The 56475-nt window shown below is 72.3% G+C and carries 50 protein-coding genes, 2 tRNA genes and 3 pseudogenes (1 of these 55 only partly in view); 31 read left to right on the top strand and 24 right to left on the bottom strand.

Going from position 1 to position 56475, the window contains the following annotated elements:
• Positions 1-986: the 3' portion of a sensor histidine kinase gene (locus ACZ3UD_RS29715; protein ID WP_465594370.1), read on the top strand. The gene continues 532 nt to the left of window position 1, outside the view; 986 of the gene's 1518 nt are visible here — the last part of the coding sequence; its start codon lies beyond the left edge, outside the window; the stop codon is at positions 984-986.
• Entirely contained in the window at positions 983-1504 is a 522-nt protein-coding gene (locus ACZ3UD_RS29710) for a GerMN domain-containing protein (protein WP_465594367.1), read from the top strand. Before ACZ3UD_RS29715 ends, ACZ3UD_RS29710 begins: the two co-directional genes overlap by 4 nt.
• Before the next feature lie 263 nt (positions 1505-1767).
• Here ACZ3UD_RS29710 and ACZ3UD_RS29705 read toward each other — a convergent pair whose 3' ends face one another.
• Entirely contained in the window at positions 1768-2103 is a 336-nt protein-coding gene (locus ACZ3UD_RS29705) for a hypothetical protein (RefSeq protein ID WP_465594364.1), read from the bottom strand.
• An 82-nt stretch (positions 2104-2185) separates the two neighbouring features.
• Positions 2186-3007 (bottom strand): SDR family NAD(P)-dependent oxidoreductase, encoded by an 822-nt coding sequence (locus ACZ3UD_RS29700; protein ID WP_465594361.1) that lies wholly within the window; start codon positions 3005-3007, stop codon positions 2186-2188.
• 171 nt (positions 3008-3178) lie between these two features.
• On the opposite strand from ACZ3UD_RS29700, the gene ACZ3UD_RS29695 reads away from it, so the two are divergent.
• Complete coding sequence (locus ACZ3UD_RS29695) at positions 3179-3733, top strand: TetR/AcrR family transcriptional regulator (RefSeq protein ID WP_465594358.1); 555 nt, start codon at positions 3179-3181, stop codon at positions 3731-3733.
• Positions 3734-3866: 133 nt separating this feature from the next.
• On the opposite strand, the gene zapE (ACZ3UD_RS29690) is transcribed toward ACZ3UD_RS29695, so the two are convergent.
• The 3 genes from zapE (ACZ3UD_RS29690) to ACZ3UD_RS29680 all read right to left on the bottom strand — a co-directional run bounded on the left by zapE (ACZ3UD_RS29690) (position 3867) and on the right by ACZ3UD_RS29680 (position 4798).
• Positions 3867-4064 (bottom strand): AFG1/ZapE family ATPase, encoded by a 198-nt coding sequence (gene zapE, locus ACZ3UD_RS29690; protein WP_465594355.1) that lies wholly within the window; start codon positions 4062-4064, stop codon positions 3867-3869.
• Positions 4040-4414, bottom strand: a complete 375-nt coding sequence (gene zapE / locus ACZ3UD_RS29685; RefSeq protein ID WP_465594351.1) for an AFG1/ZapE family ATPase — start codon at positions 4412-4414, stop codon at positions 4040-4042. Before zapE (ACZ3UD_RS29685) ends, zapE (ACZ3UD_RS29690) begins: the two co-directional genes overlap by 25 nt.
• Before the next feature lie 300 nt (positions 4415-4714).
• Positions 4715-4798: transfer RNA gene (locus tag ACZ3UD_RS29680), tRNA-Leu, on the bottom strand.
• A gap of 345 nt (positions 4799-5143) precedes the next feature.
• Between ACZ3UD_RS29680 and ACZ3UD_RS29675 the strand changes: the two genes are divergently transcribed.
• The 3 genes from ACZ3UD_RS29675 to ACZ3UD_RS29665 are packed head-to-tail and all read left to right on the top strand — an operon-like array spanning position 5144 to position 11276.
• Entirely contained in the window at positions 5144-8170 is a 3027-nt protein-coding gene (locus ACZ3UD_RS29675) for a LodA/GoxA family CTQ-dependent oxidase (RefSeq protein WP_465594348.1), read from the top strand.
• Positions 8167-9273: a tryptophan 7-halogenase gene (locus tag ACZ3UD_RS29670; protein WP_465594345.1), complete on the top strand. Its 1107-nt coding sequence runs from the start codon at positions 8167-8169 to the stop codon at positions 9271-9273. Before ACZ3UD_RS29675 ends, ACZ3UD_RS29670 begins: the two co-directional genes overlap by 4 nt.
• Before the next feature lie 50 nt (positions 9274-9323).
• Positions 9324-11276, top strand: a complete 1953-nt coding sequence (locus ACZ3UD_RS29665; protein ID WP_465594342.1) for a hypothetical protein — start codon at positions 9324-9326, stop codon at positions 11274-11276.
• Positions 11277-11327: 51 nt separating this feature from the next.
• On the opposite strand, the pseudogene ACZ3UD_RS29660 reads toward ACZ3UD_RS29665, so the two are convergent.
• A pseudogene (locus ACZ3UD_RS29660) lies at positions 11328-11456 on the bottom strand (DUF397 domain-containing protein); the annotation flags it as partial.
• A gap of 136 nt (positions 11457-11592) precedes the next feature.
• Between ACZ3UD_RS29660 and ACZ3UD_RS29655 the strand changes: the two are divergent.
• Positions 11593-13131: an AMP-binding protein gene (locus ACZ3UD_RS29655; RefSeq protein ID WP_465594339.1), complete on the top strand. Its 1539-nt coding sequence runs from the start codon at positions 11593-11595 to the stop codon at positions 13129-13131.
• A 108-nt stretch (positions 13132-13239) separates the two neighbouring features.
• Positions 13240-13857: a TIGR03086 family metal-binding protein gene (locus ACZ3UD_RS29650; RefSeq protein ID WP_465594336.1), complete on the top strand. Its 618-nt coding sequence runs from the start codon at positions 13240-13242 to the stop codon at positions 13855-13857.
• Between the two features lie 162 nt (positions 13858-14019).
• On the opposite strand, the gene ACZ3UD_RS29645 is transcribed toward ACZ3UD_RS29650, so the two are convergent.
• A complete protein-coding gene (locus ACZ3UD_RS29645) occupies positions 14020-14991 on the bottom strand; it encodes a helix-turn-helix transcriptional regulator (protein WP_465594333.1) in 972 nt (323 codons plus the stop codon).
• Positions 14992-15333: 342 nt separating this feature from the next.
• Here ACZ3UD_RS29645 and ACZ3UD_RS29640 point away from each other — a divergent pair, with 342 nt between their 5' ends.
• The 4 genes from ACZ3UD_RS29640 to ACZ3UD_RS29625 all read left to right on the top strand — a co-directional run bounded on the left by ACZ3UD_RS29640 (position 15334) and on the right by ACZ3UD_RS29625 (position 19349).
• Positions 15334-15549, top strand: a complete 216-nt coding sequence (locus ACZ3UD_RS29640) for a hypothetical protein (protein WP_465594330.1) — start codon at positions 15334-15336, stop codon at positions 15547-15549.
• Between the two features lie 8 nt (positions 15550-15557).
• The gene (locus ACZ3UD_RS29635) at positions 15558-15872 is read left to right on the top strand and encodes a hypothetical protein (RefSeq protein WP_465594327.1); all 315 of its coding nucleotides are present in this window, start codon (positions 15558-15560) and stop codon (positions 15870-15872) included.
• A 241-nt stretch (positions 15873-16113) separates the two neighbouring features.
• Complete coding sequence (locus ACZ3UD_RS29630; protein ID WP_465594324.1) at positions 16114-17787, top strand: DUF8189 domain-containing protein; 1674 nt, start codon at positions 16114-16116, stop codon at positions 17785-17787.
• A 20-nt stretch (positions 17788-17807) separates the two neighbouring features.
• Positions 17808-19349 carry a DUF8189 domain-containing protein gene (locus ACZ3UD_RS29625; RefSeq protein ID WP_465594321.1) on the top strand — a complete coding sequence of 514 codons (1542 nt, stop codon included), beginning with the start codon at positions 17808-17810 and terminating at the stop codon, positions 19347-19349.
• A 59-nt stretch (positions 19350-19408) separates the two neighbouring features.
• Here the strand turns inward: ACZ3UD_RS29625 and ACZ3UD_RS29620 are convergent, their stop codons facing one another.
• Entirely contained in the window at positions 19409-20317 is a 909-nt protein-coding gene (locus ACZ3UD_RS29620; RefSeq protein ID WP_465594318.1) for a LysR family transcriptional regulator, read from the bottom strand.
• A gap of 95 nt (positions 20318-20412) precedes the next feature.
• On the opposite strand from ACZ3UD_RS29620, the gene ACZ3UD_RS29615 reads away from it, so the two are divergent.
• Complete coding sequence (locus ACZ3UD_RS29615; RefSeq protein WP_465594315.1) at positions 20413-20757, top strand: DoxX family protein; 345 nt, start codon at positions 20413-20415, stop codon at positions 20755-20757.
• A gap of 151 nt (positions 20758-20908) precedes the next feature.
• Here ACZ3UD_RS29615 and ACZ3UD_RS29610 read toward each other — a convergent pair whose 3' ends face one another.
• From ACZ3UD_RS29610 to ACZ3UD_RS29600, 3 genes are all read right to left on the bottom strand, one after another.
• Complete coding sequence (locus ACZ3UD_RS29610; RefSeq protein WP_465594312.1) at positions 20909-21082, bottom strand: hypothetical protein; 174 nt, start codon at positions 21080-21082, stop codon at positions 20909-20911.
• Positions 21083-21199: 117 nt separating this feature from the next.
• Entirely contained in the window at positions 21200-21982 is a 783-nt protein-coding gene (locus tag ACZ3UD_RS29605; RefSeq protein WP_465594309.1) for an alpha/beta fold hydrolase, read from the bottom strand.
• Between the two features lie 231 nt (positions 21983-22213).
• Positions 22214-23173, bottom strand: a complete 960-nt coding sequence (locus tag ACZ3UD_RS29600) for a GlxA family transcriptional regulator (protein WP_465594306.1) — start codon at positions 23171-23173, stop codon at positions 22214-22216.
• Between the two features lie 91 nt (positions 23174-23264).
• Between ACZ3UD_RS29600 and ACZ3UD_RS29595 the strand changes: the two genes are divergently transcribed.
• Positions 23265-23861 carry a cysteine hydrolase family protein gene (locus ACZ3UD_RS29595; protein ID WP_465594304.1) on the top strand — a complete coding sequence of 199 codons (597 nt, stop codon included), beginning with the start codon at positions 23265-23267 and terminating at the stop codon, positions 23859-23861.
• Here the strand turns inward: ACZ3UD_RS29595 and ACZ3UD_RS29590 are convergent.
• Both ACZ3UD_RS29590 and ACZ3UD_RS29585 read right to left on the bottom strand, forming a co-directional pair.
• Positions 23851-24372: a hypothetical protein gene (locus ACZ3UD_RS29590; protein ID WP_465594301.1), complete on the bottom strand. Its 522-nt coding sequence runs from the start codon at positions 24370-24372 to the stop codon at positions 23851-23853. The two genes, ACZ3UD_RS29595 and ACZ3UD_RS29590, sit on opposite strands and share 11 nt — an antisense overlap.
• Positions 24373-24402: 30 nt before the next feature.
• A complete protein-coding gene (locus ACZ3UD_RS29585; RefSeq protein WP_465594298.1) occupies positions 24403-25185 on the bottom strand; it encodes an SDR family oxidoreductase in 783 nt (260 codons plus the stop codon).
• 104 nt (positions 25186-25289) lie between these two features.
• On the opposite strand from ACZ3UD_RS29585, the gene ACZ3UD_RS29580 reads away from it, so the two are divergent.
• Positions 25290-26207 (top strand): sigma-70 family RNA polymerase sigma factor, encoded by a 918-nt coding sequence (locus tag ACZ3UD_RS29580; protein ID WP_465594295.1) that lies wholly within the window; start codon positions 25290-25292, stop codon positions 26205-26207.
• Between the two features lie 45 nt (positions 26208-26252).
• Here the strand turns inward: ACZ3UD_RS29580 and ACZ3UD_RS29575 are convergent.
• The 3 genes and pseudogenes from ACZ3UD_RS29575 to ACZ3UD_RS29565 form a co-directional block, all read right to left on the bottom strand.
• Positions 26253-26438, bottom strand: a pseudogene (locus tag ACZ3UD_RS29575) (mycothiol transferase); the annotation flags it as partial.
• Positions 26439-26471: 33 nt separating this feature from the next.
• Positions 26472-27047 (bottom strand): nucleosidase, encoded by a 576-nt coding sequence (locus ACZ3UD_RS29570; RefSeq protein ID WP_465594292.1) that lies wholly within the window; start codon positions 27045-27047, stop codon positions 26472-26474.
• A gap of 85 nt (positions 27048-27132) precedes the next feature.
• Positions 27133-28345: pseudogene (locus tag ACZ3UD_RS29565) on the bottom strand (RNA-guided endonuclease InsQ/TnpB family protein).
• 52 nt (positions 28346-28397) lie between these two features.
• Here ACZ3UD_RS29565 and tnpA point away from each other — a divergent pair.
• The 11 genes from tnpA to ACZ3UD_RS29510 all read left to right on the top strand — a co-directional run bounded on the left by tnpA (position 28398) and on the right by ACZ3UD_RS29510 (position 42986).
• Positions 28398-28826, top strand: a complete 429-nt coding sequence (tnpA, locus tag ACZ3UD_RS29560) for an IS200/IS605 family transposase (RefSeq protein ID WP_465594289.1) — start codon at positions 28398-28400, stop codon at positions 28824-28826.
• Between the two features lie 548 nt (positions 28827-29374).
• Entirely contained in the window at positions 29375-30688 is a 1314-nt protein-coding gene (locus tag ACZ3UD_RS29555) for a hypothetical protein (protein ID WP_465594286.1), read from the top strand.
• A 13-nt stretch (positions 30689-30701) separates the two neighbouring features.
• Positions 30702-31652 (top strand): glutamate ABC transporter substrate-binding protein, encoded by a 951-nt coding sequence (locus tag ACZ3UD_RS29550; protein WP_465594283.1) that lies wholly within the window; start codon positions 30702-30704, stop codon positions 31650-31652.
• A 213-nt stretch (positions 31653-31865) separates the two neighbouring features.
• Positions 31866-33227 (top strand): hypothetical protein, encoded by a 1362-nt coding sequence (locus tag ACZ3UD_RS29545; protein WP_465594280.1) that lies wholly within the window; start codon positions 31866-31868, stop codon positions 33225-33227.
• A gap of 5 nt (positions 33228-33232) precedes the next feature.
• Positions 33233-35818 (top strand): serine/threonine-protein kinase, encoded by a 2586-nt coding sequence (locus tag ACZ3UD_RS29540; protein ID WP_465594277.1) that lies wholly within the window; start codon positions 33233-33235, stop codon positions 35816-35818.
• A 3-nt stretch (positions 35819-35821) separates the two neighbouring features.
• Positions 35822-37177: a protein phosphatase 2C domain-containing protein gene (locus ACZ3UD_RS29535; protein WP_465594274.1), complete on the top strand. Its 1356-nt coding sequence runs from the start codon at positions 35822-35824 to the stop codon at positions 37175-37177.
• Between the two features lie 115 nt (positions 37178-37292).
• Positions 37293-38648 carry a vWA domain-containing protein gene (locus ACZ3UD_RS29530; RefSeq protein ID WP_465594271.1) on the top strand — a complete coding sequence of 452 codons (1356 nt, stop codon included), beginning with the start codon at positions 37293-37295 and terminating at the stop codon, positions 38646-38648.
• A gap of 73 nt (positions 38649-38721) precedes the next feature.
• A complete protein-coding gene (locus tag ACZ3UD_RS29525; protein WP_465594268.1) occupies positions 38722-39897 on the top strand; it encodes an FHA domain-containing protein in 1176 nt (391 codons plus the stop codon).
• Positions 39898-40053: 156 nt separating this feature from the next.
• The gene (locus ACZ3UD_RS29520) at positions 40054-40971 is read left to right on the top strand and encodes an ABC transporter ATP-binding protein (protein WP_393025854.1); all 918 of its coding nucleotides are present in this window, start codon (positions 40054-40056) and stop codon (positions 40969-40971) included.
• The gene (locus tag ACZ3UD_RS29515; RefSeq protein WP_465594264.1) at positions 40968-42113 is read left to right on the top strand and encodes an ABC transporter permease; all 1146 of its coding nucleotides are present in this window, start codon (positions 40968-40970) and stop codon (positions 42111-42113) included. Before ACZ3UD_RS29520 ends, ACZ3UD_RS29515 begins: the two co-directional genes overlap by 4 nt.
• A gap of 468 nt (positions 42114-42581) precedes the next feature.
• Positions 42582-42986 carry a globin gene (locus ACZ3UD_RS29510; protein WP_380614209.1) on the top strand — a complete coding sequence of 135 codons (405 nt, stop codon included), beginning with the start codon at positions 42582-42584 and terminating at the stop codon, positions 42984-42986.
• 13 nt (positions 42987-42999) lie between these two features.
• On the opposite strand, the gene ACZ3UD_RS29505 is transcribed toward ACZ3UD_RS29510, so the two are convergent.
• From ACZ3UD_RS29505 to ACZ3UD_RS29485, 5 genes are all read right to left on the bottom strand, one after another.
• A complete protein-coding gene (locus ACZ3UD_RS29505) occupies positions 43000-43692 on the bottom strand; it encodes a DUF8185 domain-containing protein (protein ID WP_465594261.1) in 693 nt (230 codons plus the stop codon).
• Between the two features lie 50 nt (positions 43693-43742).
• Complete coding sequence (locus tag ACZ3UD_RS29500; protein WP_465594258.1) at positions 43743-44186, bottom strand: acyl-CoA thioesterase; 444 nt, start codon at positions 44184-44186, stop codon at positions 43743-43745.
• Positions 44187-44295: 109 nt separating this feature from the next.
• Entirely contained in the window at positions 44296-45960 is a 1665-nt protein-coding gene (gene ettA, locus ACZ3UD_RS29495; protein ID WP_465594255.1) for an energy-dependent translational throttle protein EttA, read from the bottom strand.
• Positions 45961-46264: 304 nt separating this feature from the next.
• The gene (locus tag ACZ3UD_RS29490) at positions 46265-47707 is read right to left on the bottom strand and encodes a Cys-Gln thioester bond-forming surface protein (RefSeq protein WP_465594252.1); all 1443 of its coding nucleotides are present in this window, start codon (positions 47705-47707) and stop codon (positions 46265-46267) included.
• 354 nt (positions 47708-48061) lie between these two features.
• A complete protein-coding gene (locus ACZ3UD_RS29485; protein WP_465594249.1) occupies positions 48062-48655 on the bottom strand; it encodes a single-stranded DNA-binding protein in 594 nt (197 codons plus the stop codon).
• Positions 48656-49289: 634 nt separating this feature from the next.
• Here ACZ3UD_RS29485 and ACZ3UD_RS29480 point away from each other — a divergent pair.
• A tRNA-Arg gene (locus ACZ3UD_RS29480) sits at positions 49290-49365 on the top strand.
• 259 nt (positions 49366-49624) lie between these two features.
• On the opposite strand, the gene ACZ3UD_RS29475 is transcribed toward ACZ3UD_RS29480, so the two are convergent.
• Positions 49625-50233, bottom strand: coding sequence for a TetR/AcrR family transcriptional regulator (locus tag ACZ3UD_RS29475; RefSeq protein WP_465594246.1), 609 nt, complete (start codon positions 50231-50233; stop codon positions 49625-49627).
• 77 nt (positions 50234-50310) lie between these two features.
• Here ACZ3UD_RS29475 and ACZ3UD_RS29470 point away from each other — a divergent pair, with 77 nt between their 5' ends.
• Positions 50311-50862, top strand: a complete 552-nt coding sequence (locus ACZ3UD_RS29470) for a GNAT family N-acetyltransferase (protein WP_465594243.1) — start codon at positions 50311-50313, stop codon at positions 50860-50862.
• A gap of 168 nt (positions 50863-51030) precedes the next feature.
• Here ACZ3UD_RS29470 and ACZ3UD_RS29465 read toward each other — a convergent pair whose 3' ends face one another.
• Complete coding sequence (locus ACZ3UD_RS29465) at positions 51031-52557, bottom strand: MFS transporter (RefSeq protein WP_465594240.1); 1527 nt, start codon at positions 52555-52557, stop codon at positions 51031-51033.
• 187 nt (positions 52558-52744) lie between these two features.
• Between ACZ3UD_RS29465 and ACZ3UD_RS29460 the strand changes: the two genes are divergently transcribed.
• The 3 genes from ACZ3UD_RS29460 (at position 52745) to ACZ3UD_RS29450 (ending at position 55010) form a co-directional block, all read left to right on the top strand.
• Positions 52745-53434, top strand: a complete 690-nt coding sequence (locus tag ACZ3UD_RS29460) for a TetR family transcriptional regulator (protein WP_465594237.1) — start codon at positions 52745-52747, stop codon at positions 53432-53434.
• 35 nt (positions 53435-53469) lie between these two features.
• Positions 53470-54279 (top strand): enoyl-CoA hydratase/isomerase family protein, encoded by an 810-nt coding sequence (locus ACZ3UD_RS29455; RefSeq protein ID WP_465594234.1) that lies wholly within the window; start codon positions 53470-53472, stop codon positions 54277-54279.
• 128 nt (positions 54280-54407) lie between these two features.
• Positions 54408-55010, top strand: coding sequence for a hypothetical protein (locus ACZ3UD_RS29450; RefSeq protein WP_465594231.1), 603 nt, complete (start codon positions 54408-54410; stop codon positions 55008-55010).
• A gap of 11 nt (positions 55011-55021) precedes the next feature.
• Here ACZ3UD_RS29450 and ACZ3UD_RS29445 read toward each other — a convergent pair whose 3' ends face one another.
• Positions 55022-56248 carry an acyl-CoA dehydrogenase family protein gene (locus tag ACZ3UD_RS29445; RefSeq protein ID WP_465594228.1) on the bottom strand — a complete coding sequence of 409 codons (1227 nt, stop codon included), beginning with the start codon at positions 56246-56248 and terminating at the stop codon, positions 55022-55024.
• Positions 56249-56475: the final 227 nt, after the last annotated feature.

The raw sequence follows: 56475 nt of genomic DNA, 5'->3' as shown, positions 1-56475 counted from the left end.
CCTCCGGGCTGACCGTCTACGCCGTACTGCCGCTCGACCGCGAGCAGAGCGCCGCCAACGCACTGCTCGCCGGCGCCGCCGGGGCCGGGGTGCTCGTCGCCGTGCTGGCCGCCGGACTGGCACTGCTGGCCGCCCGCCAGGTGCTGCGCCCGGTCCGGGCCCTGGGCGACGCCGCCCACGCCCTGGCCCAGGGCAAGCTGGACACCCGGCTGACCGTCACCGGCCACGACGAACTCGCGCAGCTCTCCAAGACCTTCAACCACACCGCCCGCACCCTCCAGGGCACCATCGAGGAACTGCGCGCCATCGAGTCCCAGGGCCGCCGGTTCGCCGCCGACGTCTCGCACGAGCTGCGCACCCCGCTGGCCGCGATGCTCGCCGTCACCGACATCCTCGACGAGGACGCCGAGCACCTCCCCGCCGACACCGCCACCGCCCTGCGCATGATCAGCAACGAGACCACGCGCCTCACCCGCCTGGTCAACGACCTGATCGAGATCTCCCGCCTGGACGCCGGGGCAGCACCGCTGCGCGCCGAGTCCATCGACGCCGCCATCGCCGTCCGCGAGACCCTCGACCTGCGCGGCTGGAACGACCAGGCCGAACTGGACCTGCCCGCCGCCCTGCCCGTCCGGCTCGACCCGCGCCGCTTCGACGTCATCGTCGCCAACCTGGTCGGCAACGCCCTGCGGCACGGCCGGCCGCCCGTCCGGGTCGCCCTGCACGGCTCGGACGACGACCTGGTGCTCACCGTCACGGACAGCGGGCCGGGCATCCCGCCCGCCGAACTCCCGCACCTCTTCGACCGGTTCTACAAGGCCGACAAGTCCCGGGCCCGCTCCGAGGGCAGCGGCCTGGGCCTGGCCATCGCCCAGGAGAACGCCCGGCTGCACGGCGGCCTCATCGAGGCCGCCAACTCGCCCGACAGCGGTGCGGTGTTCACCCTCGTCCTGCCCCGCGGCCTCGACACCGAGGAGGACCGGTGACCGTCCAAAGGCGTCTGCGCCCGCGCCCGCGTCTGCGTCTGCGTCTGCGTCTGCGTCCGCTCGGAGTCGCCGCAGCCCTGCTGCTGGCCTGCGGCTGCTCGATCTCCACCACCGGGCCGGTGCGCAGCGGGCAGCCGGCCACCGGCATCGAACCGGGCGTCCGGCTGTACTTCCTGGACCAGCACGGCATCAGCCTGGTCATCCGCCCCGCCACCCAGCGCGAGGACCTCCAGCAGACCCTGAACACCCTGGTCGCCGGGCCCGACCAGGCGGAGAAGCGCTCCGGCCTGTACAGCACCCTCCCGGCGAACGGTCGCATCGAGGCCACCGACACCCCCGGCACGGTCACCCTGCGCCTGTCCTGGTCCGCCTCCTCGCTGTCCGCCCCCGCCATCCAGCAACTCGTCTGCACCGCCGAGGACGCCCCGACCATGGGCCCGGTGCCGAAGATCGCGATCGTCAGCAGCGACGCCCCCTCCGCCATCCAGCAGGAGTGCGACCTGCACCGGGCCGGCTGAGCGCCGAGGCATCGAGGAACGGCGAGACCGAAAAGACGGGGGCACAAAAGAAGCGGCCGGTTTGACTCGAAAGTCAACCGGCCGCCCTCTGCGGTCAACCGACAAAATCCGTTGACCCGACCTGCAGTGACATCCGGTCGGCGAGGCGAACGTTCCCGCGACCGGGTCCTGGGGGCGGAGCCGTCGAGCGCCTGCTGCGCGGCCTGACGGACCATGACCTGCCTTGACTGTCGTCAGTGCAGTGATCGCGTCAAGAACTTGCCTCAGAGCGCGGCACCGGCATAGAGAGCCGCCAGCGCGAGCCCCTGGAGCACGGCGCGGACGGTGATCACGCTGTCCCAGCGCCGCTGCGGATCACGGGCGTCACCCGGGGTCTCGCTGCGCCGTGCTGCGGCGATGAGCCTGTTGTTCGCGGGTGCGCTGATCCGGCGGTAGATGATCAGCCAGATGACGAGCAGTGCGACGGCGCCGGCGTCGGTCACCGCGGCCGGAGTGCTGTCCGACAACGCGGAGACCAGGGTGGCGAGCAGCGCTGCGACGATCCCGAGCACACCGGGTACGGGGAGCCGCGCGTCGCCGAAGCGGTGAATCCGGCCCATCACGCTGGCCGAGAAGACGTCTGTTCCGTAGTGACTCCGACGGCCAGGACGGCGATCGCCGTCAGAAGGTGGTGGAGGAGTGTCATGCCGCAGCCACTCCGGCGTTCGCGGCCCGTGCGGTCTCCTGGTTCAGCACCTTGCGCGTGATGCGCGCCGCTATGGCGGCGACCAGCGTTCGAGGCCGGCGCGGTGTCAGGTGGCCGCCGAGCGCGTTGCCGAAGCCGGGCGTCACGTAGGCGCGGTCGCGGTCGAGGGCCGCCAGCGCGGCGCGCACGACCGGCTCGGGCAGCGAGAACTTTCCGGTGACGGCGGCCTTGCGGGTGCCGATGGTGTCGAAGAACGAGGTCTCCACCGGACCGGGGCAGACGGCGAGGACGCGGATGCCGCGGCGCCGGTACTCCTGACGCAGGGCCAGGCTGAAGTTGAAGAGGAAGGTCTTCGACGAGCCGTAGGTCGCGAAGTAGGGGGCGGGCTGATAGGCGGCCGTGGACGCGACGTTGACGACGGCGCCCGTTCCGCGCCGCAGCATGCCGGGGAGCAGTTCGTGGGCGAGGTCGACCGGTGCCACGACGTTGACCATCAGCTGGTCGTGGTCGCGTCGGCCGGGAATCTCCTCGAAACGGCCGCAGGTGCCGAAGCCCGCGTTGTTGACCAGGAGGTCGACGGTGAGGCCCCGGTCGGCCAGCGCGGCGCCGATCCGCCGGGCGGCGTCGGGCTCGGCGAGGTCCTGGACCAGGACCTCGGCGCGAATGCCGTGCTCGGCCCGGAGGCGTTCGGCGAGCGCCTGGAGCCGGTCGCCGGAGCGGGCGACCAGGACCAGGTCGTGGCGGCGGGCGGCCAGCTGGACGGCGAACTCCGCGCCGAGGCCCGAGGACGCGCCGGTGATGAGAGCGGTGCTGCTCATGGTGAAGCTCCTTCGCTGCACTGATGCACTGGTGCACTGCGGGGTAACTGCGACACGACAGTATCAGTTTCCCTTCAACTTGCAACATGCATGATTCAGTTACGAGCTGAGCTGAGGCTCAGCTGTATCGTTTCCTTGGGCTTGTGATCGGAAGCGACCAGGAGGTGGACTATGGGCCGACCGCTGCGGGCGGACGCGGAGCGCAGTGTGCGCGCGATCCTGGAGGCCGCGGAGGGGGTGCTCGCCGAGAACCCGGCTGCCTCGATGGAGCAGATCGCCGAGGCCGCGGGCGTGGCCCGCACCACGGTCCACCGCCGTTTCGCCAGTCGGCAGGTGTTGATCGACACGCTCGCCGCCTCGGCCGTCGAGCGGCTCGCGCAGGCCGTCGAGGACAGCCACCCCGACACCGCCCCGCCGCTGGTCGTCCTCCACCGGGCCACCGTGAACGTGCTTCGGGTCAAGAGCGCCTTCGGGTTCGCGCTCGGACTGCCGGTCGAGCCGGGCAGCGTGGTGGCCGAGGCCTGGGAGGGCATCACCACCCGCTGCCTGGAGCTGCTAGCCGCGGCCCGGGACGAAGGGCTGCTCAACCCGGCGGTGGACCTCGACTGGGCCCGGCGCGTCTACTACGCCCTGATCGGCGAAGCCCTGCACGGCCCCGAGGCCGACCCCGACGTGCTGGCGACCAAGGTCGTCGACACCCTGCTGCACGGCCTCGGCCCCCGCTGAGCACGGGACGGCGCCGGCTCCTACGCTGAGCACCCGTGAACGGGGGAACCACATCAAGCCTGGTCGCCTCGACGACGGCGACCCGACGCTGTCGGCGGTGGCTCGGCAGCGGTCAGGAGGCTGTCGGTCCACCCTAATTCAGCAGGGACAGCTGGCCGGCCGTCCGGTTGATGTCGGCGGGCAGGCCGTCCCCGCCGACTACCTCGGCCAGTGGCGCCCGCCCGACCAGGGTGAGGGGTGTGTCCCGGTCGCACAGCACGTCGGTCAGATTGGCGAAGCGCTGGGCCGCGTCCCGGTTGGTCTCGGTCAGCCGGGGCAGCCCGGTGAGCACCCAGCCTCGGTCGGCGCCGGCTCGTCCCGGTGCCGGCCGTACGCCGCGTGGAACCGGCGGAAGAAGTCGTGGAAGTGCAGGCGCCGTTTCTCCGTCGTCTCTCTCAGCGGGACGGCGTCGAAGAGCGTGTCCGCCAGCCGGCTCTTGCCGCGGCCGACCGATCCCCACAGGTAGACCCCTCGCACCGGCGCCGGCGCCCGGCCGAACAGTCGTCGCCTGCCGCCCAGCGCCGAGCCGAGCTCGGCGAGCCTGGCCGCCACCGCCACCGCCACCGCCACCGCCAACTGCCCGTCGTCCAGCACCAGGCCGTCCCGCTCCGCGGCCCGCGCGAGCTCCGCCGCCTCGACCACCGCGCCCCCTTGTTCCGTACGGACGATCTTCGAGGCCCCCGACCATATGTCACGGCAGGCGGATGGTCGGGGGCGGGTTTGACGGATGGTCGTTACTGGGCGGAGGCGGACTGCGGACGCCGGCAGACCCCGTTGCTCTCCGATCCACCCCGCCCGCAACGACCCACCTGAGCAGCGAAAGCGCGCCTTCGGGCCCTCTGGGTGTTCGCAGAGGGCCCGAAGGCGCGCCGCAAAGCAACAAGGCCGGTCAACCCGACATTGTGTCGGGTTGACCGGCCTCATTCGGTCGGTTGACCTTTGTGCGCGAGGGGGGAGTTGAACCCCCACGCCCTTTCGGGCACTGGAACCTGAATCCAGCGCGTCTGCCTATTCCGCCACCCGCGCATCTGGGTGATGGGTTAAGCATAGACCATCTGGAGGGGTGCCTCTGACCACCCCGGAGCGACGCGGAGACGACGCCGGTCAGCCAAGAAACAAGCGTCGGTCGACGCGGAGACGCCCCCTCACCGACGACGCTGCCACCCGCGACCGGCCCCCGGCGAGCGCTGCTGGCCGATTGGAGTGAGAGGCCGCGCGCCGGGCCGGGTGCCTGGTCGTTTCGGGCGTAGTTCGCCGCGCCGCCCGTCGAAGGTCCGTGCACGCTGAACCAGGGCCCGGAGGCCGAACAGCGCGTCGACCGCGCCGGTCCGCCGCCTCCGGCCCCATCACCGCACCGACGGGAGCAACAGCATGATCGGGACCCCCGAGCCCTTCGACGACGCCGCGGGGCCGCCGCCCCTGCCGGGTTGTGCCGAGGACGCGGCCGGCGCACTGAAGCAGATGTTCGTGGACCTGACCCAGGGCGTCCGGATGGCCCGCGGCCAGGACCCGGTCAGGCGGCCGGTGTTCCTCAAGCCGCACGGCGTCGCCCGCGGCACGCTCACGGTCGCCGAGGACCTGCCGGCCGAGCTGCGGGTCGGGTTCCTGGAGGCGGCCCGCACCCGGCCCGGCGGCCTGGAGGCCTGGGTGCGGTTCTCCAGTGACACCGTGCCCGGCCTGCCCGACCTCAAGACCACCCTCGGCGTGGGCCTCAAGCTGTCCGGCGTGCCCGGCCCCAAGCTGCTGGAGGGCTACACCGAGGCCGGCACCCAGGACCTGCTGCTGCAGAACCACGACGTGTTCTTCGTGGACACCGCCCAGGACATGTGCGAGTTCACCAAGGCCGGTGTCGTCGACGGCAGTTACGACAAGTACCTGGCGGCCCACCCGGTCACCGCCGAGATCCTCGACGCGATGGCCAAGTTCGAGGCCAGCGTGCTGACCGCCACGTACTGGGGCGTGCTCCCCTACGCCTTCGGGCCGGACCGCTTCGTCAAGTACAAGCTGGTGTCCGCCGGTTGCGAGCCCGCCGACCCGAACGCGACGCCGCCCGACGAGGATCCGGCCTACCTCGGCGCCGACCTGGTCCACCGGCTCGAGGCCGGCCCGGCCGCCTTCGACCTGCTGCTCCAGTTCCGCACCGACGACGAGAAGATGCCGCTGGACATGGCGACGGTGCGCTGGAGCGAGTCCGAGAGCGTCCCCGTGAAGGTGGCCCGGCTGACCCTCCAGCAGCAGGACGTCACCGCCCGCGGCCAGGCCACGTACGGCGAGAACCTCTCCCTCAACCCCTGGCACGGCCTCGCCGACCACCGGCCCATCGGCAGCATCTCCGACGTGCGCCGGACGGTCTACCTGGCCTCGGCCGAGCAGCGCCGGGACGTCAACGGCGTGCCGACGGCCGAACCCGGCCCCGCCCGGCCGCAGCTCACCCCGCCGCCCGCCCGCGACACCCGGATCGTCCGGGCCGCCGTGCACCCGGCGATCGGCGTGGCCCGGGTCGGCGACAGCACCATGGACGACTTCGTCCTCGCCCCCGAGGTCGACGACCCGCCCCCGCTGCCCGTCGGCAGCTACAAGGACGTCACCGGCGCCCTGAAGCGCCAGGCCGCCCGGTTCCGGGTGTACGGCTACAACGCCGCCGGCGAGCCGGTCGCCGAACTGACCGCCGACAACGCCGACCTGCGCTGGAAGGTGCACGTCGTCAACTCCAAGGCCGCCTGGTACCAGTTCCAGATCGCCCTGGACATCCCGGACGCGGGCCAGGCCGATCCGAGCAACCTGCGCAACCCCAAGATCCCGGCCGACCAGCGCAAGGACCTCCTGGTCATCGACCCCGGCCCCCGCTGGGTGCGCGGCCGCAACCGCTCCGCCCAGCCCGAGTACCGCTTCGACACCGGCACCTTCATGGGCAAGCCGGTCTACCTCGGCGAGCTGCGCACCGACGACAGCGGCCGGCTGATCTTCCTCGGCGGCCGGGGTGTCTCGGCCTCGGCGACCGGCGCCCCCGCCGACACCTTCGCCAACAACGACGGCTGGCACGACGACGTCTCCGACGGCCCGGTCACCGCCGAGGTGAGCATCGACGGCCGCCCGATCCCGGTCGAACCGGCCTGGGTGGTGACGGCCCCGCCCAACTACGCACCCGAACTCACCTCGGTGCGCACCATGTACGACCTGGTCCGGGACGCCTTCGTCACCGAGGGCCGGCTGCCCGAGCCGCAGCAGGTGTCCTTCGCCGGGGACGTCCTGCCCGTGCTGCGCAGTCTGTGCGGCCTGCAGTGGGTCAACAAGGGCCTGGCCACCCAGTTCGGCTTCGACGGCCGCGAGGACCTGCTCACCAGACTCGGCGATCTGTCGGATCCCTCGCCGGTCCAGCAGGAGCTGCGCCGCCAGGTCTGGCTGGCCATCCGCAACTACGACCGCGACGGCATGTCACCGGTGCCCTGGCCGGCCGTCTACGGCGACGCGATGAACATCCCGCCCCAGTCGGTCCGCCAGCACGTGACGCTCTCCGCGCTCCAGTACCGGCTGCTCAAACGATGGGCCGACGGGGACTTCGTCAACGACTACGACCCGCACGCCGCGCCGCCCGCCACCCTGGACGACGTCCGGTTCGCCGACCAGCCCGCGACCCTCGATCGGGCGGCCCTGTCGTTCTGCCTCGCCGACGCCTTCCACCCCGGCTGCGAACTCACCTGGCCGATGCGGCACACCACGATGTACACCACCCCGTTCCGGATCCGTCACCGCGACCCGCACAAGCCCGCGCCCACCTACGGGCCGACGCTCACCCCGGACCTCGTGCTCTCCTTCGACGGCCCGCTCTACGCCCAGGCCCCGGGCGATCTGAGCCGGTGGATGGCGGTGCCCTGGCAGACCGACACCGCGAGCTGCCGGGCCGGCTACGAGTACGGCTCCGGCCTCGGCCCGTACGACCCGTATCTGCCCACCTTCTGGCCCGCCCGGGTGCCCAACCACGTGCTGGCCGAGGAGGACTACGAGGTCGTGCTCGACACCTCCCGGCCGCTCGCCGACCGGCTGGCCGCGTTCCAGAAGCGACGGGCCTGGCTGCGCTGGCTGCCCGCCCCCTACCTGACCAACATCAACGCGATGGTGCGGGACTTCGGCAAGCTCGGGCTGGTCGAGCGCCGCCCCGGACCCACCGACGATCCCCGGCTCCCGGCGGAGCTCCTGGTGGAGTCCGAGGTGAGCTTCCCGCGCGAGCCCGCCCCGCCGGCCGGGCGCAACCTGGTCACCGTGCACGTGGACCTCGGCGCCCACCCGGTGCTGGGCCCGGCCGCCCTGGCATCGGCGGTCACCATGGCGGAGGCACCCGACGAGGAGGTCTCGGCCGGGTTCATCGACAAGGTCAAGCGGCTCCGGCCGAACCGGTGACCGCTCGGTCCTCGCCGCCGCCCGCCGCCGTGGTGGCGGGCGGCGGCCCGGCGGGTGCGGTGGCGGCGCTCGTCCTGGCCCGGGCCGGGCACCGCGTCCAGCTGCTGGACGACGGCGGGCCGGGCCAGGGCGGGTTCAAGATCGGGGAGTTCCTGCCGCCCGCCGTCCGGCCGCTGCTGGCCGACCTCGGCTTGCTGGAGGGGTTCCTGGCCTCGGGGCATCCGGTGTCCACGGGGACGTACGCGGCATGGGGGTCGACGCGGTTGCACGGGCGGAGCCACCTGTTCGACCCGTACGGGCACGGGTGGCACCTCGACCGGGTGCGGTTCGATGCCTTCCTGCGGGACGCGGCCCTCGCGGCGGGGGCCGAGCTGCGGCGGGCCGTAGTGCTGGCGCGGGTCGACGGTGGTCTGGTCGTCCGCGAGCGTGCCACCGGCGCATTGTCGAACCTGTCGGCCCGCTGGACGGTGGACGCGACCGGCCGACGCTGTGTCATCGGGCGGCGGCACGGGATCCGGCAGCAGCAGGACCGGCTGGTCGCCGCGTACGCGGTGTTCCCGGACGGCGATCCCGAGGCCAGGACGCTGGTGGAAGCCGCGCCGCACGGCTGGTGGTACACCACCCTCGTCCCGGCGGGGCGCCTGGTCGCCTACCTGACCGACACGGACCTGGTCGGCCCGTCGCTGCGCACTCCGCAGGGCTTCCGGGAGGCGCTCGGCCGCACCGAGCACGTGCGGCGCCGGGTGGCCGGGCTCGGCCCGGGGTCAACTCCCCCACCGCGCTGGGCTCCGGCCCACGGCCTGCGGCTGGAGCCGTCGGCCGGGCCGGGCTGGGTGGCGGCCGGGGACGCGGCGCTCGCCTTCGACCCGCTGTCCTCGCAGGGCATCCTCATGGCCCTGCACACCGGCGCCCGGGCGGGGCGGGCCGTAGCCGACTGTCTCGCCGACGAGGGGCGGACGGCCGCCGCGCTCACCGACTACACAGCGTTCCTGGACGGGATCGCGGCGGCCTACCGACATAACCATGCGTACGCGTACGGCCAGGAGGGACGTTGGCCTCTGAGCCCCTTCTGGGGCCGCCGCCGAACGGCGATCAGCCGCTGAGCGGCCTAGCCTGAAAGAGCCGGATCGTTCGTCCAAGGAGTCAGTCAGTCATGGTCACTCTGTCACTCGCCTCACTGGAGGGCGCAGAGGTCGTCCAGTCCGTTCAGAACCTCCAGCACGACGTCACCCTGATCGCCGGGAAGGCCACCGTGCTCCGCGTCTATGTGAACTGCTCGGCCGGCCCACCCATCAGCGTGATCGGCACCGTGACCCTGCTCAGGTCGCCCGGAGATCCCCTGGTCACCGTGACGTCGGCCAACTCCGTCTCCCTCGACGTAGACGCGCGGAAGGATGTGCCCACCCGGCGAGCCGACGCCACTCTGAGCCTCAACTTCGTCATACCGGCCGCGCTGACGGCCGCAGGGGCACTCAGCATGCAGTCGATCACCTTGCACGACGCCCAGACCGGTATCCACATCCCGATCCACAGTCACGCCGGTCCGACCGTCTGGTTCCACGACTCCCCGCCGCTGCGGGTTCGGGTCCTGGGGCTGCGCTACACCCTGACACCCCCGGGGCAACCCCCGGCCACCTACACCCCCCGCGACATCGACTACAACTTCCTGATCAGCTGGCTCAAGCGCGCCTACCCGGTGGCCGAGGTCATCGAAGCACCACACGCCGTCATCGACGTCACGACCATCAACGCCACGACCACCGACGTCATGACCAATCCGCCCTTCCTTTGCAGCGACACCAACGCCCAGCTCGCCGCCATCCGCGCCATGGACATCAGCGCGGGCGGTGACCGGCGCACCCACTACATCGGCCAGGTCGCCGACGGTGGGTTCTTCATGCGCGGCTGCGCCTCCGGGGTGCCCGACACGACGCCCGACCCCACCACCGTCGCCTCGTCGCCCTGCGGAGCGGGGACCTTCGGCTGGGACTTCGACGGAAGCTACGCGGACTGGTACGGCGGCCACGAGCTCGGCCACACCTACGGCCGCAAGCACCCGGGATTCTGCGGTGAGTCGCAGGACGACCTGCAGAACTACCCGTTCCAGAACGGCCAGCTTGCCGACACTCCGAACAGCTTCTGCGGGTTCGACGTGGGTGACCCACAGTTGGACCTGCCGATGGCCGCCAAGCCGGGGGTGAACTTCCACGACGTGATGACCTACTGCAATTACCAGTGGCCGTGCAGCTACACCTACGAGGGCATCCGCCAGCGGCTGGTGGACGAGGACACCCTCACCACCGGAGCCCCGGCCCCGCCCGGGATGCCGGTAGCGGCGCCCATCCAGGCGTCCCCCCGCGAACTGAGAGTCACCACGGTCAGCAGCGGAGGCCGTCCCGATGAGCGGTTCCCGAAACTCTCGGTGACCACAGTGCCGACGCCCGCGCCCGACATGATGGCCACGGCGGCGGCGCCCAGCGGCGGACAACTCGTCAGCGTGGTGGGGACGGTCAACCTCGGCAGCCGAAACGGCGCGATCAGATTCGTCAACCCGGTCCAGGCCACCGCCGCACCACCCGCCCAACCGGGCACGGCCACGGCCGGCGCCGGGCCGGACGGCGAGGTCCCGGTGGTGCTGCGGGTCCAGCAGGCCGGCGGTGGGGCGCCGATCGACTTCCCGGTCACCGCGAAGCTCACCTCGGACCCGGCGCCGGGCCAGGAGCGGACCGGACTGGTCGATGCGGTCGTGCCGGTGGGGGCCAACCCCGCATCGATCGAACTGCTGGTCGGCGGGCAGGTCGTGGACACCTTCCGCCCGGCGGACCCTCCCCCGGCGCTACGGGGAGCCCGTCACTCGACTGCGGGCGAAGGGAAGTTCGGGCTGGATCTGGACTTCGGCGCGGCCCCGATGGACGGCCACACGTTCGCCACGCAGGTCAGCACGGACGGCGGGAGGATGTGGCACACGATCGGGGTCGGGCTGAAGGACCCCGTGATCACGGTTGATCGCACCCAGTTCCCGCGCGGGACGGAGGTCCGGGTGCGAGTGATCTCGACCAACGGCTTCACCAGTACGACGTCGGACATCGAGAGCTTCCGAGTCTGAGAACGCGAGGAGGCTGGTCAATCCAGCAAATTGACCGGCCTCGGCATGTGGCTACGCCGGGAAGTCGCCAGCCTGGACGCCGGCGAGGAAGGAGTCCCAGGCTGAGGCGGGGAAGATGAGAACCGGGCCCTGCGGGTCCTTGGAGTCACGTACGGGGACGAGGCCGGGGAATCCGGGGGCTACCTCGACGCACCACCAGCGCGCTTCGGCTCACCCGGATATTCCGATCGCCAAGTGATCATCAACTCGCTGCTACGAGCCGGAGGATGGAGCTAGTCTGTCGAACATGGTTGCAAACTACAAAGAAGAAGTGGCCATGACCGACGCGGAGTTCGTCAGCGGCCCGGCCCTGATCCTCCGGTCCCTCTCCTCCGACCCCGATCGGCCGGCCATCACCACCGCCGACGGCGTGGAGATCACCGCCGGTGAGTTCGCCGCCGCCACCTACCGACTGGCCCACGAGCTCATCGCCCGGGGAGTGACCCGGGGCACGACCGTCTCCCTGCTCACCGGCAACACCGCCGAGGCGCTCAGCGCCCGCTACGCCGCCGGCATCGCGGGCGCCCGCGTGGTGAGCCTGTACGACGGCATGAGCGCCCCGGTCCTGGCCGAGATCGTCACCAGCGTCGACACCGCCGCCCTGCTGGTGGACGCCGAACGGTACGCGACGGCCCCGGAGTTGCTCGCCCTGGTCGACGTGCCGACGGTCCTCACCCTGGGCCCCGGCCCGGCCTCGATCGGCGAGGACGCCATCGCCGCCTCCGCCCACCGCCCCGCCGAGCCGCCGGACGTCCGGATCGGCCCGGACGACCACCTGGGCATCCGTCACACCGGCGGCACCACCGGCATCCCCAAGGGCATCCTCAGCCTGCACGGCCCCTACCGGAGCATCTTCGACGCCCCGTACGCCGACCCGGTCAGCGGTACGCCGCCCCGCTTCCTCGCGGCCACCTCGCTCGCCCACCTCTCCGGGATCTTCACCGACCTGGCGCTCTACCACGGCGGCTCGGCGGTCATCCAGCGCTCCTTCGAGCCCGGCGACGTCCTGGCTGCCATCGAGCGCGAGCGCATCACCGAGACGTGGATCCTGCCGCCGCTGCTCTACCGGCTGCTCGACCACCCGGCGATCGGCCGCACCGACCTGTCCAGCATGCGGAAGATCCTCTACGGGGGCTGCGCCGCCTCGCCGACCCGGATCCGCGAGGCGCTCAAGGTGTTCGGGCCTATCCTGGTGGGCGGCTACGGGATGTCGGAGGCGCAGTACATCGCCATGCTCGGCCCGCACGAGCACAACCGGGTCGGGCACGGCGGCCAGATCTCGGTCGGCCGGCCCGTTCACGGCACCGAGGCGGTGATCCGCTCCGTCGACGGCACCGAGCTGCCGACCTGCGAACAGGGCGAGATCCACGTCCGCTCGGCCACCCTGATGGCCGGGTACTGGAAGCAGCCCGACCTCACCGCCGAGGTGCTGCGCGACGGCTGGCTGAACACCGGCGACATCGGCTACCTCGACCAGGACGGCTACCTCTACCTGGCCGACCGGGTCAAGGACAAGATCATCGTGGTCGGCGGGCACGTCTACCCCTCCGAGGTGGAGGACCTGCTGCTCACCCATCCGGCGATCGCCCAGTGCGCCGTCTTCGGCGTGCGCGACGCCCAGGAGGCCGAGCACGTCCACGTCGCGGTCGTCCCCGCGCCGGGGCAGCAGCCGGAGCTGGAGGACGTCCGCGCGTTCGTCACCGCGAACAAGGGCCGGATCTACGCGCCGGAGGCCCTGCACCCGGTCGCCGAGATCCCGCTCACCTCGGTGGGCAAGCCGGACAAGAAGCGGCTGCGCGACTCCTACGCGGGCTGACCCCGCCCGGGGCGTTTCCCTCCCACGCGGAAGGGCACGGGGAAACGCCCCAGCGCGAGGTCCGAAAGCCGCCGGATCGGGCGGCCCGCCCCGCGCAGGATGGGCCGCATGACCAGCGGCGCCTTCGACGGCCTCCTCGACCGATTCCTTCTCGCCGGTGCCGAGTTCGAACAGCACCTGCGCGCCGTCCGCCCGGCGCAGTGGACCCTGCCCACCCCCTGCACCGCCTGGAACGTGCGACAGTTGGCGAACCACATGACCCGGGGGAACCTCAACTACCCGCTCCTGCTGAACGGTGGCGACCGCGCCGAGTTCCTGCGCCTGCGCGAGGCCGACGCCCTGGGCCCGGACCCCCTCACCGCCTACACCGCGTCCGTCCGTCGGCTGGCCGAGGCCTTCGGCCAGCCCGGCGCCCTGTGCCGGATCCTCGACCACCCCCTCGGCCCGCTCGTCGGCCGACAGGCCCTCGCCGTACGGATCACGGACAGCGTCATCCACACCTGGGACCTCGCCACCGCCCTCGGCGCGGACGACACCCTCCACCCCGGCCTGGTCGCCTGGATCTCCGACCACCTCGACGCGATCTACGCCGGACTCCCCGAAACCCCCGTCGCCCCCGACACCACCCACCGCTTCTTCGCCGCCCCCGAGGACGAAGCGGCCCCCGGCGCCTCCCGACAGGCCCGGCTGCTGCACCGGATGGGACGCTCACCGAAACCGCGCTGAACCCCTCGCAGATCCCCACCGGATGTCACCCCACCGTGGGGTTTGGCTCAACGAACCACCGCCCGGCTGCCGAGAAGCCAACGGGGGTGGCGGCGCTGAGGGCCGCCACCCCTCCCGTCCGCGAGAAGCCGCCGACAGTCCGCCGGGACGACCGGTGACGGCTCAGAGCCAGCCGCGGTGGGCGGCCTTGATCCCGGCCTCGAAGCGGCTGCTCGCGCCCAGACGCTCCATGATCGAGGACATGTGGCGCCCCACGGTCCGCGAGGAGATCCCGAGGCGTTGCCCGGCCGCGTCGTCGGTGAGGCCGGAGCCGAGCAGCCGGAGCAGTTCGCGCTCGGTCGCGGTGAGGCCGGTGCTGGGGTCCTCGGGGCTGGCGGCGCCGAGCGGCACGGCCGCGTTCCAGGACTGCTCGAAAAGGTCCAGCAGCGCGGCCAGGATGCCGGGTTCGGTCACGTACAGCGCGCCCTTGCGGTTGTCCGCAGGGTCGATCGGGACCAATGCCTGGGCGCGGTCGACCACCACCAGCCGCGGCGGGATCGCCGGGGCGGTACGGACCTCGCCGCCGTGGCTGAGCAGCCAGTGGGCGTACGTGGCGACGTGGGGCTGGTTGCGGGTGGAGTCCTGGTAGAGCGTCCGCATCGCGATGCCGCGCGCGAGCACCTCGGCGTCGGCCGACCGGCTGGCGGCCAGGTCCTCGGGCCGCTGGTCCCCGGGCTGGCTGGCGAGGGCCTCGGTGGTGGTGCTGCGGGCCATCCGTTCGAGCCGGGCCTGGATGGCGTCCAGACCGAGGAGGCGCTCGCCGTGGGTCGTCCGGTGCTCGGCGCGCTCCGCGACCATGCGTGTGACGGCGGCCCGCGAGGCCGCCAACTTGGCGTGGCGGGAGGCGAGTTCGGCCTCCTGTGCGGCGAGCATGTCAGCCAGGCCGATGTCCGGGCTCACCGCACGCATCTGACCGGGCCGTTCGGCGGAGGCCCGGACGAGGGTGAGCCGGGTCAGCTCGTCGAGGTGGTCGTGCACTTCGACGTCGGCCAGTCCGCAGTGCCGGGCGATCTCGTCCACGCCGTAGGCGGGGTGGTCGAGCATCGCCTGGTACACCGCGGTCGCCCCGGCCGTCAGGCCCAGTACTTCCAGCATCGGCATCCCCCCAGGTCAGCGGCCGTCCATCGCTCGGACGACCCGTCGTATCCAAACAGCTCTTCGACTCCCTGTTCAAGGTCCAATTCAGGGGGTTCGCCCTGATTTGTGACATGTAGAGAGGGAGTGAGTTGCGCGAAACAAAATTGTCATGAGCGCGACAGTATGTCCGGATCCCGCCAGGCCGATTGGCGACATCCGGAAACCCTTCCGATGCCCTTGGCCAGCGGCGAAGCTATTGATCGCCGCCAGGGAAACCCGGAACGGCAACCGAACGGAGCGTCAACCGCGGGACGCCCGGACCAGCCACACCTCTCCCCTCAGCAGAAGAAGGACTCCGTCATGATCCGCACCCGTATCGCCCAGGCCACCGCGGTCGCCACCGTCGCCCTCACCGCGTTCCTGATCGCCCCCGTCAGCTCGGCCACCACCGCCGCGACCACGCCCGGCCCGGCCGCCGCCACCTCCGACAGCCTCACCCAGGGTGGCGCCGCCGCCTCCAACGACAGCTTCGGCTGGGGCGGGGTCACCCAGGCGAGCTTCGGCTGGGGCGGCTGAGCACGCGGATGGACATCGTCTACGCCAGCCTGAAACGCCGCCAGCCCGGCGCGGTAGCAGAGGCGATCGAGGCAGCCGAGGCCGTGGACGCCCTGTGGGCGCACGCCGAGCCCGCCGACGGACTCCAGCACGCCAGCGCTCAGCCCGCCTCCGACCGGATCGACCTTCTGCTCTACCTGCTCAGCCGCGCCCCGTCCGACCGGCCCGACGCGGTCGGCCGCGCCCACAGCCTGCTCTCTCGCAGCCACCGGACCTCGCCCCTGCTCCGCCGCTGCTACCTGCCCCCGGAGCCGCCGGAGGCCACGGACCACACCGCGCGGTGACCACCGCGTCCGCTCCCTGAAGGAGCCCGCGCCGCCAGGCCGAACGGCCCGCAGCGGCGCCCACCGAACTTCGCAGCACCCCTCCGGCAGAGGCGACCACTGCCCACCGGATCACGACCGACCGTTCCACCGCCCGCCGGCACCTGAACTCCCCGCTGCCCCGCCGCCGACCGGAGCACGCCCGGCCAGGCCCGCCCGCAGCGCGCCAACCGACTTGCCCTGCTCACAACCTGGAGCTTCCATGTCCCGCGTCCGTACCCGCCTGGCCTCCTCGGCGGCCGCCGTCACCCTGGCCGCCTCCGGCCTCAGCATCCTGGCCGTCCCGGGTGCCCACGCTTCGACGCTCGGCGACTCGATCGCCGCCACGGCCTCCGGTCAGATCTCCAGCAACGCGTGCGGAAACGGCGGCGCCGGCTACTACGCCCCCGGCACCGACCAGAGCTCCAGCTGCTCCGGCGGGTCCAGGACACATGCCTGGTGCGCGGACTTCGCCGGCTGGGTCTGGTCCCAGAACGGGGTCAAGAACCTCGGCATCCTGAACGACCTCGCCAACAGCTTCCAGACCTATGCGAGCAAGTACGACGGCGGGCTGTCCGGTACCCCGCACGTGGGCGACGCCGTCTTCTTCCACCCGAACGGCTTCGGCGGCACGGACTACGACCACGTGGCGATCGTCACCGCCGTCAACGGGGACACCATCAGCTGGGTCGGCGGCAACCAGGGCGGGTACCCGGGCAAGGTCAGTCAGAACAGCGCGTCCGGACGCGTCGGCACGGTCGTGTGGCAGAGCGGCGGCTACAACGTCAGCATCCAGGGCTACGCCAGCCCCGTCAGCGGTACCGTCACGCCCCCGCCGGTCACCGACCCGGTCGCCCCCGCGGTGAATGACGTCGCCCCGGCCGCCGTCTACAACCCGGACAACGGCACCGCCGAGATCTTCTCCATCGGCACCGACGGCGTGCTGTCCCACGCCTACAGCACCAACGGCGGCCAGTGGAGCGACTGGTACCCGATCGACCCCTCGTTCCACTTCACCGGCAAGCCCACCGCCGTCTACAACCCGACCAACAAGACCACCGAGGTCTTCGCGATCGGCACCGACGGCGTGCTGTCCCACGCCTACAGCACCAACAGCGGCCAGTGGAGCAGCTGGAGCACCATGGACCCCGGCTACCACTTCACCGGCTCGCCCTCCGCCGTCTACAACCCGTCGGTCAACGCGGTGGAGCTGTTCGCGATCGGCAGCGACGGCAAGCTCAACCACAAGTACTACGTCAGCAACGCCTGGTCGGCGTGGAACACCATGGGGACCTGGACCTTCGCCGGCTCCCCCACCGCCGTCTACGAGCCCGACCTCAACACCGCCGAGGTGTTCGCCATCGGCACCGACGGCGTGCTGTCCCACTCGTACAGCACCAACGGCGCCGCGTGGAGCGACTTCTTCACGCTGGACACGAGCTACCGCTTCACCGGCGCCCCTGCCGTCGTCTACAACCCGAACACCAAGACGGCCGAGGTGTTCGCGATCGGCGCCGCCGACGGCGTCATGTCGCACGCCTACAGCACCAACGGCGGCCAGTGGAGCGGCTGGACCACGCTCGACACGGGTTACAAGTTCGCCGGTGTCCCGTCGGCGGTCTACAACTCCACCACCAAGGCCGTGGAACTGTTCGGCACCGGCACCGACGGCATCGTCAACCACAAGTACTACCTGGGCGGCGCCTGGTCGAACTGGGAGGCGCTCGGCAACTGGAAGTTCGCCGGCACGCCGGTGGCCCTCAACGAGCCGAACACCAACGCCGCCGAGGTCTTCGGCATCGGCCAGGACGGCGTGATCTCGCACTCCTACACCAGCAACGGCAGCCCCTTCAGCAGCTGGTACACGCTCGGCACCTGGAAGTTCAACACCCACTGATCCCGGGTCATCCCCCAGCGGTGGCCACCGGATCCACCCGGACCGGCCGCCACCTGCCCCCTCCCTCCGCTGCCTTCCACGACTTCCACGACTTCCCGAAGGACTTCCCGATGACCCGCACCCCTTCCCGCGCCGCCCGCACCCGGATCGGCGCCACCGCTGTCGGCGTACTCGGCCTGGCCGTGGCCGCGACCACCCTCGGCACCGGGCAGGCGAACGCCGCCTCGGTCGCGACCTGGGACAAGGTGGCCCAGTGCGAGAGCACCGGGAACTGGTCGATCAACACCAACAACGGCTATTACGGCGGCCTGCAGATCAGCCTGAGCAACTGGCAGAACTACGGGGGCACCGCCTACGCGGCCCGCCCGGACCTCGCGACCAAGCAGCAGCAGATCCTGATAGCGGAGAAGATCCTCGCCGACCAGGGTGCCGGGGCGTGGACCTGCAGCCCGGGCACCGGGCTGGCCACCGACCACGCCAACCCGTACCCGGACCCGACCCCCACCCCGGCCCCGCCGACGGCCTCCTCCTCGGCCGCGGGTCCCGTCCTCTACAACCCGGACACGGCGACCGCCGAGGTGTTCGGGATCGGGACGGACGGAACGATGTCCCACAGCTACAGCACCAGCGGCGGCGCCTGGAGCGACTGGTCCACGCTCGACTCCACCTTCCGCTTCACCGGCGCCCCGGCGGCCGTCTACAACCCGGTGAACAAGGTCACCGAGGTCTTCGCCACCGGCCAGGACGGCGTCATCTCGCACAACTACCACTTCAACGGCGGCCAGTGGAGCGGCTGGAGCACCCTCGACACCGGCTACAAGTTCGCCGGCAGCCCGACCGCCGTCTACAACCAGGCCACCAACGCGATCGAGCTGTTCGGCATCGGCACCGACGGCGTGCTGAACCACACCTACAACCTCAACGCCGGCGCCTGGCAGGGCTGGAGCTCGATCGGCACCTGGAAGTTCGCCGGCAGCCCGACCGCCGTCTACAACCAGGACACCAAGACGGCCGAGGTGTTCGGGATCGGGACGGACGGGACGATGTCCCACAGCTACAGCAGCAACGGCGGCGCCTGGAGCGGCTGGTCCACGCTCGACTCCACCTTCCGCTTCACCGGCGCCCCGGCGGTCGCGTACAACCCGGTGAACAAGGTCACCGAGGTCTTCGCCACCGGCCAGGACGGCGTCATCTCGCACAACTACCACTTCAACGGCGGCCAGTGGAGCGGCTGGAGCACCCTCGACACCGGCTACAAGTTCGCCGGCAGCCCGGCGGCGGTCTACAACCAGGCCACCAACGCGATCGAGCTGTTCGGCATCGGCACCGACGGCGTGCTGAACCACACCTACAACCTCAACGCCGGCGCCTGGCAGGGCTGGAGCTCGATCGGCACGTACAAGTTCGCCGGCACTCCCGCCGCGGTCTACGAGCCCGGCACGCACTCCGCCGAGGTCTTCGGTGTCGGCGCCGACGGCCTGGTCTCCCACGCCTACTCCGCCAACGGCGCCCCCTGGAGCACCTGGTACACCCTCGGCACCTGGAAGTTCCAGACCATCTGAGCCCGAACGCACCGACGACTGCCCCGGGGCCCGACCGGCCCCGGGGCAGTCGTGTCCGATCACCCGGGATCCGACTCGCCGACACCGTCCAGGCAGCACCGCACGAAGTCCCGCACCACCGGGTTGTCGTCGTCCACCGGCGCCCAGGCGACCCCGACCCGGCTGGGGCTGACGCCGCTCACCGGCCGGTAGGTGATCCCGGGCCGGGCGTAGAAGCGGGCCGTGGACTCGGGGGCGAGAGCAACGCCGTAGCCGTTGGCGATGGCGCTCAGCCAGTCGTCCGGCTGGTCGACCACGGCACCGATTCGGACGGGGTGCCCCTCGCGCTCGTCGGCGGCGGTCCAGTAGTCCCGCCAGGCTCCGGTCTCGGACGGGGCGGCGACGAAGGGCTCGTCCCACAGCTCCCGGAACGGGACCACCTCGCGGACGGCCAGCCGGTGCGCCGAGGGCAGCGCCACCCAGCGCGGCTCGGTGGACAGTTCGGCCACCCGCAGCCGCTCCTGCCCGGGGAACGGCAGCCGCAGCAGCGCCGCGTCCACGTCCCCCTCCGCCAGGCCGGCCGTCGGGTCCGACCAGGTGGTGGCGTGCCGCATGTCGACCCGCCAGCCCGGGCGGAGACGGGTGAACTCGGCGACGATCCGCGGGGTCGCCTCGTTGGCGGCGCTGGCCAGGAAGCCGACCCGCAGGACGCGTTCGGCCCGGCTGGCCGCGGCCCTGGTCTCCCGCAGCGCGGCGTCCCACGCCGCCAGCAGCCCGGGCGCCCGCGCGGCCAGGGCGCGGCCGGCCTCGGTGAGTGCCATCCCGGCCCGGGAGCGGACGAACAGCGGGGTGCCGAGGCCGGTCTCCAGCTGCCGGATCTGCTTGGTCAGCGCGGGCTGGGAGACGTACAGCCGCTCGGCGGCGCGGGTCAGGCCGCCCTCCTCCGCGACGGCGGTGAAGTAGCGCAGCAGCCGGGTGTCCACATCCATTCCATCAGGTTATAGAAGCAGGTATTGGACGCAAGACGAGGCGCTGACGAGGCTGGACGACGAGGAAGCACCCGCGTCAGCCCCGAAGGAGTCCCATGTCCACCGCCTACGTGATCGTGGCCGTCGTCGCCATCGTCGCCAACGCCGGAATCGCCGCCGCGGACTTCGCCGAGGTGCCCTTCGTCCTGGCCAACTCCGCCGAGGTGAACGTCCAACAGCACTGGGTCCCGTGGCTCGCCGGGCTCAAGATGGCCGGGGCCACCGGCCTGCTGATCGGCCTGGTCGCCTTCCCGCCCCTCGGCACCGCCGCCGCGGTGGGCCTGGTGCTGTTCTACATCGGCGCCGTGATCACCCACGTGCGGGCCAGGGTCCTCCACAACATCTACTTCCCCGGCTTCTACCTCGCCCTGGCCGTCGCCACCCTCGCCCTCGCTCACTGAGCCTTCTGAGCCCTCCGAGCTCCCTGCGCTCCCTGCGCTCCCTGCGCTCTCCGGGCTCTCCGGGCTCTCCGGGCTCTCCGGGCTCTCCGGGCTCTCCGGGCTCTCCGGGCTCTCCGGGCTCTCCGGGCTCTCCGGGCTCTCCGGCGGTCGGCTACACCACCACCGCCTCGCCCAGCTCGGCGAGCACTGTCTCGGCCCGCTCCGGGTGCCGGCGCCGCCACAACTCCCCGATGGCGGAGCGGATCCGCTCCCAGGCGCTGGTGGTCAGCTGCTGGACGACCGCGGCGGCGGCGACGCCCGCGAGTGAGGTCAGTTCCTGGTCCACGGTTCCCCGGCGGAATGGACGCTCCGCCTGTCAAGGAGTCGCTATACCCCGCCGAGGCACCGGGCACCGCGCGGACCGAGCCGCTTCGCCCTGTTGCAGCGCCTGTCACACCGCCCGTTACAGCGTTGCGAGGAACTCCCGTACAGCAGCGGCGAGTTCGTCCGCCGCGCTGATCGGCAGCAGATGGTCGCCGGTCAGCTCGACCGCGACCGTCCCGGGGCGGCAGGCGACGATCCGCGCCGCCTGCTCGGCCGGGATCACGCCCTCGCTGCCGCGCACCAGCAGGGCGGGACAGGTGGTCGCCGTCCAGTCGGCCCAGTGGTCGCCGTGGACCAGCTCCTCCGAGTCGTACATGTCCCTGGGGTGGAACGGCAGCCGCCAGCCGCCGTCCGTGCCCTCCCGCAGCCGGTCGGCGAAGTACGGGGCGGCCAGGCCGAGCGCGGCGATCAGCTCGTCCCGACTCGGGGCGTCGTAGGGCAGGTCGAGCAGGAAGGCCAGCGGGTTCGGCCCCTCCAGGCCGAGCTCCACCGGGGCCTCGATGTCGACGATCGCCTCGACCCGCCCGGGGTGGCGGGCGGCGAACTGGTAGGCGTTGATCCCGCCGAGCGAGTGGCCGAGCAGCACCACCTTCTCCAGCCCCAGGTGGTCGAGCAGCGCCTCGATGTCGGCGAGGTACCCCTCCCGCGAGTAGTCCGCGGCCCGCTCGGACTCGCCCTGGCCACGCTGGTCGGGCGCGATCACCCGCCACTCACCCCGGAGTTCGCCCGCGAGCCGGGCCCACACGGCCCCCTCGGACAGGTGCCCGTGCAGCGCGAGCAGCGGGCGGCCCGCTCCGCCGAAGTCCAGGTAGGAGAGGCGGCGGCCGTCGACGGTCAGTTCGCTGCGGATGGCGTCGTTCATTGCAATTCCCCCTTGTGGAGCGGCTGGTGTGATCACCATATCCAGAGTGAGACGAACGTACAATACAAACGTCCAAGACATTTGTCCCACCTGCACGGCGGAGCCCCCACAAGCGTTCGAGCGTGAACCAGGCCATCGGATCTCCTCCTGCGGCTCCGGCGGCTCCGGCGACTCCGGCGACTCCGGCGACTCCGGCGACGGACGAACGGACGGGCGTTCAGGCCCCCGACGCTATCCCTCCTCCCGGCCGCGAAAGCTCCGGCGGTACTCCCTGGGCGCCACACCCACCCTCGCCACGAACACCGGCCGCAGCGACACCGCCGAGGCGAAGCCGCAGCGCACGGCCACCGCGTCGACCGGCAGGTCCGCCTCCTCCAGCAGCCGTTGGGCCGCGAGGATCCGCTGGTCCAGCAGCCAGCGCAGCGGGGTGGTGCCGGTGCCTGCGCCGAAGTGACGGGCGAAGCCGCGTTCGGACATCACCGCCGCGGCCGCCATCCGGCGCACGGTCCACGGGGTGTCCAGTGAGGCCAGGATCTCGGCGCGGACCCGCGCGAGCGGATCGTCCTCGGCGGACGCGGGCACCGGGCTGGGGATGAACTGCGCCTGGCCGCCCGCCCGGAACGGGGCGGTGACCATCGAGCGGGCGATGACGGCGGCGGCCTGCTGTCCGTGGGCGGTGCGGACGAGATGCAGGCACAGGTCGATGCCGGCCGCGACCCCGGCCGAGGTCCACAGGCCCTCGCCGCCGGTGAACAGCACCTCGGGCCGGACGGTCACCGCCGGGTAGCGGCGGGCGAGTTCGGGGGCGAGCGCCCAGTGGGTGGTCGCCTCCCGGCCGTCGAGCAGCCCGGCCTCGGCGAGGACGAAGGCGCCCGCGCAGAGCGAGGCGATCGGGACACCGCGACCGCGCGCCTCCCGCAGCGCCGCCAGAACCTCCGGCGGCCGTGCGGCACCCGGCTCCTCCACCCCCGGCACCACCACCAGGTCGCAGTCCGCCAGCGCCCCCAGCCCCGCGTCCGGCACCCGCTCCAACCCGCCGCCCAGCCGCACCCGGGCCCCCGCCGGTCCGCAGACCCGCAGGTCGAAGCCGGGCAGCCCGGGCCGGGAGGAGCGGTTCGCCCACACCTCCCCGATCACCGCGTAGTCGAAGGCCCGTACGCCGTCGAAGATCAGGCACCCCACCATTCGCATGGCGCAAGCATGGCAGGGTGGCAGGAACCTATCGATGGGTGGCATCCCTGCCCATCACAGCCACCCGGCAACGCGCAGCACCATGAATCCCATGACGAACACCGACGCCTTCGACGCCCCCCTCACCCTCGACCCCGACGCCGTCCTCCTCCTCATCGACGTCCAGCAGGGCTTCGAGGACCAGGACTTCTGGGGTCCCCGCGACAACCCCCGGGCCGAGCAGCGGATCGCCGAGCTGATCGCCGCCTGGCAGGCCACCGGCCGCCCGATCGTCACCGTTCAGCACGCCTCCCGGGTGGGGCCGCTGGTCGAAGGCACGCCCGGCTACGAGCTCAAGGACTTCGTCGCCGCGATCACGCCCGACCTGCACATCACCAAGACGGTGAACAGCGCCTTCTACGGCACCCCCGACCTGCACGCCTGGCTCCAGGAGCGCGGCGCCCGGCAGGTGGTGATCACCGGGATCATCACCAACGTGTGCAACGAGACCACCGCCCGGATGGCCGGCAACCTCGGCTACGACGCGATCTTCCCGACCGACGCCATGCACTCCTTCGACATGACCGGCCCCGACGGCACCACCGTCCCCGCCGCCGAACTCGCCCGCGCCACCGCGACCACCCTGCACGCGATGCGCTTCGCCAAGGTGGTCACCACGGAGGCCCTGCTCCAGGCCGCTAAGGCCTGAACAGCGGCTCGTACGCGTTGCCCTCCGCCGCGTTGAGCAGCGTGTACCGCTCCCCGAGGCCGAACGCGACCTCCCGCAGCCGCGCCAACGCCTCGGCCACCGTGGGGACTTCGAGCCCGAGCGCGGCCGCCGCCGCGTCCCGGTCGGCGAACAGGCCGGGCTCGTCCTCCAGGTACTGTTCGGCCGCCTCCGCGCTCTCCTCCTCGGTCAGCCGCACGCAGTCCCGCCACCACGGCACCGCCAGCAGCAGCCGGGCCATCTCCTCCAGCCCGGCGGCCATCACCGCCGCGCCGCCCTCGGAGTCGGCGTACAGTACCGGCCGCTCGTCGCCGCCCTCCCCACAGAGGAAGAAGGTGCCGCCCGCGCCGCACTTGGCCACCTCCTCCAGGGCCTCCCCGGAGACGAGCACGACCTCCTCCACGTGCGAGTAGACGTCGAGGGAGAAGTCCCCCGGCCAGAGCAGGTAGTCGACGGCGACGGGGGTGGCGCGAAGGCGATCAAGGAAGGACATGGCGGACACCTTAGGAGGCCGGACGGACACTCAGCCCGCCAGCCGCTCCGTCAGGAACTCCTCCCAGGTGCGCCGCCCGTGCTCGGCCCCGGCCAGGGTGAGGTTCGCCCCCGCGCGGTAGGCGCGCCCGACCTTGCCGGGCACCCGCACCGGCAGCTGCTTGCGGCTGCGTCCCTTCGCCGCCAGGTACCCCCGGGTCAGCTCGCCCATCCCGTACACCCTCGGCCCGGCCAGGTCCGGCACCGCCCCGGCGGGCGCGTCGAGCGCCAACTCGACGAGCCGGGCTGCGACTTCGCGCACGTCCACGGGCTGCCAGCGGACCCCGCCGGGGGCCGGGACGAGCGGCAGCTTCGCCATCTTCTCGACCACGCTGAACGCCAGGTCGTGGAACTGCGCGGCGCGCAGGACCGTGTACGGCAGGCCCGAGCCGGCCACCGCCTCCTCGGCGCCGAGCTTGGCCCGGAAGTAGCCGAGCGGCACCTTGTCCGCGCCGATCACCGAGATGTACACCAGGTGCCGCACCCCGGCTCGCCGCGCGGCCGCGACCAGCCGCCGGGTCGCCTCGTCGTCGCCCTTGGGGCCGCCGGCGAGGTGCAGCACGGTGTCGACGCCCGCGAGCGCCTCGTCCAGCCGGGCGTCCGCCTCGACCGGGTCACCGAGCAGGTCGCCGCGCACGTACGCCACACCGTCCTGCGCCGCGCGCTCCCGCCGGCTCAGCACCCGCACCGGCCGGCCGGCCGCGCGCAGCAGCGGTACGACCTGCCGGCCCAGGGTGCCGGTGCCGCCGGTGACCAGTACCGGGTTGTTCGTCACGATCGTCTCCGATTCGTCCCGGGCCGGGAGTTGATCTCCCCGCCGCAGCCGTTGTTGGGTGACTCCTGCTGCCCTGACCCGAGGCGACGAAGGATTGTGACACGGTGGACGAGAAATCTTCCCGGACCGCGCCGTTCGAGGAGCACCGGCCGCATCTGCGCGCGGTCGCGTACCGGATGCTCGGCTCGATCAGCGAGGCCGAGGACGCGCTCCAGGAGGCCTGGCTGCGGTACGACCGCACCGACACCGCCGGGGTGGAGAACCTCGGCGGCTGGCTGACCACGGTGGTCTCCCGGGTCTGCCTGAACCTGCTGCGCGACCGCGCCCAGCGCCGCGAGGAGCCGCTGGTGCCGACCGGGCCGGACGGGGGCACCGGCCCGGAGCGCATCCCCGACCCTCTGCTGCGGCGCGAGGGCGTGGTCGACCCGGAGCAGGAGGTGATGCTCGCGGACTCGGTCGGCCTGGCGCTGATGGTGGTGATGGAGTCGCTGTCGCCCGCCGAGCGGGTCGCCTTCGTGCTGCACGACATGTTCGCGGTGCCGTTCGAGGAGATCGCCCCGCTGATCGAGAAGACGGCGGCCGCGACCCGACAGCTCGCCAGCCGGGCCCGCCGCAAGGTACAGGGGCAGGCGCCCGCGCCCGACCCGGACCTGGGCCGCCAGCGCCTCGCCGTGGACGCCTTCTTCGCCGCCGCCCGCAACGGCGACCTGGGCGCCCTGGTCGCGGTGCTCGACCCGGACGTGGTGCTGCGCTCGGACGGCGGGGCCGGGCTGGCCCGGCACACCGTGGTGCTCAGCGGCGCCGCGACGGTCGCCGGCCAGGCCGTCCTGTGGGGCAAGCTGTCGCCGTTCGCCCGCCCGGCGCTGGTCAACGGCACCGCGGGCGCGGTGGTCATCGGCGACAACGGCCGGGCGCTGTCGATCATGGCGTTCACCGTCGTGGACGGCGCGATCGCCGCGATCGACGTGATCCTCGACCCGGAGCGGCTGGCCTCCTTCGACCTCTCGGCCTTCCGCGACTGAGACACGACAGGGGTGGGAGGACGGAAAGCCCTCCCACCCCGTGGCTCACCGCCCGATGGCGCCGTCCAGTTGCTCGCGGATGACGTCCGCGTGCCCGGCGTGCCGCCCGGTCTCCTCGATCACGTGCACCAGCACCCGGCGCAGCGACGGCCCCTCGACGTCATCGGGCCGCAGCGAGCGCGGAGCCTGCTCGGCTCGACGCGCTCGGGCGCGGTGTTCTCGGTCACCGCGCCACCATGGCCACCGGCAGGGCCCGACGGACCGTCACCAGCCCTGGGTGTGCGCCCAGTCCGCGAGGTGCCGGGCGCAGTCGTCCACCGACTCCCGCCAGGTGTGCGCCGCGCCGTCCCCGGCCTCGTCGCTGACGTACTTCACCAGCCGCACCGGCACCCCGGCCCGGTGGGCGACGGTGGCGACGGCGTAGCCCTCCATGTCGACCAGGTCGGCGCGCTCGGCCAGCCGCTCGCGGGCGGCCGGGGAGTCGACGAACAGGTCGCCGGTGGCCAGCACCGGGCCGTCGCCCTTGCCGACCACCAGCGGGGCGCCGTAGCTGCGGCCGGTCAGGGTCTGCAGGACCTCGGTGTTCAGGTCGTGCTGGATCACCTGGACCACGTGGTGGACGCCCTCCCAGCCGGGGCGCAGCGCGCCGGCCGTCCCGAGGTTGATCACCTCGGTGGGCTTCTCACCCTGGGCGAGCACGGTGGCCAGGGCCACGGCGGCGTTGACCTTCCCCATCCCGGTGAGCAGCACGGGCAGTCGCTCGTCCAGGTGCGCGGCCTCCTCCCGGACGGCGACGACGAACAGCGGGCGGTCGGGTGAGATCGTTCCAAGCAGTCGCATGGGGCCCATGGTACGGAGCGGGTCGGCGCCTCACCTCGGGAGCCGCTTGGTGACTCCTCCCCCGGCTGAAGCCGGGGGTTTCTCGTTAAGCCGGTTGGGCTTCGCGACGGACCAGCCCGGCCCGTAGAACGTTGGTGGCTCCCACGGTATCGGCGTGGGCCTGGTGGCCGCAGGCGACGCAGTGGAAAGTCTCCTGGTTGGGCCGGTTCTCCGCCGAGACGTGCCCGCATTCGGGGCAGGTCCGGGAAGTGTTGCGGGGGTCCACGGCGATCACTTCCCGTCCGGCGCTCTCAGCCTTGGCGTACAGGATCGTCAGGAACACCCCCCAACCGGCATCAGCGATCGAGCGGTTCAGACCGGCCTTGGCCGCCGCCCCGTTGGGCAGGAACGCCCCCGGATTGTCAGGGTCGGCCTTGGGCACGGGGGCCTTGCTCATATTGCGGATCTTGAGGTCTTCGTGCGCGATGAAGTCGTGCCCACGGACCAGGGCGAGCGCGCTCTTGTGGGCGTGGTCCAGCCGCTGGCGTCGGACCTTCCCGTGCAGCTTCGCGACCTTCTCCACGGCCCGCTGGTGATTCCTGGTGCGCTTGTCCCGGCGGACACGCGGGAACCGGGAGAGGGCCTGCTGCGCGGCTTCGAGCTTTGCGGCAGCGCGGCGGCCGTGACGCGGGTTGGGGACGAACCCGCCGTTCGAGTCGGCGAGGAAGTTCGCTATGCCCATGTCGATGCCGACCACGGACCCGGTCGCGGGCAGCGGCTCCGGCTGCTCCTGTTCGGCGGTCAGCACAACAAACCACTTACGGCCCTCGCGCTTGACACTGACCGTCTTGACCTTCCCGACCACGACCCGGTGCTGATGCACCTTGACATGCCCGACACCCTGAAATCGGACGCGGGTCACCGGATCGTGCGGGGTCGAGTCCCACCGGCAGCCGTCCCCGTCCTTCGGGAACTCCACCGTGTCAAACCAGTTCACCCCGCGAAAGCGCGGATAGCCAGGGGTCACCCGACTTGACCCGGCGGAAGAACGCCTGGAACGCCTTGTCCAGGCGGCGCAGCGTCGCCTGCTGCGAGGAGAACGACCAGCGTCCCTGACCCTCCGGGTCGAACGCCCGGATCTCCTTGAGCTGCGCCGACTGCATCCCGTACTTGATCGACGTCTTGGAGACGTGCCGGTAGGCGTCACGCCGCTCCTGCAACGCGCCGTTGTAGAGCGAGCAGTGATCCCGAAGCATCTCGGTCAACGCCTGCTGCTGGCCCACGGTGGGCCGCATGAGGAACTTGTACGCACGGATCATCCGGCCCACCCCCCTTTCCGTTCAGCTTTCGACCTCATACTAAACGTGGGGTATGTCACCGCGTTGGGAACCAAACGCCGATATCCGCACCGGTCGACACGTTGCCTACAACCTCCACGCTCACTTGGTGTTCGTCACCAGGTACCGGCGCGGCATCTTCGATGACGCCATGCTCAAGCGCTGCGAGGAGATCATGCGGGAGGTGTGCGACAAGTTCGAGGTGGAGCTGAGAGAGTTCAACGGCGAGGCCGATCACGTCCACCTACTGGTGCACTACCCGGCGAAGGTCGCCCTGTCGAAGCTGGTCAACAGCCTCAAGGGTGTCAGCTCCCGCTACCTGCGGGCCGAGTACACGGGCCGAATCAACCGGATCGGCATGGGGTCGGTCTTCTGGTCCCGCTCCTACTTCGCCGGGTCCTGCGGCGGCGCACCGCTCACCGTGATCCGCCAGTACATCGAAGACCAGCAGCGGCCTGTCTGACCGTCACCCCAGAGCCGCAGCGAACTCCGCCGCTTCGCGGCTCCGGGCCAAGGATGCATTCCCTCCCCGGCTGAAGCCCCGGATACCCTGCAAGATCACGGATGGAACCGCGCGGGGCACCGCCCGCGTCGCACGGGTCGCCACCTCTCTGCGCGAGCCGTACGAGCCGTGCGCCGCCGTACACCGTCGTACCGGACGTACGCCGCCGTACAGGACGTACCGAGCCGTAGGAGAGCGTGCGGAAACCGTGCACGACATGCTCAAGATCGGCGCAAGTCGGGTGTGGCCGGGAGGAGTCGCGGCCATACTGCTGCCATCGGTCGGGCCCCGGGTGTCGGGTCCGCACCCAGGGGAGGATGAGACGGGTGGCAACACCAGTAGGCAACGGCGCACCGGGCGCCGCGTTCCCGGCGCGGCCGAGCGGTCCACCGGCCGTGCCGGGAACGGCGGCAGCGGTGCGAGGCGCGGCGCCGCCCGGCCTCCCCGCGCCCAGGCCCGGCGCCGCGCCGCCCGCGCGGCGCCCCCGGGCGGGTGCCGGGGAGCGCGGCGTGCGCGCCCGGCTGGCCCAGGCCACCCGGACGCCCCCGGGGCGGCTGCGGCTGGCCGGGGTGGTGCTCGCGGTGCTCACGGTGGCCTTCGGCGGGCTCACCGCCTGGCAGTTGGAGACCAGGGCCTCGGCCGCCGACCGGGTGGTCTCGTACAGCCAGCCGCTCAGCCGGGACGCGGCCGAGATCCACCGCTCGCTGGCGGACGCCGCCACCACCGCGGCCACCGGCTTCCTGCTGGCCGGCACCGAGCCCAAGGACGTCCGGGACCGCTACGAGCAGGATCTCGCCCAGGCCGCCAAGTTGATCGCCCAGGCCGCCGCCCGCACCACGTCCACCTCCCCGGCGCAGGACTCACTCGCCCGGCTGAACCAGCAACTCCCGGTGTACGCCGGTCTGGTGGAAACCGCGCGGGCCGACAACCGGCAGGGCATCCCGCTCGGCGGCGCCTACCTGCGGTACGCCTCCGAACAGATGCAGAACGTCCTGCTGCCGGCCGCCGCCGAGCTGAAGGGCTTCGAGGACAAGGAGCTGGCGGACGACTACGCCGGGGCCAAGTCCGTGCCGTGGGGTGCGTACGGCCTGGCGGTGCTCACCCTGGCCGCGCTCGGCTGGGTGCAGCTGACGCTGTTCCACCGCACCAACCGGGTGTTCAACATCGGCCTGCTGGGCGCCACCGCCGCCGTCCTCGCGGGCGCGCTCTGGCTCACCGTGGCCGGGCTGACCACCAGTTCGGCGCTGGAGCGGAGCGACCACGACGGCGCGACCCCGCTGCGGGCGCTCAACAACGCCCGGGTGGACGTGCTGACCGCCCGGCTGGCGGAGAACCTGCACCTGGTCGCGCGCGGCTCCACCACCAAGTACGCCGACCAGTGGGCGAGCGCCACCAAGCACCTGTCTGGCGACAACGCCAAGGACGTCCCGCTGGAGCGACGCGGCGGCTCGCTCCCGGAGGCCGTCCGGCTCGCCCCGCCGGCCGCCGCCCAGCCCGTCCGCGAGGCCGCCGAGCAGTACGACGAGTGGCGCCAACGGCACGACAAGGCAAGGTCCTTGGAGGTCGACAACGCCGACTACCAGGCCGCGTTGAACGCCACCGTGTCAGTCACCGACGCCACCAGCACGGCCGACGCCGCCTTCAACGCCACCGACAAGGCCCTCGGTCAGGCCGCCGACGCCGAGCAGGCGCAGTTCGCCGACGCCGCCAAGGGCACCGCCGCGGACCTGCGGCTGGCGGCCGGCGCGGCCGCCGTGCTCGCCCTGGTGGCCGCGGCCGCCGCGCTGCGGGGCCTCGGCCGGCGACTGGCCGAGTACCGGTAAGGGGAACGGACAGATGCGCACCAGAACCGTACGGACCAGGAGCGCCACGGCGCTGGCAGTGCTCGCGGCCTGCGCGACCGTGCTCGGCGGGTGCGGCCCCTCCGGCGCCGCACCGGCCGGGCGGAGCGCGCCGCAGGCCGTCCAGGGACAGCAGGGACAGCAGGAGCAGTCCGACACCTGCGACATCTACGGCAGCGTGCCGCCGAGCACGGTGGACGGCCCGGCCGTGAAGGCCATCAAGGCCAAGCGCAGCCTGGTGATCGGCGTGGACCAGAACAGCTACCGCTGGGGCTCCCGCAATCCGAACACCGGCCAGATCGAGGGCTTCGACATCGACCTGGCCCGGGCCATCGGCACCGCCATCATGGGCAACCAGGGCCAGGTGGTGCTCAAGCCGGTCGCCACCGCCGACCGCGTCGACGCGGTGAAGAACGGCCGGGTCGACCTGATCGTCCGCACCATGACCGTCAACTGCGAGCGGATGAAGGACGTGGCCTTCTCCAAGCCGTACTTCAGCATCTCCCAGCGCGTGCTGGTCCCGAAGGCGAGCCCGGCGACCAGCCTCGACGAGGCGATCAACGGCAGGACCGTCTGCGCCGCCAAGGGCTCCACCGCCGCGACCGTGCTGGACGCCAAGAAGACCGCCAAGCAGGTCGTCCCGGTGGAGAACCAGCTGGACTGCCTGGTCCTGATGCAGCTCGGCAAGGTCGACGCCACCATGACCGACGACGGCCTGGCGGCCGGTCAGGCGGCGCAGGACCAGACCGTGCGGATCGTCGACGGCGACACCCAGCCCGAGGTGATCGGCGTCGCCATGCTCAAGACCAGCCCCGACCTGACCGCCCGGGTCAACCAGGTGCTGGCCGACTACCACGCCGGCGGCGACTGGGGGCGCTCGTACGACCGCTGGCTCAAGCCGTACATGCTCAACGACGCCGAGCACTACTGGCCGGTGCCGCACTGAGGCCCGCGCCGGGGCCGCATCGAGCCGGGTACGGGCCACTGCGGACGCGGGGTGTTGACGCGGTCTTGACGCCCCGCGCCCGCGCCGCCCGAACGGCCACCGGCTAGGGTTCGGGACGATCACCACGGGGAGACCGGTGGTGAACACGGGGGTTGTCGTGGGATCACGCGTCACAAACGTCGGGATCGCACGCGAGGGAGGAAGGACACCGCGGTGGCGGCATCGGCTGGCCCGGTACTGAGCCGGGAGGAGGTGGACCGCGCGCTCGCGCGCCTCGGCGCGGAGCGGGACGCGGTCGAGTCGGCGCTGCTCGCCCTGCAGGACCACCCGGGCCTGCGGCTGCTGGACGGCGCCGAGCTGTCCGGCCGCACCCTGGAGCGCTGGGCCGTCGCCGGCAAGGGCCTGCCCCTGCTCTGGGCGCTGTTCGACCGCTACTCCGAGGCACTGGCCTCGGCCCGCGCCGTACGGGTCCGCAAGGCCAAGCCCGGCGCACCCGAACTCGCCGAGCTCAGCGAGCTGTTGACCGGCGACGCGGTGACCGTTCCGGGCGGCGCGCTGCCGGACGGCCCGCAACTGCTCGGCGCGCCCGCCAAGCTGGTCGAGCGGATCAGCCTGGACGCGCTGATGGCCCGGATGAACTCGTGGTACGCCACCGTGCTGGAGGTGGTCAGCGCCGCCGACGCGGTCTGGTCGGCGCTGCCGGCCCGGATCGACCTGCTGCTGGCCGAACTCCACCGGGTGCGGACCCTGGCCGCCTCGCTCGGCGTCCGGGCCGGCAGCCACCCGCTCGGCGACGACCTCACCGGGCTGGAGCGCGACCTCACCGAACTGCGCACCGAGGTCCGCGAGGACCCGCTCGCGCTGTGGCGCCCGGCCCGGGTGCCCGCCCAGCGCGGCACGGTGCCCGAGGGCTCGGCCTTCGCCACCCCCGCCGGGGTGGTCGACACCGAGCGCTTCGACCGGGCCGGGCGGGCGCTGGACGGCGTCCGGCTGGAGCTGGAGAACCTGCTGCGGCTGCGCGACGACGCCGAGGAGCGCCTCCAGGGCGTCGGCGACCTGCTCCAGCGGGCCGACGCCACCCTGGCCGAGGCCCGCCGGGCCCGCGGCGAGGTGCTGGCGAAGATAGCGTCCAGCGACGTCCCGGCGGTGCCCGGCCCGGCCTCGGCGCTGCGCGAACGGATCGTCACCGCGCTGGAGCTGCGCCAGGGCGGGCAGTGGGGCCGGCTGGCGCCGCTGCTGGACGCGCTGGAGGACGCCGCCGCCAAGGAGCTGGCCCGGGCCCGGCACTCGCTCACCGAGGTGACCCAGCCGCTGGCCGTCCGGGCCGAGCTGCGCGGCCGGCTGGACGCCTACAAGGCGATGGCGGCCCGGATGCGGGTCTCCGAGGACCCGGAAGTGATCGAGCGGTACGAGAAGGCGCGCTGGCTGCTGTGGAGCGCACCCTGCGACCTGCGGGCGGCGGCCGCCGCGGTGGCCCGCTTCCAGCAGTCGCTGCGCCCGGCCCAGGCCGAGCAGGAGACACCGCACAACGCGGCCGGCCAGACGCCGGTCGACGGACAGGTACAGGGGGGCTGAGGTTGATGGGCGAGACGTGCGTACGGCCGGAGTGCTCCGGCAACGGCAGGATCGACGCGGACGGCTACTGCGACGAGTGCGGGCTGGCGCCGGCGGGCGGAGGCGGCACCGGCACCACCGCGGCGCCGCCGAAGGCAGCGGCGGCCGCCGGCCCCGGCTCCCCCTGCCCGCGCGACTGCTCCGGCACCATCGACGCGGACGGCTACTGCGACGAGTGCGGCCTGACCGCGCCCGGCGCCGACACCGGCATCACCCAGCCCTACGTCCCGTCCGCGCGGGTCAACCCGGACTCCGCCCGCAGCGGCTCGATCCGCTCGATGTCGGCCCGCACCGGCTCCTCCCGCTCGATGTCCGGCCGCTCCCGCTCGCACCGCTCGACCCGCACCGGCTCCAGCCGCTCGGTCTCGGTGCGCTCCACCCGCGGCAGCGTCAGCGCGGGCACCCGCAACCGGCTGGGCGCCGGCCTGGTCACGGTGCCGACCGTGGAGACGGCCGACCCGTCGCTGGCGGTGCTGGCCAACCCCGAGGTGCCCGAGCGCAAGCGCTTCTGCGCCAAGTGCGAGACGCCGGTGGGCCGGGAGAAGAACGGCCGGCCGGGCCGACCGGACGGCTTCTGCACCAAGTGCGGCACGCCGTACTCCTTCACCCCCAAGCTGCGCCGCGGCGACCTGGTCGGCGGGCAGTACGAGGTGGTCGGCTGCCTGGCGCACGGCGGGCTCGGCTGGATATACCTGGCGGTGGACCGCCGGGTCAACGACAAGTGGGTCGTCCTCAAGGGCCTGCTGAACACCGGGGACGAGGACGCGCTCGCCGCGGCCGTCGCCGAGCGGCGCTTCCTGGCCGAGGTGGACCACCCGAACATCGTCCGGATCATCAACTTCGCCGAGCACCTGGACATCGGCTCCGGCTCCACCGACGGCTACATCGTCATGGAGTACGTCGGCGGCAAGTCGCTCAAGGACATCGCCAACGACCGCCGCACCCCGGACGGCCGGCGCGAGCCGCTGCCGGTGGAGGTGGCGATCGCGTACGCGCTGGAGGCGCTGCCCGCGCTCGGGTACCTGCACGGCCGGGGCCTGGTCTACTGCGACTTCAAGATCGACAACGTGATCCAGAGCGGCGACGCGCTCAAGATCATCGACCTGGGCGCGGTCTGCCGGCTCGACCACGACGGCCCGATCTACGGCACCGTCGGCTACCAGGCCCCCGAGATCGCCACCCACGGCCCCTCCCCCGCCTCCGACCTGTACACCGTGGCCCGCACGCTCGCGGTGCTCACCTTCGACTTCCAGGGCTACAGCACCACCTACCGCGACTCGCTGCCCGGCCCCGAGGACGTCGAGGTCTTCGCCACGTACGAGTCGTACTACCGCTTCCTGGTCCGCGCCACCGACCCCGACCCGGCCCGCCGCTTCTCCTCCGCCGAGGAGATGGCCGACCAGCTCACCGGCGTGCTGCGGGAGGTCCTGGCCCTCCAGGACGACCGGCCCCGGCCCGCGCTCTCCACCCTGTTCGGCCCCGAACTGCGCGTCGTCGACACCGAGTTGGTGCTGCCCACCGACCAGCTGGGCCAGCTGCGGGTGACCGCGCTGGACCCGTCCGCCGCCGCCCTCGCCCTGCCCGTCCCCCGGGTCGACCCGGGCGACCCCAACGCCGGCTTCCTCGCCACCCTGCTCGCCACCGACCCCGAGGAGGCGCTCGCCGCACTGGGCGGCGCCCCCGCCGTCTCGGTCGAGAGCCGGCTGCGCGAGCTGCGCGCCCTGCTCGAACTCGGCCGCCACGGCATGGCCGTGAACGAGCTGGCCGAGCTGGAGAACGACCACCCCGACGACTGGCGGGTGGTCTGGTACCGCGGCCTGGTCGCCCTGGTGGGAGCTGCCCAGAACCCGCCCCGAGCCGAAGGAGCAACCGAGGCCCGACCGTCGGCGTCGGGTCAGGAGCGCCCGGAGGAGAGCGAGCGGGTAACAGCCGAGCTGCGCGCGGCCGCCGAGGCGTTCGACGCCGTCTACGACGCCTTCCCCGGCGAGGCCGCACCCAAGCTGGCCCTGGCCATCTGCGCCGAGCTCCTCGGCGACGGCGGCGACGCGGCCGAGTTCTACCGCCTGGTGTGGGCCACCGACCACTCGTACCTGAGCGCCGCCTTCGGCCTCGCCCGGGTCCGCCTCGCCGAGGACGACCGGCCCGGCGCCGTCCGCGTGCTGGAGTCCGTCCCGGCCACCTCCAGCCAGTACACCGCCGCCCGGATCGCCGCCGTCCGCGCCCGGCTGCGCGAACGCCCCACCACCGACCCGCTCGCCGCCGACCTCGCCGCCGGCTCCGACCAGCTCACCGCGCTGCGCCTCGACGACCGCCGCCGCGAGGAGCTCTCCGTCGAGGTGCTCGGCGCCGCCCTCGGCTGGGTCATGGCCGGCTCCACGGGCGCCCAGCAGGCCGGCGCCACCGTGGTGCTGGGACGACCCGCCGTGGAGCGGGAACTGCGCTTCGCCCTGGAACAGTCCTACCGGGTACTCGCCCGGTTGGCCGACCGGGCCGAGACCAGGATCGAGATGGTGGAACGGGCCAACCGGGCCCGCCCCAGGACGTGGGTGTAGCCGATGCCGCAGCAGACCGAGTGCCCGAGCTGTTCCGAGCCGATGGACCCGGAGGACGCCTTCTGCGGGCGCTGCGGAACCGGCCGGGACGGTCGGGCGGCCCCGGGCTCGATGCCCGTCAGCTGGGCCGCCGCCCGCGGTGGGGCCGTCCCGCCGCAGCGCGGGCCGGTCTGCGTGAGCTGCGGGCAGGCGCAGGTCACCGAGGACGGCTACTGCGAGGGCTGCGGCAGCGCCCAGCCGCGCCCCCGCGACCACATGGAGAAGGCCCTCGCGGGCGTCGCCGGGGTCAGCGACCGTGGCGTGCGCCACCACCGCAACGAGGACTCCTTCACCGTCGCCGCCACCTCGCTGCCCGGCGGCGAGCCGGTCGTGGTCGCCGTGGTGTGCGACGGCGTCTCCTCCTCCGACCGCCCGGACGAGGCCTCGGAGACCGCCGTCGACGCCGCCTCGGAGTCCCTGCTGACCTCCCTGGAGGCCGGCCGGAACCCGAACGAGGCGATGCGTGCCGCCATCGCCGACGCCGCCAAGGCCGTCGCCGACCTCGCCACCGACGGCGCCGGCCCGGCCCGCCCCGACCTCAACGCCCCCGCCTGCACCTACGTCAGCGCCATAGCGGCCGGTGGCCGGGTCACCATCGGCTGGGTCGGCGACACCCGGGCCTACTGGATCCCGGACGACCGAGCCGCCGCCGAACCCTTCCGGCTCACCCAGGACGACTCCTGGGCGGCCCGGATGGTCGAGGCCGGGCTGATGAGCGAGGCCGAGGCCTACTCCGACCCGCGCGCCCACGCGATCACCGGCTGGCTCGGCGCCGACGCCGAGGAGGTCGTGCCGCACACCCTCGACTTCACCCCGCACGTCCCCGGCGTGCTGCTGATCTGCACCGACGGCCTGTGGAACTACGCCGAGGCGGCCACCGACCTGGCGTACTACGTCCGCCCGGACGCCCGGACCGAACCGCTCGCGGCGGCCCAGACCCTGGTGAAGTTCGCGGTCGCGGCCGGCGGCCACGACAACATCACCGTCGCGGTGCTCCCGATCGACCCGCCCGCCGCAGCTGTCAATGAGGTCAGGGGCACGGAGGAGGCCGAGGAGACGCCCACCGCGCTGGACCTGCCGATCATCGTTCCGGCCGCCGCCCGGGCGCCCGAGGACGACGAGGGCTACGAGGACTACGAGCCCACCCTGCCGGACCTGCCGGTGATCGGCTCCCCCGCCGCCCCGCTGCCCCCGCCCCCGCCCGCGCCGCCGGTTCCGCCCGCGCCCCCGACGGCGCCCCCGGCGGTCCCGCCCGCACCGCCGGCGCCGCCCGCCGCCCCGCCCCTGCCGCCCGTCCCGCCGCAGCCGCCGACGGCCTGACCGGCCCGTCCGCGCCCGGCCACGCCCGGCCCGACGGCCCCCGGTCCGCCGGACCGCCGGACCGCCCACCGACCTGATCGCATCCACCCCTCACCCGACGGGAGCCGACCGCCCCATGGCAACACTGGCGAAGCCGAACCTGCCCAGGTTCGACGTGGAGATCTTCCAGAACGAGTACCTGGCCGACGGCGCCCGCGAGGTCAACGCCATCGTCACCGTCACCGCCACCGGCGGCGGCACCTCCGGCGGCCGCCCGCTCGGCCTCACCGACGCCGCCGCCCAGGGCACCGACGCCAACGCGGCCGTGGTGATCCTGGTCGACTGCTCGGGCTCGATGGACTACCCCAAGACCAAGATCAACGGCGCCCGCGAGGCCACCGCCGCCGCCATCGACGCCCTGCGCGACGGCACCGCCTTCGCCGTGGTGGCCGGCACCCACGAGGCCCGCGACATCTACCCCGGCGACGGCACCCTGGCCACCGCCTCGCCCGGCACCCGCGACCAGGCCAAGGAGGCGCTGCGCCGCCTCACCGCGGCCGGCGGCACCGCGATGGGCACCTGGCTGGCCAAGGCCGACAAGCTCTTCCTCACCCGCCGCGACATCGCCATCCGGCACGCCATCCTGCTCACCGACGGCAACAACGAGCACGAGTCGGCCGCGGACCTCGCCCGCAACATCGAGCGGGTCACCGGCCACTTCACCGCCGACTGCCGCGGTGTCGGCACCGACTGGCGGATCGACGAGCTGCGCACCATCTCCTCGGCGCTGCTCGGCACCGTCGACATCGTCGCCGAGCCCTCCGGCCTGGCCGAGGACTTCCGCTCGATGATGGCCGGCGCGATGGGCAAGCAGGTCGCCGACGTCGCGCTGCGGATCTGGACCCCGGCCAACGCCACCGTGAAGTTCGTCAAGCAGGTCGCCCCCGCGGTCGAGGACCTGACCGCTCGCCGCGCCGAGGCCGGCCCCCGGGCCGGCGACTACCCGACCGGCTCCTGGGGCGACGAGAGCCGCGACTACCACGTCTGCGTCGAGGTCCCGGCCGCCGCGGTCGGCAACGAGATGCTCGCCGCCCGGGTCAGCCTGGTGCTGCCCCCGCAGGTCGGCGGCGGCACCCCCGAGGTGCTCTCCCAGGGCCTGGTCAAGGCGGTCTGGACCGACGACCTGGCCTCCTCCACCCGGATCAGCCCGCAGGTCGCCCACTACACCGGGCAGGCCGAGCTCGCCTCCTCGATCCAGGAGGGCCTGGAGGCCCACCGCGCCGGGGACGTCGACACCGCCACCGCCAAGCTGGGCGCCGCCGTCCGGATCGCGCACGCGACCGGGAACGAGGGCACGTACAAGCTGCTGCAGAAGGTGGTGGACGTGGTGGACCCGAAGGAGGGTACGGTTCGATTCCGTAAGAACGTGAGCGAGGCCGACTCGATGACCCTTGAGACCCGGTCGACCAAGACGGTACGTGTGAAGAAGTGACCGCTGAAGACGTGATCGGGCCGGCCGCCCGGCGCGACGCCGCACCGTGCCGGCCCGAAACGAGGGGGACCTGATGCCGATCTGCCCGAGGGGCCACGAGTCGCAGGCCGAGGACTGGTGCGACTTCTGCGGCTTCCCGATGACTCCGCCGGTCCCGCCGCCCGGCGCCCACGGGGGCTACCCGGGGGCGCCCGGGGGCGACCCCGCGCCCGGCTCACCCGCCGGGCACCCGCAGCACGGCGGTGCGTCCTTCGGCGCGCCGCCGCCCCCGCCGATGCCTCCGGGAGCGGTCCCGCCGCCCCCGCCCGGCGCCTTCCCGCCCCCCGGCGGCTACCCGCCCCCCGGGGCCGTGCCGCCGGGCGCGCCGCAGGGCCTCACCGAGGGCCTGACCGTCTGCCCGATCTGCCGCAGCCCGCAGACCGGCCGGTTCTGCGAGGAGTGCGGCTACGACTACGAGCTGTCCACGCCCTCACGCCGCCAGCCCCCGGCCGCCGGCGCACCCGCGCCCGCACCCACGCCGGGCCCCGCCCAGCCCCCGCCGCTGAACATCCCGGCGGCCTACGGCGGCACCGCCCAGCCTCCCCAGGCCCCGGTCGCACCCCGGCAGCCGCAGCCTCCGCTGCCGGAGTACCCGCAGCCGGAGTACCCGCACACCTACGGCTACCCGCCGCCGGAGGGTGCCTTCCCCGAGGCCCCGGTGCGCGAGGACTCCGGCCCGGTGTACGCCCAGCCGGCCGGCCCCGGCCCGAACAACCGCGGCGGCGACTTCGGCACGTCCTTCCACCTCGCCCCGCCGGTGCAGCAGCCCCAGCCGGAGGCCGCCCCGGCGGAGCCGGTCCGGTCCAACTGGATCGCGGTGGTCTCGGCCGACCGCGACTACTTCACCGAGATGATGGCCCGCAGCGGCCCCGAGGCGGCCGGTCTGTTCTTCCCGCCGTACTGCCCCGAGCGCCGCATCCCGCTGACCGGCCGCGGCCAGCTGCGGATCGGCCGGCGCAGCCAGCACCGGGGCACCGTCCCGGAGATCGACCTGTCGGTGCCGCCGGAGGACCCGGGCGCCTCGCACCAGCACGCGCTGCTCGCCGAGCAGGCGGACGGCACCTGGGTACTGGTCGACCAGGACTCCACCAACGGCACCACCGTGAACGGCGGCGCGGAACCGATCACCCCGCACACCGCCGTACCGCTGAACGACGGCGACCGGATCCACATCGGCGCCTGGACGACGATCACGGTGCACCGCGCCTGAGCGCCCTGTTGAGGGTGGATCAGCCACAACTCCGGCCGGGCCGGGCGGAATTCAACATTTCGCCCGGCCCGGCTTTCTTCCGGCTTCCTCAGGAGATCCCCAAATTCACGTCCCGGGTGTGCACAGGACGCACCGAAAGCCCTATTCTCAGGGCACATGACTGCAGCTATATCCGCTGACGGCATCCGTCAGCGGTACGGGGATGTGCAGGCCGTCGACGGGGTGTCCTTCACCGTCGAGGCCGGCGAGTTCTACGGGATCCTGGGCCCCAACGGGGCCGGGAAGACCACCACCATGGAGATCCTGGAAGGGGTCCGCAAACCCGACGAGGGTCGGGTCGAGCTGCTGGGAATGGCTCCCTGGCCGCGCAATCCGAAACTGCTGCCGCGCATCGGCGTGCAGTTCCAGGCCTCGGCTTTCTTCCGGAAACTGACGGCCCGTGAGACCATCCGCACTTTCGCGTCGTTCTACGGGGTCGGTCCGAAGCGGGCCGATGCGATGCTGGAGCGGGTCGGCCTCGCCGACAAGACCGAGACACTGACCGACCAGATGTCCGGCGGCCAGGCGCAGCGCCTGTCGATCGCCTGCGCACTGGCGCACGACCCGGAGCTCGTCTTCCTGGACGAGCCCACCACCGGCCTCGACCCGCAGTCCCGGCGCAACCTCTGGGACCTCCTGCGGGACATCAACAACGAGGGCCGCACCGTCGTCCTGACCACCCACTACCTGGACGAGGCCGAGGTGCTCTGCGACCGGGTCTCGATCATGGACCACGGGAAGATCCTGCACACCGGCGCCCCGGCGGCGCTGATCCGCGAGATCGACGACACCGTCCGGATCAGCGTGGCCTCCGGCCAGCTGCCGGTCGAGCGGGCCCGCGAGCTGCTCGCCGCGGTCGGCGCCGACGTCGCCACCCTGGAGGACGACACCGTCTCGCTCTCCGTCTCGACCCGGCACCCGGCCCCGGTGCTCAGCGTGCTGGCCGAGCAGAACGCGCTGCGCGGCCTCGAGGTGCGCGGCGCCACCCTGGAGGACGTCTTCCTCCAGCTGACCGGACGGGAGTTCCGCGCATGACCGTCTCCACTTCCACCGAGCCGAAGGTGCCCGCCCCGCGCGGCGGTTCGGCCGGCGCCGCCGGCGGGCAGGAGCGGGTCAGCGCGTTCTGGAGCCTGTCCCGCGCGATGCTGCTCGGAATGAAGCGGGACCGCACCGCGACCTTCTTCATCCTGCTCTTCCCGCTGGTGTTCCTGGTCTTCTTCGGCAGCGTGACCAAGGGCAACAACAGCCCGCACGCCAAGGTCGCCCAGGTCGGCGCGGTGAAGCTGTTCGACTCGATGCAGGGCGAGGGCCGGACCGAGCTGGACAAGGTCCTCACCATCACCCGCACCGACGACGAGGCCGCCACCCTGCAGAAGGTCCGCAAGGGCGACTTCGACGCGATGATCACGCAGGGCCCGGACGGCAAGGTCGAGCTGCGCTTCAGCGCCGCCGACACGGTCCGCGCCGGCGCGCTCCAGGGCATCGTCAACTCGGTGGTCCAGAGCGCCAACCAGGCGGCCACCGGCCAGAAGCCGGCCTACGTGGTGGACGCCCAGCAGGTCGAGGACCAGTCGCTCAAGCCGATCCAGTTCCTCACCCCCGGCCTGCTCGGCTGGGCCGTCGCCACCGGCGCCGTGTTCGGCGCCGCGCTGACCCTGGTCGGCTGGCGCAAGTCCAAGGTGCTGCGGCGCCTGCGGCTGGCCCCGATCAGCGCGGGTACGGTCGTCAGCTCCCGGATCGTGGTCTCGCTGCTGACCGCCTTCCTCCAGACCACCGTCTTCCTGGTGGTCGCCACGAGCTTCTTCGGGCTCAAGCTCACCGGCAACTGGTGGCTGGTCATCCCGCTGGTGGCCTGCGCGACGCTCGCCTTCATGTCGATCGGCCTACTGGCCGGCTCGGTCGCCAAGACCGAGGAGGCGGCCAACGGCATCTCGCAGCTCATCGTGCTGCCGATGTCCTTCCTGTCCGGTTCGTTCTTCCCGCTGGACGGTGCCCCGGGCTGGCTGAAGACCGTCTCGGAGGTCATGCCGCTGAAGCACCTGGTGACGGCCGCCCAGTCGGTGCTGACCCGCGGCGGCGGCGTGATGGACGCCCTGCCGACGATGGGCGGGCTGCTGCTCTTCGCGGCCGTTCTCACCGGCATCGCCTGGAAGCTGTTCAAGTGGGAAGACGCCTGACCGAGGCTCTTCCCTGTCGAACCGGTACGGGGAAGCGGATCGGTGTTGCCCACCGATCCGCTTCCCCGTACGACCTGACGCCTGCGGCCCGGTCATGGACCGGCACGAGAACGCGGCCCGCAACCTCGCCGCCCTCGCGGCGACCCGCATCACTGGTACCGGAGCAGCCGGAGACCAGGGCGCGAAAGCGCCGAAACCCCGTGGAGCCGACCGCAGGACCCGCACCACCCGTCCCGGCCGCAAGGCCGGGACGGGGCGGGCAGGTGGCGCAGCGCTGCCGCGTCAACGGCAGACAGAAGCGGGAGACCGTCATCAGGACACCACGGCGCAACTCGCGCTCTGGTGACACCGGTACGGACCTTCCGAGCGGAAACGCCCGGATTGCCGAGACTCCATGAGACTCCGAGCAGCGGTCGTACGCCTTTGGTCCCAGTGCACACTTCCGTCGGTGTCTGCGACCATGGTCGGGTGACAGAGATCCGGCGAGACACGTTCAGCGAGGAGACCTTCTTCGACCAGGTCGGCGGTGAGCCGACCTTCCGGCTCCTGACCCGACGCTTCTACGAGGGCATCGCCGAGGACGAGTTGCTGCGGCCGATGTACCCCGAGGAGGACCTCGGCCCGGCCGAGGAGCGGATGGCCCTGTTCCTGATGCAGTACTGGGGCGGTCCGCGCACCTACAGCGAGCACCGCGGCCACCCGCGGCTGCGGATGCGGCACGCGCCGTTCAAGGTCGACAAGGCCGCGCACGACGCCTGGCTGACCCACATGCGCGCGGCCGTGCACAGCCTGGAGCTGCCCGCCGAGCACGAGCGGCAGCTGCTCGACTACCTGACGTACGCCGCCGCGTCGATGATCAACACCCCGGGCTGAGCCGCTTCGAGGGCTACCTGATCGGGCTGAGCCCCAGCCCCGCGCCCGGCGCGGCCGCCGTCCGCACCACCACCGAACCCGCCGGGGCACTCAGCCGCAGCCAGCCGCCCACCCGGTGCACGGTGAGCGGGGCGCCGGGCTTCAGGAAGCCGATCACGTACGCGGCGTGCACCGCGCGCAGCGGCAGCTCCGGCAGCGCGGTGACCGGGCGGGACCAGATCTCGTCGGCCAGCCGGTCCAGCACCTCGCGGGTGCGGTGGTGCGCCGGGACGGCCTCGGTGCGCTCGCGGAACTCCTGGACGCCGGCCATCAGTTCGGGGTACACCTCGGCCGCCGGCGGGGCTCCGACCGGCCGCCAGCCGGCCTTCGGCGGCAGCAGCCCGGCCCAGGCCGGGCCGGTCACCGGCGCGGGCAGCGCCACGGCGCCGGCCTCGGCGTCCACGCCGTCCAGCAGCTGACCGGCCGAGACCGTTAGGTCGACCGGCTCCGCCAGGCCGCTCAGCCGGGCGGTGCGGATCGCCAGCGCGCCCGAGGTGCCCAGCGGCAGCCGCCCGAAGACCGCCAGCACGCCGTCGTCCCCGTCCGGGGCCACCGCCCGCAGCCGCACGGCCGCCGCCTTGTCGAAGCGCAACAGGCGCAGCAGGAAGGCGGAGAGGTCGGCGGCCTCGCCGGTGTCGGTCAGGGCGAGGCGGGCGGTGATGGTCAACGCGGCTCAGCTCGTATCGTCGTGGGGTTCGATCGTGCGGGGTGGGACTTTCAGACTGCCGCGACGGCCGGGGCCTCGTCCATGAAGCGGGAGAGGAACTCCCGCTCGACCGGCGAGATCCGGCGCGGTCGGCCCTCGGCCAGGTCGTAGGGGACGACCACGGTGGAGGCCCGGACGTACACCGTCTCGGAGCCGTCCGCGTGGACGTCCTTGATGTCGTAGGACACGGTCAGCGAGGCGACGCCGATGTGCGTCACCCGGGTCTCGATGGTGACCGGCTCCGGCCGGTGCACCAGCGGGCGCTTGTAGTCGATCTCGTGGCGGGCCACCACCGAGCCGCCCGCGAACTCCCCGGCACCGGCCTCGGCGGCCTGGGTGAACATGAAGTCGATCCGGGCCTCCTCCAGGTAGCGCAGGAAGACCACGTTGTTGACGTGCCCGAAGGCGTCCATGTCGGACCAGCGCAGCGGGCAGGCGTAGATGTGGCGAGCCACGGATGTTCTCCTCGGTGTCCGGTCGCCCGTCGTCACGGACCGGCGACGGGCCGCGGCCCGGCAGACCGCCCCGGAGGGCAGTCTGCCGGGCCGTTGTGACAGCAGGGTGTCAGCCTCGGGTCAGCTTCTTGTACGTGGCCCGGTGCGGACGGGCCGCGTCGGCGCCGAGCCGCTCGACCTTGTTCTTCTCGTACGACTCGAAGTTGCCCTCGAACCAGAACCACTTGCTGTCGCCCTCGTAGGCGAGGATGTGGGTGGCCACTCGGTCCAGGAACCAGCGGTCGTGGGAGATGACCACGGCGCAGCCGGGGAACTCCAGCAGGGCGTTCTCCAGCGAGGACAGGGTCTCGACGTCCAGGTCGTTGGTGGGCTCGTCGAGGAGCAGCAGGTTGCCGCCCTGCTTGAGGGTCAGCGCCAGGTTCAGGCGGTTGCGCTCACCACCGGAGAGCACCCCGGCCGGCTTCTGCTGGTCCGGGCCCTTGAAGCCGAAGGCCGACACGTAGGCGCGGGACGGCATCTCGACCTGGCCGACGTTGATCCAGTCCAGACCGTCGGAGACGACCTCCCAGAGGGTCTTCTTCGGGTCGATGTTGGCGCGCGACTGGTCGACGTAGCTGATCTTGACGGTCTCGCCGACCTTGACCTTCCCGGAGTCCGGGTTCTCCAGGTCCTGGAGCATCTTGAACAGCGTGGTCTTGCCGGCGCCGTTCGGGCCGATGACGCCGACGATGCCGTTGCGCGGCAGGGTGAAGCTCAGGTCGTCGATCAGGATCTTCTCGCCGAAGGCCTTGGAGAGGTTCTCCACCTCGATGACGACGCTGCCCAGACGCGGGCCCGGCGGGATCTGGATCTCCTCGAAGTCCAGCTTCCGCATCTTGTCGGCCTCGGCCGCCATCTCCTCGTAGCGGGCCAGACGCGCCTTGGACTTCGCCTGGCGGCCCTTGGCGTTGGAGCGGACCCACTCCAGCTCTTCCTTGAGGCGCTTGGCGCGCTTGGCGTCCTTCTGGCCCTCGACCTTGAGACGGGACTGCTTGGTCTCCAGGTAGGTCGAGTAGTTGCCCTCGTACGGGTAGGCGCGGCCGCGGTCGAGCTCCAGGATCCACTCGGCGACGTTGTCCAGGAAGTACCGGTCGTGGGTGACGGCCACGACGGTGCCCTTGTACTTCTCCAGGTGCTGCTCCAGCCAGTTCACCGACTCGGCGTCCAGGTGGTTGGTGGGCTCGTCGAGCAGCAGCAGGTCGGGGGCCTCCAGCAGCAGCTTGCAGAGCGCGACGCGGCGCTTCTCACCACCGGAGAGCTTGGTGACCGCCCAGTCGCCGGGCGGGCAGCCCAGGGCGTCCATGGCCTGCTCCAGCTGGGCGTCCAGGTCCCAGGCCTCGGCGTGGTCCAGCTCCTCCTGGAGCTTGCCCATCTCCTCGAGCAGCGCGTCCGAGTAGTCGGTCGCCATCAGCTCGGCGATCTCGTTGAAGCGGTCGAGCTTGCCCTTGATCTCCTTGACGCCGTCCTGGACGTTCTCAAGAACGGTCTTGGACTCGTCGAGCGGGGGCTCCTGGAGCAGCATGCCGACGGTGAAGCCGGGCGAGAGGAAGGCGTCGCCGTTGGAGGGCTGCTCCAGGCCTGCCATCATCTTCAGCACGGTGGACTTACCGGCACCGTTGGGGCCCACGACGCCGATCTTCGCTCCGGGGAGGAAGCTGAGCGTCACGTCGTCAAGGATGACCTTGTCTCCGTGAGCCTTGCGCACCTTGCGCATCGTGTAGATGTATTCCGCCACGTGAGATCGCTCCGGCGTCGTCGGGAGTAATTCGGCTTGCAGCCTTCCATTGTGCCGCACCCGGCCGGAACCCCGAACCGCCCAGGTGACCCCACCGGGGTATCCCCGCCCACGGCCCGCCGTCCTCCGGCCACCCGGCCGCCTCCCTCCCGGCGCCCCGGCCCGCCTCCCCGGATCCGGCGCCCCCTCCCCCGCCCCGGGAACGGCGAAGGCCCGGCTCCCCGCATCGATCGCGGGGAGCCGGGCCGGTTCCGCTGCTCAGGGCCTCAGGAGGTCGACTCCTCCCCCGGCCCGCTCAGGCGGTTCAGGCGGTGGTGCGACCGTGGCGGCCACGGCGGCGCACGAGGAAGACCGCGGCGCCACCGGCCACGACCAGGCCACCGGCGACGGCGGCGAGGATCGGGGTCGAGTCATTGGCACCGGTCTGGGCCAGGCCACCGGTGCCCGGGGCGGCGCTGGTGGTCGCCGGGATCGGCTGGCCGGCACCGGCGCTCGGGGTGCCCGACTGGGAGGTGGTCGGGGTGGCGGTGGTGGTGCCGGTGGTGGCCGGGGCGGTCGGGGCGGAGCTCGGGTTGCCGGTGCCGGTCTTGCAGTCCAGGACGCCCTGGAAGTCGCGGCTGTAGCCGTTCGGGCCGGTCACGGTGATCTTGTAATCGGCCTTCTCGGCGACCTGGACGAGCACGCTCTCGGTCTTGCCCGGCTGGACGGTCACCTGCTGCTTGCCGACCGTGACGGTACCGGCCTCGTCACCACCGTTGGTGACGGACACCCGCACGCCGTTGTCGGCGCACTCGATCTTGGCGGTGCTGTCGATCAGCGCGCCCTTGCCCTGCTTCCAAGTGGCCTTGGCGGCGGCGGAGACGCTGACCTTGCTGGAGCCGGCCAGGATCATGGTCTGGCTGTGCTTCTTGGCGGTGTAGCCCTTGCTGAGGAACACCCGGCCGCTGGGCACCTCGGTGGAGACGTCGGCCTTGAGGGCGAGCGAGCCGTCCGGGGTGCCGGCCGGGACGTCCAGGAACAGCTGGGTGTCCTTGGCGATCGGACCGGTCAGGGTGGCCCCGACCGGCTTGCCGTCCTTGTCCACCAGCTTGGCCTTGTCGGCGGCGTCGCCGGTGACGGCCAGCTTGACCTCGTTGGCGCTGGAGTTGAGGACGAACGGGCCGAGCTTGCTGCCGGACTTGCCGGAGACGGAGTCCGGGGTGAGGCTCAGCGACGGCTTGGGCTCGGCGGCGATGCCCTTGTTGGCGCCGCTGATCAGGTAGTCGCGCAGCTTGGTGGCCGCGTCGCTGTGCGGGGCGGCGTCCTTGTCGTCCGAGAACTTCCAGATCGCGGCCTGGGTGCCGGCGGCGGCGTCCTCGGCGGTCAGGCCGGGGATCTTGAGGGAGGTGGCGAGCGAGGACTCCGACACCTTCGGGTAGGAGTTCTCCAGGATCCAGCGGATCTTGGAGGCGGGCACCGCGCGGTCCGGGCGGCCGAGCGAGCTCGCCGACCAGTCCGACTCCTGGTACTGGACCTGGTTCCTGATGTCCACCGGGAACCCGAAGTCGATGCAGTAGGTCTTCAGCTCACCGTCGGCGGTCGTGAGCGTGAACAGACCCGCGTCGTAGGTGTCGCCGTCGACATCCACCTTCTCGCCGAAGATCTTGTTCTGCACCACCGCGGACACGCCCGAGGCCGGGGTGTCGGCCGCAGCCGCTGCACCGGCCGCGAACAGGCCTCCGCCCAGCGCGATGCTGGTCGTGAGCATGACAGTGGTTATGCGGGACAGACTCCGCCCCTGCCTCTTGAACATCTGGGATCCCTCCGGGACAGGCCGCGCCAAGTGGGCGGCCCGCCGACTTGCCGTGCCGCGCGTGCCCCCTGTGGCACTGCCGCGGGTATGAACCAGACGAATCCTATTGAGCCCCAGAGGCCCCGAAACCTCCATGCGAAATCAGGACGGTTCCGTATCTGTATCGTTATCAACCCCCGCAGGATCCACACAAGCTGACGATCAGCCAGAATCACATCGCCACTTTCCGTTATCCGGTCGAGATTGCACGTGCGGGCACAACAACCTTCTCGATCAACATATTTGTCGACAGGGAAGGTCACCGGCCGGTCAGCTCTGCATCGCCTGGTCTTCACCGCTCCTCTCCCTCTCGGACACGTCCTCCTGCCGCTCCGTCACCGGCTGCGCACCCGGCGGCAGCTCGGGCAACCGCGGCGCGGCGGCCACCGCCGAGGCCCTGCGCGCCTCCAGCGCGTTGACGATCCACCCCGGCACCGGTTCGTCCGCCCGCTCCGCCGCCTCCGCCGCGGCCGGCCCGGCGCCGCCCGACGGCTGCCCGCGCACCCCGGTCGCCCAACGAAAGGCCGAGGTACCGCGAGTGAGGTCGTGTCCGACCGACCTGGCGTCGATCTCGGCCCGACTGCGCCTCACCTCACCCTCCGTCCACTCCCGCACCCGCAGCCGGCCCGTCACCAGCACTGGGTCCCCCTTGGCCAGCGAGCCGATCAGGTTGACCGCGAGCGCCCGCCAGGCCGTCACCCTCAGCCACTGCGTCTCGCCGTCCACCCAGCACGCCCGCTCGCGGTCGTACCGGCGCTCCGTGCAGCCGATCCGAAAGTTCGCCATCGGCACGCCGTTGGCGGTTTCCCCGTAGGTCACCTCGGTCGCGACATTGCCGAGCACCGTCACATGCGCCTCACTCACAGCACACTCTCCGTTCTCGCCGATGCACCGTACGGAATCGAGCGGTGCGAGTTGAGAGTGCGCCCCGAGGGAAATCCCGGCCACCGAGTTCCGATATCCTGTGGATAACTCGGCACAACGGAAAGCCGCCGTCACCCGCAGGGGTGAATTTCCGCCTTCGTACACCGTCAGGCAGCCGCCTCTTCGCGGCCATGACAACAAACCGGCAGATCGCCGCCCCCGTCCGGACGCGGCGGAAGCCGCGCCGGCCACCGTCCGCGCACGTCATCCGACCGACGCAAGCCGAATACGGCCCCCACCCGCGGCGGCGGCGACGCATTCTCCGTGCCGAATCCATAACGGGTGAGGAGGCAGCCCCGTAACGACTGCACAACGTCCGGCGCGGAAGAGTGCCATACCGCTGCACTCACGGCGTTCACCTGCGATTATCGGACCGCTCCACCGAACCGACACACCAACGACGGTGTCGTCACACCCGGCCGGGGAACTGAACACCCTTATCCTGTCCCCGACAGGGCGAGGGCCCACCAACCCCCACCCCCACCCTCAGGTACGGGGACGGACAACGCGCGCCCCGAGCGCTCGCTGCCCGATCCCGGCCACGGTCACGCCCACCACGGGCGCCGCCCGTCCCGCCCCCATAGCTCAGCGGATAGAGCACCCGCCTTCTAAGCGGTAGGTCGCAGGTTCGAATCCTGCTGGGGGCGCCACCCTGCAATTCCCGCAGGCCATCGCGCCGGCGAACACTTTCCGTGGTCGTTTCGGGCCTCCGGGTAATCCAGCACCCACCGCGCATAAGCCGTGACAATGCGTGTCGCGCCCGCCACGAAATCGCCCGGAATTCCGGGCGAATCCCCCACCCCCGCGCCAGACCCACCCGCCGGGCGCGGCGATCGGGCCCCGGCCCACCGGCCCCGGTCCGTCCACCGGGCCCGCCGGCCCCACCGCCCCCGTCAGCCCGTCAGGCCGTCAGGCCGTCAGGCCCGCCAGGTAGGCGTCGAGCAGCGCGGTCTGCCGCTCGGCCGGGAACTCCGCCGGGGCGAACAGCACCTGCACCACCAGCCCCAGCACGAAAGCCTGCGCCCCCGCCGCGAGCCCGGCCGGGTCCGCCCCGGCCGGAAGCTCCCCGAGCCGCTGGGCATCCGCCACGTACGCCGTGAGCGCCACCCGCGAGCGGGCGTAGCGGGCGGCGTGCGCGGCCGCCAGCTCCGGGTCGGCCAGGGCGACGTCCCAGGAGCCGACCCAGATCCGGTTGCCCGCCACGGCCGCTTCGTCCAGCGGCAGCACGTCGAGCAGCGCGGCCCGCAGCCGGGCCAGTCCGACCGGCGGCGGGGCGCCGTCGACGGGTGCGGTGCGCCGGGGCCGGGCGAGCGAGCGCCGGTCGAGTTCCTCCAGCGCATGGCTCAGCAGCGCCCGCTTGTTCGGGAAGTAGTGCGTCAACAGGCCGGTGGAGGCGCCCAGTTCGGCGGCCACCGCGCGCAGGGTCAGCCCCTCGAAGCCCTTGCTGGAGAGCACCCGCCACACCCCCTCGGAGACTTCCGAGCGGCGGGCGTCATGGTCTCCACGGGCTGGCGTCATGGGGGCTATCGTACATACCAAACGTTTGTTATGAATGGATCCCGACAGCTCACGCACCACCCGTGAAAGGCCCGCCCGTGTATTCCGTACCGCTCGCCGAGAACGCCGAACTGCGCCCGCTGGAGCCCTGGCAGGCCCCCGAGTTCCTGGCCCACATCGACCGCGCCCGGGCCCACACCGACCCGTGGATCCCGTGGGCCACCTTCTCCACCGACCTGGACTCGGCCCGCGCCACCCTGCAGCGCTACGCCGACGGCCAGGCCGCCGACGAGCGCCGGATCTACGGCATCTGGCGGGACGGCACGCTGGTCGGCGGCGTGATGTTCACGCACTTCAGCACCAAGTCCGGCAACTGCGAGATCGGCGCCTGGACCGAGCCGGCCGGCGAGGGCGGCGGGCTGATCACCGCCGCCGTCCGGCAGCTGCTCGACTACGCCTTCGTCACCCGCGGCCTGCACCGCGCCGAGTGGTGGTGCTCGGCCGTCAACGCCCGCAGCCGGGCGGTGGCCGAGCGGGTCGGCATGCGGCGGGACGGCGTGCTGCGCGAGTGGTTCCTGCACAACGGGGTCCGCCAGGACAAGGAGATCTGGGCGATCCTGGCCCCGGAGTGGGCCGCCGCCAAGGTCTGACCCGGACCGGCCCGACCGAAGCGGTCCGAGGGCCGACCCGGACCGGGCCCGACACGAGCAGCGGGGCCCGGTGGACTCCCCCGTAGTCCACCGGGCCCCACTTCCCTCTGACGCCCGCTGGCGCCCACTCAGGCTGTCGGCCCGGGCCACCCGGCTCAGGCCACCGGCTCAGGCCGCCAGCACCGGCTTCCCGGCGGCCTCCGAGGCCGCCGCCTCCGCCGCCCGCAGCCGCAGCGCCAGCAGCAGCACCAGCGCCATCACCCCGCCCGCCGACAGGAAGACCACGTCCACCGCGTCCGTGAAGCTGCGCACCGCGTGCTCCCGGGCCGCGCCGGTCAGCACCCGGACCGCCCCGAGCGGCCGCCCCGGCTCGCCGGCCTCGAACACCCGGGCCAGCAGGCTGCCGAAGAACGCCGCGCCGAGCGCACCGCCGAGGGTCTGGAAGAACCGGATGCCGGTGGTCGCCACGCCGAGCTGGTGGCGCGGGGCGCTGTCCTGCACCAGGGTGATCAGCTGCCCGATCAGCTGGCCGAACCCGGCGCCGAGCAGGGCGAGTTCGGCGCCCACCGCCCACAGCGGGGTGTCCGGTCCGCCGAACCCGAGCAGCACCAGGGCGAGCGTCCCGCAGGCGGCGCCGGCCGCGAGGAAGGTGCGCGGCGCGTGGCCGCGGGCGATCAGCCGGGTGACCAGCAGGCCGACCCCGGTCATCCCGGCCGCCATCGGCATCAGGTAGAGGCTGGCCGTGGTCGGCGCGATCCCCCGGGCGATCTGCAGGTAGATCATCACGTAGACGATCGAGCCCGTCATGCCCATCCCGACCAGGCCCTGGACGGCGAAGCCGATCCGCACGACCGGGATCCGGAACAGCGAGAGCGGCAGCACCGGCTCGGCGGCGGTGGCCTGGCGCCACAGGAAGAGGGCGAGGGCGGCCAGGGTGGCGGCGGACAGTCCGAGGATCTCCGGAGAGGTCCAGGCGTAGTCCTTGCCGCCCCACTCGGTGACCAGCAGCAGCCCGGTGGCGAAGGCCGCGGCCAGGGTGGCGCCGAGGAAGTCCAGGCCGCGCCGGCGGACGGTCTGCGGCAGCTTGATCACCAGGGCGACGCCGGCCACCACGAGGAGGCCGAGCGGCAGGTTGACGTAGAAGATCCAGCGCCAGCTGAGGTGGTCGGTGAACAGCGCCCCGACCAGCGGGCCGACGGCCATGCCGAGGCCCGCGACGATGCCGCCCATCGCGCCGCCCCTGCCGCTGCCGCGCTCCGCCGGGTCCTGGAGGTGGGCCATGACCACCATGGTGACGCTCATCAGCCCGCCGCCGCCGATGCCCTGGACGGCCCGGAAGGCGATCAGCTGGCCCATCGACTGCGCGGCCCCGCACAGCGCCGAGCCGAGCAGGAAGGTGCCGAGCGCGCCCAGCAGCACCCGCCTGGCGCCGTAGACGTCGCAGAGCCTGCCGTAGAGCGGGAGCAGCGCGGTGGCGGCCAGGGCGAAGGCGCTGACCAGCCAGGGCAGTCGGTCGACGCCGTGGACGGGGTCGAGGTCGCGGACGATCGGCACGGTGGCCGCCGACACGATGTTCGAGTCGAGTACGGCCAGCACGATCGTGACCAGGCAGAGCAGCATGCCCAGTCTGCGCTGGGCCTCCGTCATCAGGCCGGTGCCGGCCTGGGCGGGTGCGTTCGGAGCGGCGGATGCCATCGGGAAGTCCCCCCGGATTCGGTGGAGTTCGGCCCGGACCGGCGTCGTCCGGCGGGCTCGTCACCACCATGGCAGGATTCTTGGACTCGGTCAATTCTTCGGCCCAACCAATCTTTCATCCGGGCTTATCTTTCATCCGAGACCATCATTCATCTTGGTCAACCTTTGATCCTGGTACAGTCAGTCCATGGCGACCCACTCCGGCTTGGACCTCGGCCCCGACCGCGACCTCGACGCGCTCCCGCTGCGCGAGCGCAAGAAGATCCAGACCGGCATCCGGATCTTCCGCACGGCCATCGGGCTGTTCGCCGAGCGCGGCTTCGACCAGGTATCGGTGGCCGAGATCGCGGCCGCCGCCGAGGTGTCCAAGATGACCGTCTTCAACTACTTCCCCACCAAGGAAGACCTGGTCATGGGCCCGATGGAGCAGCACCTCGACGAGCCGGCCCGGGTGGTGCGCGACCGCGCCCCGGGCACCTCCGCGGTCGCGGCGCTGCGCGAGCACTTCCTCGCCGCGCTGGAGCGCCGGGACCCGGCCACCGGCCTGAACGACGACCAGGTGGTGCTGGACGTGGTCCGGCTGATCCACCAGACCCCGGCGCTGGCCATCCGCGCCACCGCCGCCTTCGACCGGCGCGCGCAGTCCCTGCTGGCCGCGGAGCTGGCCGCCCAGGACCCGGCCCACGACGAGCTGACCGCCCGGGTCGCCGCCGCCCAGCTGCTGGCCGTCCGGCTGACCCTGATCGGCGACAACCACCGGCGGATGCTGGCCGGCGAGCGCGCCGCCGAGGCCCTGCCCTCCGCCCTCGACGAGGCCCGCCACGCCTTCGCCCTGGTCGAACAAGGCCTCGGCGACTACTGCGCCGGCGCCGCCTGAGAGAGTGGGCGCACCACGACCGACCGGAGGTGCGCATGGACCAGCCGCTGCTCACGCGGGACCGCTCCACCCTGCCCGCCCAGGCCGACGGCCTGAACGCCTACGTCGGCCAGGACGGCGTCGCGGTGCTGGAGTTCGCCCGCCCGCACCGCCGCAACGCGGTGACCCTGGCGATCTGGCAGGCGCTGCCCAAGGTCCTGGCGCTGATCGCCGAGCAGGAAGGCGTGCGCGCCCTGCTGCTGACCGGCGCCGGGAACACCTTCAGCGCCGGCGCGGACATCACCGAACTCGCCGAGGTGTACGGCGATCCGCAGCGCGCGGACGCCTACCACGCGATCAACGTGGCCGCCGAGGAGGCGCTCGCCGCCTTCCCGCACCCGACGATCGCCGTGGTGCACGGCGCCTGCGTGGGCGGCGGCTGCCAGTTGGCCGTCGCCTGCGACCTGCGCTTCGTCGCCGACAACGCCCGGCTGGGGATCACCCCGGCCAAGCTCGGCGTGGTCTACCCGGCCGTGCCGACCCTGCGGCTGGCCCGGCTGGTCGGCCCGGCCCGGGCCAAGTACCTGCTGTTCTCCGGCGAGTTGGTGTCCGGCCGGGACGCGCTGCCGCTCGGCCTCGCGGAGAAGGTCCTGCCGGTCGCCGAACTGGACGCCGCCGCGCTGGAGTTCGCCCGGCTGCTGACCACCCGCTCGCCCCAGACCATCGGCGCGGTGAAGTCCGCGCTGGCCGTCCCGGCCGAGCGGGCGGCCGAGGCCCTGGAGCCGTGGGAGCGGCGCTCACGGGAGGCCTCGGACGTGCACGAGGGCCTGGCCGCCTTCCTGGAGGGCCGCCCGCCCCGGTTCTGAGCCGGTCCGGACGGGCGGTGGCGGGTGGTGGCGCCGGCGGCTCACGTACGATCATCCGACCGGCGCCGAGCCGCCGACGAACCCTACCGAGCCGCCGACCGCCCTTACGACCCGGAGCAGCGACCCCTATGACCACCGAGGCCACGACCGCCCCCACCAGCCGGACGACCTGGGCCCGCCGGGTCACCGACGGCGTCGAGCCGAAGAACGTGATCATCGCGGTCTGCCTGCTGATCGGCGGCCTCCGCTACGGCCTGGCGGGCCTCGGCTGGGCCGCCTTCGCGGCGCTGTTCGCCGCCGTCATACCGACCCTGTTCATCCAGCGCGGCATCCGCAAGGGCACCCTGGAGGACCGGCACGTCGGCCACCGGCAGCGCCGGCTGACCGTCATCCCCTTCATCATGGGTTCGGTGCTGACCAGCTTCGCGGTGATGATCTGGTCGGACGCCCCCGCCGACCTGACCGCGATGGTCGCGGCGATGTTCGCCTCGCTGTTCCCGATCCTGGCGATCACCGTCTGGTGGAAGGTCTCCGTGCACACCGCCGTGGCCAGCGGCGCGGTGACCTGCCTCGGCATCGCGCTCGGCCCGCTGTGGCTGCTGCTCTACCCGCTGGTCGCGGTGATCGGCTGGTCCCGGGTGGTGCTGCGGGACCACACCACCGCGCAGACGATCGTCGGCGCGGTGGTGGGCGCGGTCACCGCCGGGCTCACCTTCTGGCTGGCCCGGTAGCCGCCGGCCGTCTAGCGGATCGGCATCCCCGAGATCGCCCGGGCGATGACCAGCCGCTGGATCTCACTGGTCCCCTCGAAGATCGAGTAGATCGCGCTGTCCCGGTGCATCCGCTCCACCGGGTACTCCCGGGTGAAGCCGTTGCCGCCGAGGATCTGCATCGCCTGCGCGGTGACGAACTTGGCCGTCTCGCCCGCGTACAGCTTGGACATCGAGCCCTCGGCTGCGGTGAACGGCTGGTTGTTGACGGCCATCCAGGACGCCCGCCACACCAGCAGCCGGGCCGCGTCGATCCGGGTCTTCATGTCGGCGAGCTGGAAGGCCACGCCCTGGTTGTCGATGATCGGACGGCCGAACTGCTCCCGGGTCTTCGCGTAGTCCAGCGCCACCTCGTACGCGGCCCGGGCGATGCCGATCGCCTGCGCGCCGACGGCGGGGCGGGAGGCCTCGAAGGTGGCCATCGCCGCGTTGCCCTTGCCACCCGAGCGCCTGACGCCCTCCCGGGCCCGGGCCAGCCGCTCGTCCAGCTTCTCCTTACCGCCGAGCAGGCAGCTGCCGGGCACCCGGACGCCGTCCAGCACCACCTCGGCGGTGTGCGAGGCGCGGATGCCGTGCTTCTTGAACTTCTGACCCTGGCTCAGCCCCGGAGTGCCCGGCGGGACGACGAAGGAGGCGTGCCCGCGGGTGCCGAGCTCCGGGTCGACGCTGGCGACCACGACGTGCACGGCCGCGATCCCGCCGTTGGTGGCCCAGGTCTTGGTGCCGTTCAGCACCCACTCGTCCTTGGCCTCGTCGTAGACGGCCCGGGTGCGCAGCGCGCCCACGTCGGAGCCGGCGTCCGGCTCGGAGGAGCAGAAGGCGGCCACCTTGACGTCGTCCTGGGTGCCGAACATCTGCGGGGTCCAGGTGCCGATCTGCTCGTCGGTGCCGTTGGCGAGCACCGCGACGGCGGCCAGCGTGGTGCCGACGATGGACAGCCCGATGCCCGCGTCGCCCCAGAACAGCTCCTCCATGGCGATCGGGATGCCGACGCCGGAGGGGTCGAAGTACTGCTGGGCGTAGAAGTCCAGCGAGTAGATGCCCAGCTTGGCGGCCTCCTGGATGACCGGCCAGGGGGTCTCCTCGCGCTCGTCCCACTCGGCGGCGGCCGGGCGCATCACGTCGGCGGCGAAGCCGTGCAGCCAGTCGCGTACGGCGAGCTGGTCCGCGCCCGGGTCCAGCGAGAACGTGCTGCTCATGGTGCATGCCTCCGAAGAAGGGGTACGGCCGACCGGGGTGTTACCTCGGGTAACATCGTCGGAGTCTGCTACTGATTGGTAACCGGTGTCAACGCCCGCGCAGACCCCGCCGACCCGATCCCGGCCCCGATCCCGAGGAGTCTCAATGATTGAGTCAAGCCGTCTGCGCGGCCGGATCGGGGGTGAAGACCCGGTTGTCGCGCAGGAGGGCCCACAGGACGCTGACC

The sequence above is a fragment of the Kitasatospora sp. NPDC023118 genome, assembly GCF_055560875.1.
Note: the sequence above shows the minus strand (reverse complement) of the source record. Positions and strands in the feature narration are given on the sequence as shown.

Bases quoted from the DNA above. Each gene is read 5' to 3' on its own strand.
- ACZ3UD_RS29705 (WP_465594364.1), bottom strand. From the start codon at position 2,103: ATGGGCCGGATTCACCGCTTCGGCGACGCGCGGCTCCCCGTACCCGGT.
- ACZ3UD_RS29700 (WP_465594361.1), bottom strand. From the start codon at position 3,007: ATGAGCAGCACCGCTCTCATCACCGGCGCGTCCTCGGGCCTCGGCGCG.
- ACZ3UD_RS29695 (WP_465594358.1), top strand. From the start codon at position 3,179: ATGGGCCGACCGCTGCGGGCGGACGCGGAGCGCAGTGTGCGCGCGATC.
- ACZ3UD_RS29675 (WP_465594348.1), top strand. From the start codon at position 5,144: ATGATCGGGACCCCCGAGCCCTTCGACGACGCCGCGGGGCCGCCGCCC.
- ACZ3UD_RS29665 (WP_465594342.1), top strand. From the start codon at position 9,324: ATGGTCACTCTGTCACTCGCCTCACTGGAGGGCGCAGAGGTCGTCCAG.
- ACZ3UD_RS29655 (WP_465594339.1), top strand. From the start codon at position 11,593: ATGACCGACGCGGAGTTCGTCAGCGGCCCGGCCCTGATCCTCCGGTCC.
- ACZ3UD_RS29650 (WP_465594336.1), top strand. From the start codon at position 13,240: ATGACCAGCGGCGCCTTCGACGGCCTCCTCGACCGATTCCTTCTCGCC.
- ACZ3UD_RS29645 (WP_465594333.1), bottom strand. From the start codon at position 14,991: ATGCTGGAAGTACTGGGCCTGACGGCCGGGGCGACCGCGGTGTACCAG.
- ACZ3UD_RS29640 (WP_465594330.1), top strand. From the start codon at position 15,334: ATGATCCGCACCCGTATCGCCCAGGCCACCGCGGTCGCCACCGTCGCC.
- ACZ3UD_RS29635 (WP_465594327.1), top strand. From the start codon at position 15,558: ATGGACATCGTCTACGCCAGCCTGAAACGCCGCCAGCCCGGCGCGGTA.
- ACZ3UD_RS29630 (WP_465594324.1), top strand. From the start codon at position 16,114: ATGTCCCGCGTCCGTACCCGCCTGGCCTCCTCGGCGGCCGCCGTCACC.
- ACZ3UD_RS29620 (WP_465594318.1), bottom strand. From the start codon at position 20,317: ATGGATGTGGACACCCGGCTGCTGCGCTACTTCACCGCCGTCGCGGAG.
- ACZ3UD_RS29615 (WP_465594315.1), top strand. From the start codon at position 20,413: ATGTCCACCGCCTACGTGATCGTGGCCGTCGTCGCCATCGTCGCCAAC.
- ACZ3UD_RS29605 (WP_465594309.1), bottom strand. From the start codon at position 21,982: ATGAACGACGCCATCCGCAGCGAACTGACCGTCGACGGCCGCCGCCTC.
- ACZ3UD_RS29600 (WP_465594306.1), bottom strand. From the start codon at position 23,173: ATGCGAATGGTGGGGTGCCTGATCTTCGACGGCGTACGGGCCTTCGAC.
- ACZ3UD_RS29595 (WP_465594304.1), top strand. From the start codon at position 23,265: ATGACGAACACCGACGCCTTCGACGCCCCCCTCACCCTCGACCCCGAC.
- ACZ3UD_RS29590 (WP_465594301.1), bottom strand. From the start codon at position 24,372: ATGTCCTTCCTTGATCGCCTTCGCGCCACCCCCGTCGCCGTCGACTAC.
- ACZ3UD_RS29570 (WP_465594292.1), bottom strand. From the start codon at position 27,047: ATGCGACTGCTTGGAACGATCTCACCCGACCGCCCGCTGTTCGTCGTC.
- tnpA (WP_465594289.1), top strand. From the start codon at position 28,398: ATGTCACCGCGTTGGGAACCAAACGCCGATATCCGCACCGGTCGACAC.
- ACZ3UD_RS29550 (WP_465594283.1), top strand. From the start codon at position 30,702: ATGCGCACCAGAACCGTACGGACCAGGAGCGCCACGGCGCTGGCAGTG.
- ACZ3UD_RS29540 (WP_465594277.1), top strand. From the start codon at position 33,233: ATGGGCGAGACGTGCGTACGGCCGGAGTGCTCCGGCAACGGCAGGATC.
- ACZ3UD_RS29535 (WP_465594274.1), top strand. From the start codon at position 35,822: ATGCCGCAGCAGACCGAGTGCCCGAGCTGTTCCGAGCCGATGGACCCG.
- ACZ3UD_RS29530 (WP_465594271.1), top strand. From the start codon at position 37,293: ATGGCAACACTGGCGAAGCCGAACCTGCCCAGGTTCGACGTGGAGATC.
- ACZ3UD_RS29525 (WP_465594268.1), top strand. From the start codon at position 38,722: ATGCCGATCTGCCCGAGGGGCCACGAGTCGCAGGCCGAGGACTGGTGC.
- ACZ3UD_RS29520 (WP_393025854.1), top strand. From the start codon at position 40,054: ATGACTGCAGCTATATCCGCTGACGGCATCCGTCAGCGGTACGGGGAT.
- ACZ3UD_RS29515 (WP_465594264.1), top strand. From the start codon at position 40,968: ATGACCGTCTCCACTTCCACCGAGCCGAAGGTGCCCGCCCCGCGCGGC.
- ACZ3UD_RS29490 (WP_465594252.1), bottom strand. From the start codon at position 47,707: ATGCTCACGACCAGCATCGCGCTGGGCGGAGGCCTGTTCGCGGCCGGT.
- ACZ3UD_RS29475 (WP_465594246.1), bottom strand. From the start codon at position 50,233: ATGACGCCAGCCCGTGGAGACCATGACGCCCGCCGCTCGGAAGTCTCC.
- ACZ3UD_RS29465 (WP_465594240.1), bottom strand. From the start codon at position 52,557: ATGGCATCCGCCGCTCCGAACGCACCCGCCCAGGCCGGCACCGGCCTG.
- ACZ3UD_RS29460 (WP_465594237.1), top strand. From the start codon at position 52,745: ATGGCGACCCACTCCGGCTTGGACCTCGGCCCCGACCGCGACCTCGAC.
- ACZ3UD_RS29455 (WP_465594234.1), top strand. From the start codon at position 53,470: ATGGACCAGCCGCTGCTCACGCGGGACCGCTCCACCCTGCCCGCCCAG.
- ACZ3UD_RS29450 (WP_465594231.1), top strand. From the start codon at position 54,408: ATGACCACCGAGGCCACGACCGCCCCCACCAGCCGGACGACCTGGGCC.
- ACZ3UD_RS29445 (WP_465594228.1), bottom strand. From the start codon at position 56,248: ATGAGCAGCACGTTCTCGCTGGACCCGGGCGCGGACCAGCTCGCCGTA.